We start from the raw sequence: 46,064 nt of genomic DNA, 5'->3' as shown, positions 1-46,064 counted from the left end.
GCCAAAAATAAACAATAAGCCCCTGAAAAGCTTATTAGTTTACTTAATTCAAGCTAAGAGTAAACAGAATGACAACACTTCAAGAACTTTGTATAAAGCGAAAGAATCAACTCCAAAATCGTAATGGTACAGAAGCCTTAAGAAAACGTATAGACCATTTAAAAACTTTGTCTGGTGAAGAACGTCAACGCTTTGCTGAAAAATTAAAAGGCTATATCGAAGCCTTATTTGAACACCAAATCATTACATTCCAAGACGCAAAGGATTGGGAATGGATTGTTGAAAGCAACGTAAAGGGACTTCACTAATGTCTGAAATTAAACATCGCATCATTGCCCGTCTTGAACAAATGTTCAGTTTCAAGACACGTGGCGAATGGTTCCGTGAAGGTGTCTGCCCACAATGCGGTAAAAAAGAACTTTATACCCATGCCCACAATCCTCGTTTGGTGAAATGTGGTCGTCTGGTCAAATGTGGTTATGAAGAACACGTCAAAGATATCTGTGAAGACTTATTCAAAGACTGGTCTGAATACCACCCGCAAACCGACACAAATCCAAATGCTGCAGCAGATGCATTTTTATCTGAAGGTCGTGGTTTCGATCTTAAAAACTTAATTGGTAAATACACCCAGCAGTTCTATACAGATAAAGACAGCAAAGAATCATCAGCAACTGTTCGCTTTATGCTAGATGAAAAAAACTATTGGGAACGTCTAATCGACAGACCAGAACGTTTCGGCAATAAAAAAGCACGTTTTAACTATGGTTTTAAAAATGCTGGCCAAGCATGGTCAGTGCATGAATTGGATGAACTTTGCCGTTTAGGGGAAAAAGGCCAAGCGATCTGGATCACTGAAGGAATCTTTGATGCCATTGCACTGAGTCAGTCAGGTGTGAAAGCCATGTCTTGCCTGTCATGTGTCAACTACCCTTCTCAAATGCTTAAAGCCATCGCTGATCGCTGCCATGAACTCAAAATTGATAAGCCACGTTTACGTTGGGCATTCGATAATGATTCTGCAGGTAAAGGTTACACAGTTAAATGGCATGAACGTTCACGTGCTGAAGGTTGGTCATCGACTGCTGCACAGCCACCTGCAAATGGTGGTAAAAAACTTGATTGGAATGATTTATTTCAGTGGGACAAACTCAACCCTGATCAATTCCCAAAGTACAAACACTATGGTGAATTGCTGATTGCTGAAACTGCAGAAGAAGCAGGTCTTTTAATTTACAACTTTTATGAAGGTCGTCGTCATACCTTCTATTACAACCACAAGTTCCGTTTGTACTGGTGGGAACTCGACTATGACAAATTCAATAAAGCAGTTCAGCACCTGGAAGACCGCAACAATGAAGCAGCTGAAAATGGTGGTCAGATCCTGACTGATAAAGAGATCCGTGCCAGTGCATTGAAGAACTGTTCAGCAGCAAAAGAAATCTGTAATGCTCAGATTGAACCGTTGTACTTCCAGCGCAATGAAATTACCGACGAATCTTGGTACTACTTCAAATTGCAAAGCCCATGGTCAGAAGCGAAAACCACCTTTACAGCTGATCATATGTCGTCACGTTCTAAGTTCAAACCACGTGTTATGTCGGTGATGTCCGGTGCAATGTGGACAGGCACAGATATGCAATTGGAAACATTCATCAAACGTGAAACTGAACGTTTACGTGAAGTCAAAACCATTGATTACATTGGTTATAGCCGTGAATACCAAACCTATATTTTTGAAAAATATGCCGTTCATCAAGGTCAAATCATCCCGATCAATGAGCATGACTTTTTCAAAGTAAAACGTCAGGAAATTAAAACACTGGCAAGTTCACCAGCGATCACATTGAACCCTAAAAAACAGTTTGATCCGTCATGGTGGGAGGACTTCCACAAAGTCCGTGGTGCTAAAGGTATTGTGGCTTTGGCTTGGTGGATGGGTTCATATTTTGCTGAACAAATCCGTGCCATGCACAGCTCATACCCTTTCATGGAAATTGTCGGTGAAGCAGGTGCAGGAAAATCACGTTTAATTGAAATGATGTGGAAACTTTCAGGCCGTAAAGACTATGAAGGCTTTGATGCAAACAAATCAACAAACGTGGCGGTGTACCGTAACTTTGCACAGATCGCAAACCTTCCAGTGGTCCTGATCGAAGGCGACCGTAATGACGTGAATGGTAATGCTGTTCAAAAGTCTAAATTCAGTTGGGATGAACTCAAAGATGCCTTCAACGGTCGTGCAATTCGTTCTAAAGGTTTAAAGACTGCAGGGAATGAAACCTATGAACCACCGTTCCGTGGTGCCATCCTGATTTCTCAAAACACGGCAATTCAGGCTTCAGAAGCAATCCTGACACGTACTTTGCACTTGTACTTTGACCGCAAAGGACAGTCATTGGAAACCAAACGCATTGTCGATGAACTGGATCGCATGGAACTCGAAGATGCATGCACGTTCATGACGCATTGTCTGCGTAATGAAGACAAGATCTTGGAGACATACGCATCAAAGCTACAGTCAATTGAAGATCACTATCATGAAATTGGCATTACCCATACACGTATTGCCTTATGTCATGCACAGGTGGCTGCACTAATTGAAGCAATGACCAAACACGTTTTGCCAATCGACTTGGAAGACATGCTTGAAGCACAAGAAATGCTTGAACAAATGGCGCGTGAACGTGTTGAACAGTTGAATGGTGATCATCCTGACGTAGAAAAATTCTGGGACGTTTACGAATATCTTCAAGGCAATCGTTCACCAGAATGGGGCTTAAACCACCACCCTGCCGATGCTCAAACTGTCGCAATCAACTTAAACGAAATTTACAAAGTGGCTGCACGCAATTATCAGCAGCTGCCTGAAATCAATGAAATGAAGAAATTACTTCGTACCTCACGCAAGTACAAATTCATTGAAAGTAATAAACAGGTGTACTCAGACCGTTTCCCTGCCGATGACGTGGCAGCAGTGAATAAAAGTCGTGAAGCACCAGGTAAACCAAGCCGTAACGTGAAGTGCTGGATCTTCACCAATCCAAATTTAGGGGCAAAAAAATAATGATTCAAAAAATTGAAAATCCATTGAATCTAGGACTTGAGCAAGTAGAAATTCTTATTACTGAGCTACAAGACAGCTTTGATAAATATTCTCAAGATTTACCTGAATTTTTATCACTGGAAGAATCTGGTTGTGCAATTGAGATCCAAACTAAAAGCGGTGAATACAGCTATAACCTTGAACAGTTAAAGCTGCTTAAAAAAGAATTTTTGGATCCATTAATGAATAGTGTGAAGGAGATTTCGTGATGCATGCTCAAACTCAAGATCAAAGCTATTACACCATGATCGCTGAACACCAGGATATTTCAGCACGTGTACTTCGCTTGCACAGCATTTTAAATCAGCATCATTGCGTTCAACACATGCCAACCGAAGCGTGCATCTTGATCAATGAAATGAAAAATATTGTTGATACTGGCAAAGCACAGCCAGGTGGCCTTGAAACTGCTGAACTCGACTTTGATGATGCCCTACCGTTCACGGATCCTGAAATCAATACAGTTCACGACTTCCAAGTGGGTGACACCGTTTGGATACCTGATGAATTTGCACGCTACAAATTTATTGTCAGCAGTCATCAGCGTTTTGAAGTGAAACAGATCGTCGGTACAGATCAACTCTATGTCTGTCATATCGACAATCCAAAGATCCCATTCACCAACAATCAGAAATGTTTCACAGCACATTTCAGTCATTTTGCAAAAGTTACAGGGGAAGAATCATGCGTGGTGTAAATAAAGTAATCCTTGTCGGCACGCTGGGTGCCAATCCTGAAAGCAGAACCTTTCCAAATGGTGGTTCAGTTTGTCAATTTTCAATCGCCACTTCTGAAAAATGGCAGAACAAACAAACTGGTGATTGGATTGAACAAACCGAATGGCACCGCATTGTGGCCAACAATCGTTTGGGTGAAATTGCCCAGCAATACTTAAAAAAGGGCTCAAAAGTTTATATCGAGGGTTCACTTCGTACACGTAAATGGAACGACCAAAACGGTCAGGAACGTTACAGCACAGAAATTCGTGCAGACAACTTACAGATGCTGGATTCAGCACCACAGGCAAATGCGGTTTAAGGGGAAAGCAATGCAAAAATATTATGAAATTAATGACACAGAAGCTGTAAATAAAATTGATGCAGCACTTTCAGCTTCGAATAAATTTGACGAAAAACTTTATCAAGTTGGTGAACAATATGCTGCTGATGGGTATGGCGTTCACAATACTTTAAGCAATGGAAAAATCTTCCATCACATTTGGTTTTTCGATGAATCTAAAATCGATAAAACTCTATTTAAAATTAGCAAAGGTAAGCCAATGGATGGCAAGCCTATTTTTGAAGCTAGACCACGTAAAACGAATAAGCAGTTTTATTCAGAGTTCATGAAGGACCTTCATAGCCTTAATTACTCCGATCTCACAACGACGCTTTTTGGGGAAGTCATCCGTTATGGTGCTGATTTAGCATTTAAAAAGAAAGACGATAAATACTTTGTATCAGCGAACTTTGACCTTGTTTTACCACATACCGAATTAACTGCCAGTCAGTATCAAAGTGCTATGGAGACAGTAGAAAATGACTGAGAAAGAACTGGAAAAACTCAAGGCAGAAAAACCTGAAGGTGCAACCATCGTGGCAGTCAAAGGTGATCGCGTGACCTACTTCAAGGAAGACGGCAAGGACCGTTTATTGACCTTCAACCGCACCATGTGGGTAAAGACTTGGTTCACACCACTGCACATGAACCTTATACATTTTGATTTTATTGCAGTCATTTAAAGGGAGGAAAATTAATTATGTCATGGCATCCAATGGTCAAAGTGGCCAAAGAATTGGGAATCTGTGTGAATACCTTTAAAAAGCATTACATTAAGAAATATCCTCCAGAGCGCGTATTTGGAAACCGCAAAGAATGGAAAGATACAACACTCGAAACAATGCGAAATGACACAACGATTGGCACACAATCATAGAAAAAGGGGCATAATTTATGCCCCTTTTCTGATTTCTAACCTATATTCAACCGAGTTCTAGCCAGTTTCTAGCCTCAATTTAAACGCTGTTTTACTCTACTTTTCAATAAATTATCTAAAAATTCTTAGTTTTCTAACCTTTTTCAGAAATTTTCATCCATCGATCAACTTCATTGGCATACCAGGTCATTAATTCCACCCGTTCCGACCAATATTCTGCTCTGTTATAAATGCCTCGAATCTTGTTTTTAGGCACATGGGCAATCTGATATTCAATGACATCTTCACGAAATAAGGTCGATTCATTAGCATGGGTCGAAAAAACGGTACGAAATCCATGCGTAGTCATCTGCCCTGCATAGCCATTACGTTTAATAATGGCCAATATGCTTTCTGATCGGCACGGCATATTCGGCTTTCTCGTATGTTTAAAGATAAAACCGTCATCAGTTTTGCGGTCATACATAATTTTAAACAGCTCCACTGTCTGATCCGTCAGTGGGACTACATGATCACGACGCATTTTCATCCGCGATGCCGGAATGATCCATTCTTTTTTATTCAGATTAATTTCGCCTGTATCCCACCTGGCATGAAGCAACTCAGATATACGAACAGCGGTATAACACGCAAGTTTTAGGGCTATCATCAAATCATCAGTGACATAGCTTTGCTGGACCTTTGTCCAGAACTCTGTCATTTGATGTGGCTTCAATGCAGCCAGATTTTCAATGTCCTGTTTAGGAATTACATCACCAACCAAAATACATGGATTCTTTTCAGTGTAATCAGATGCAATCGCAAAGTTAAAAACATCACTCAACAGGCGCAAGGCTCGCTTGGCGGTTTCAATGGTTCCTTTGGCCACAATCTCTTTTACTTTTTTTACGACATCTTTTCGTTCAATTTCATCAATACTGGTGTCAGACAGATCTTCTGAAATGTAATTTAATCGGTAAATCACTGTATATTTATATTTATCACTGGTCCAACATGGCCCCATGATCGCCAACCATTCCTGAATGACTTCGCCTAATGTGGGCACATTGATTTTTTTACCACTCAGCTGTGATTTAAAATCCCGGGCAAGGTTTCGCGCATCCTTACAGCCAATTTCAGGATATTCACCCAACGTTTTTTGATTCTGTTTACCATGGTGACGATACGACAGTACCCATTTCTTTTTCCCAGATGGAAATACAGAAATAATCAGCCCTTCCCCATCTGCAATCGAATAGCGTTTTTCTTGTGGCTTTAAATTTTTTACTTTTAAGTCTGACAACATTTCAAATGTTATACCCGTATAACGTTGGTATAACATCCTAGTTTGATAGACCGTGATTTTCAATGATTCAATCTGATTTATCGTGACAGATGAATAGACACAAAAAAGCCCTGGAACCGTTAAGTTTCAAGGCTTTTCTGCTGAATCCTGATCAATTCTGATGTGTAATGATTGACCCTGATTACTACATTTGGTGGAGGTGGCGGGAGTTGAACCCGCGTCCGCCAGCACTACGCTCGAGAATACTACATGCTTAGATATCGTCTATTGTTTTAACTCTTTGTGACCCGACGAACAGGGTACAAATCGCGATCCTCTTAATTTAGTACAAAACCCCGAGGCTTGGTTTTATACGGACTTGTGTGCTTGCGCTTCAGTCGGGATCTCTAACCACAAGTATTCAGAGATGCGGACAAGCTGCCCTTAGGCAGCTAGAGCGTATGATTCGTCGTTTGCGACTATTAAAATGCAAATTTGATTTACGAGAGAAAATGCGCTCTCGACATGCATCTATGAGTTTCATCACCAGCGTCGAAGCCAGAAACACCCCCAAAGTAGGCTTCATCATAGCATAACTGTGAAGAATTGCGATGCCATTTTTCAAACAATTACACATTGATGTGCCTTAATTTAATAATTGCGCTAATATTTTGTTTTTCAAGTCCTATAAAAGAAACATTCATGAGCTATTTATTGGCCCTTGATCAGGGAACGACTTCAAGTCGTGCGATCATTTTTAATGAACATGGACAGGTTCAGGCAACGGCTCAACGCGAGACCCATATCCAGACGCCATATTCAGGCTGGGTCGAACAGGATGCACAGGAAATCTGGAGCTCCCAAATTGCAGTCGTCCAGCAGGCACTGGCTACAGCGCGCATTCTGGCCAAAGATATTAAAGCCATTGGACTGACCAATCAGCGTGAAACCACAGTGGTATGGGACCGCCGTAATGGTAAACCCTTGGCACCCGCCATTATCTGGCAGGATCGCCGGGCAACCGATTGGTGTAATCAGCTGATCCAGCAAGGCCTTATGGATCAGGTACAACAAAAAACCGGATTACGTATAGATCCTTATTTTAGTGCTGGCAAACTGGTTTGGCTACTGGCAAATATTGATGGATTACATGCCTTAGCTGAGCAGGGGCATGTGGCTTTTGGCACCATTGATAGCTGGTTAATCTGGAACCTGACCCAAGGTGCCGAGCATATTATTGAAGCCAGTAATGCATCCCGTACCATGCTGATGAACTTGCGCAATCAGAGCTGGGACGAAGAGTTATTAGAACAATTTAATATTCCGGCCTCTATCCTGCCAAGAATTGTGAGTTCCGATTGCTATATTGCAGATACTGCACCCGGTTTACTCGGTGCGACTATCCCCATCACCGGAATTTTAGGTGACCAGCAATCAGCCCTGTTTGGACATTCATGTTTTGAGCCTGGTACTGCCAAAAACACCTACGGTACTGGCTGTTTTATGCTCTTCAATACCGGCCATGATATTCAGTTCAGTCAAAATAAGCTCCTTTCTACCCTCGCCTGGCAGGCACAGGACAAAACGACCTATGCACTAGAAGGCAGTGTATTTATGGCTGGCGCAGTAGTACAGTGGCTGCGTGATGGTCTTGGTATTATCCAAAAAAGCAGTGATGTCGAAAAGCTCGCCAGTACAGTCGATGATACAGATGGAGTAGTTCTAGTGCCTGCCTTTACCGGACTCGGTGCACCGCACTGGGATAGCGAAGCCCGCGCCCTGCTCTGTGGCATGTCACGTGGCACCCATAAAGCCCATATTGCCCGTGCCGCTTTAGAGTCAATTGCCTTTCAAGTTTCAGATGTATTGACCGCAATGCAATCGGATATTAGCCATCCCTTAAAAGAGTTACGCGTTGATGGCGGTGCCAGTGGTAATGACATGCTGATGCAGTTTCAGGCAGACCTGCTAAATGTACCGGTATTACGTCCGAAAATGCTGGAGTCTACCGCTTGGGGTGCCGCAGCAATGGCGGGCTTAAAATCTGGCGTATTTGCAAGCTTTGATGAAATTGCACAGTCATGGCAACTCGACCGGGCCTTTGAACCCAAAATGCAGGATGACAAACGTGCAGCACATTTAGCCAAATGGCAAAATGCCTTAAAGCGGGCAAAGTCAGATTTATAAGCCTGATAAAAACCGCTGTCTACTACCGGTTTTCTATTGAATATTTTTTTACTTACTACTTTATATTGCGCTGAGATCAACACCCAGGGAGAGTCCAAAAATGAGTTTTACTGGCTTGCTATTTTTTGCGACCATGAATGACTGTACATCTTGATAACAATCCCCGATAGAACAATATAACCTGAAAATTTAAATCTATAAGCACCTCTGCTTAGAAAGGTGCTTATATACTCAGCTCATAGCCAATCTTGAGCTGCCAGATGGATTAATATGCATAAGAGGCAATAGCTGTAGCAATCGGCTTGTCTTCGTTATTGACCATAGTCATACGCATGGTACAACCCTTACGCCCCAATCTTAAGGTTTCTGCACGGGCAATAAAATATTTCCCGCGTCCGGGTGCCAGATAGTCTACCCGCATATCCACTGTTGCCAGTCGTGATACTTTTTTAATGGTCTCGGCAATGGTTTCTGGTCCTGCCTTTTTATATAGCTCTCCCATGGCCACAATCCCGCCAATACTATCGAGTACCGTGGCTGCCAGACCACCATGCAGAATCTGGAAGGCCACATTACCAATCATAAAGTCCTGCATCTCAATATAAGCTTCAATCTGACCATCGACGATCCGCATGGTCATACCATTATGCTTAAAAAAAGGAGAGGCATTAAAAGCATGTACCAACTGATTTAAAACCACATCAATATCCACCTTTGCTCCTAAATGTATACTACCTGTCCAGTTTTTCTCTGTTTTAGTCATAAGTCTGTCCGAAGCCACCACAATAAAACCGCTAATTTATGCCCAAAAATTTCAGATAGGGCTACAATAGCAGCCTAGTTTAATACTGATTGCTGAGATTTTTATGACCTATACGTTCAATCGTCCCGCATTTCCTGCAACTCGCATGCGTCGTATTCGTAAAAATGAGCATTTACGTTCTATGGTACGTGAAACGCATCTCAGTGCTGACCACCTGATTTATCCAGTTTTTGTACTGCCAGGGCAAGACCAGACGCAAGACATTCCAAGTATGCCCAATGTGCAGCGCCTGTCTGCTGACTTGTTGCTAAAAAAAGCGGAACGCTTGCTGGAACTGGGTGTGAATAAACTGGCGCTGTTCCCGGTAACGCCGCAAGAAGATAAAAGCCTGCTTGCAGAAGCAGCCTGGCGTGAAGATGGGCTGGTACAAACCACCGTACGTCTGTTAAAAAAAGAATTGCCGGAACTGGTATTGATTACCGACGGCGCGCTGGACCCTTATACTACCCATGGTCAAGATGGCATCATTGATGAAACTGGCTATGTATTAAATGATGAAACAGTCGAGGCCCTGATTAAACAGGCTCTGAGTCATGCAGAAGCAGGCGCCGACATCGTAGCTCCGAGCGACATGATGGATGGTCGTATTGGCGCGATCCGTCAGGCTCTCGAACAACAAGGTCATATTTATACTGCTATTATGGCCTATTCAGCCAAATATGCGTCGAGCTTCTATGGCCCGTTCCGTGATGCAGTCGGTTCTGCCAGCAACCTGAAAGGCGGCAATAAATACAATTACCAGATGGATGTTGGCAACCGCGCCGAAGCCCTGCATGAAATTGCTCTGGATATTCAGGAAGGTGCCGACATGGTGATTGTCAAACCTGGCATGCCGTATCTGGATATCGTTCGTGAAGTCAAAGACACCTTTGGTCTGCCGACCTTTATCTATCAGGTCAGTGGCGAATATGCCATGCTGGCCGCTGCAATCCAGAATGGCTGGTTATCTGACAGCGTGATTCTGGAATCTTTGATGTGCTGTCGTCGTGCCGGTGCAGATGGTATCTGGACTTATTTTGCTGAAGAAGCAGCTGTTAAACTGAAAGAGATGAAATAAACAGAAGGACCCTGGCGCAATGCATATCGCCATTATCGGTGCGGGTATTACCGGATTAATGTCCGCTCTGGAACTGCTGGAACAGGGATGTTCGATCACGATTTTGGATCAGCAGGCCGCGGGACAGGCAGCGTCCTGGGCCGGAGGCGGCATTCTCTCCCCCATGTATCCCTGGCGTTACCCGAATGCCGTCAATACTCTGGCTCGCCATGCCAAACCGCTGTATCAGACCTGGAATCAAAAACTGCAACCGACAAGCGGAATTGATTTTCAGATTCATAACACGGGCATGCTGATTTTTGATGAGTCCGATTTTGAAATCGGCTTGCGTTATGCCGAGCAATATCAGGATCCGCAGCAGCAGGCGCAACTTCTCGATCAAAGGCAGCTCGGACAGATCAATCCTAGAGTAGATCAGACGAAGTTCAAACAGGCTCTCTATTTTCCTGAACTGGCCAATATCCGCAATCCCCGACTGCTAAAGTCGATCATCAGCTATTTGAGGCAGCATCCCCGTGTGATCTGGCAGGAACATTGTAAAATCAGCCAACTCGATATACAGCAAGGTCATGTTCAACAGATATCAAGCGAGAATGGACTGAGTTTTCAGGCAGATCAGTTTGTGATTGCAACCGGCGCATGGTCAGCTTACTGGTCGGAACAGCTCGGCTTTAACATTCCGGTACAGCCGGTACAGGGCCAGATGTTGCTATTTAAAACACCAGAGCACTGGCTGCCCAGCATGTGCATGCACAAGGTCATGTACCTGATCCCACGCCGTGATGGTCATGTGCTGTGCGGCTCGAGTATGCGTCAGGTCGGCTTTGATACCTCCCCTTCAACCGAAATCCGTCAGGATATTTTTACTGCCTGTCTGGAGATGGTGCCAGAGCTGGCTGATTTTCCGATGGTGAAACAATGGGCTGGTTTAAGGCCCAGCTCACCCGATGGCATTCCCTATATTGGCAAAATGCCGCATCTGGACAATCTCTGGATCAATTTCGGTCAGTTCCGTAATGGCCTATGTATGGGCGCTGCGTCGGGGAAACTTCTGGCCCAGCTCATGCTGGAACAGCCGACTTTTGTTGATCCAGAGCCTTATAATCCGGCACAGCGTTTAGAAACTCAGGCTTTAGCGGTTTAACACTTCCAGTAGCGCCTCTTTCAGAGTCGGATAACTAAAAGTAAAACCAGCCTCCTGTAAAGCTTTAGGCTGAACATACTGTCCATTTAAAATCAGTTGGGATTGTTCGCCCAGCAGCATTTTCATGCTGCAAGCTGGTAACGGCAATAAAGGTTTATGCTTCAGCACCTGCGCAGCTATTCGAGCAAATTGAGCCTGACTGACTTTTTCTGGAGCCACCAGGTTAAAAATCTGGGGCTGAGTCGATTCCTGCATCAAAAATTCGATGGCCCGCATGACATCCTGAAGATGTACCCAAGTTACCGGCTGGCGGCCATGACCAATCTGGACAAACAGATTAAATTTGATGGGTAATAACATCTGCGGAAGAATTCCTCCACCCTTAGCAAATACCACACCTAGACGAATAATCTTGGTGTTCTGCTCAGGATAAGATAAGGCCAAACGCTCCCATTCGGCACATAGCTCGGACATAAAAATGTCTTGTGCCGGGCTCTGTTCTGTACACACCGTATCCCACTGCTCTTCAGGATCAATGCCATAGTAGCCCACAGCAGAGGTTGAAATAATCCGTTTGGGCTTGATCTGATATCTTTCCAGATGCTCAAAAAGTTGCCGGGTGGTCTTTAGACGACTATTCTTCAGTTTCTTTTTACGGGCGGTGGTCCAGCGACCCTGACCAATACTTTCACCTGCCAGATTAATCACATAGTCAATCTGCTGGTTTTTTAATTCATCCAGATCATGAACCCAGTGAAAATCAGGATGCTCTTCTCGCAAGTTTTTCTGTCGGGTCAGACCGATCACCGCATAATCCCGTGCCAGTAAGAACCTTACCAGATGGCTGCCAATAAAACCGCTGGCACCTGTCATCAATACGACTGGTTTATACATACCGATCCTGCACTATTCTTCTTGTCATGATTCAGAGTATACGCCGCTCACCTATCAAAATGTCGAGTATAAAAATATTGATCAGTAAATGAAAAATCAGGCCATCCAGAATATTTCGGCTATTGCTCTTTGGCTCATTTTATTTATTAAATAAAGATTTGCGCTCAAACCATCTGAATATTTAAAATAGCCTGCGGTCTGGTTGATAGTTGCGTTAGTTTATAGATTTAATTTTACTAACCCTTTAAACATCCTGGTTTAGCAAGATAGGAGTTGCAGAAGCTTATATTTACCTTGGATAACCTCATTATTCATAAAATCCTGCAAATGGCTGTGTATAGCCAAGATCCAAATTTTGAGAGAGCCAAAGTCTTTTATCTATACACGACGTCCTGTCAGGATGAGTAATCTTTAACCTCCGTGTCCACTCACATATTTAAGGTTTTCTTGCATAAAACGGTTGAATGGCAACTATAGACCAGAAGTTTTAGCTGCCATACGCTGTGCCTGTTTGCCATAAAACCAGTAGGTCAGCAAATAAAGTGGAATGGCGATCAGAAGGAACATAATCACGACAATGCTGACAAATTGCGGCTGTTGCAAATACAGCAAAAAATCCTGCCAGGCATTTGGATTGGAACGGGTTGCAATCACAATCCCCAAAATTAAAAATGCCAGATTATAGCCCCAGTAAATCAGACTGAAGCCCAAGCTAAATTTTTTACGTTCGGTTGCAGAGGGTGCACGGCGCTGCTGTTTTAAAAATTTAAACAGAACCCAAATCATCGCCACCAGATAAGGCACAATGGTCAAGATGGCGCCCATGCCGGTTGGCATCAAGGCTGCCAGCACACCGCAAATACAGGTAAAGACAAAGCACAGGAAGAAAAACCAGAGAAAATAGCGAGTTAGCGGCACCATTAGAAGAACCCAAAGACGATTAACAAGCTAGTATAAAAAAAATTAAGTTTTTTTTCATTTTATTGTCAACCTCAGCCAAGATCATGACGTTATATAGGGTACAAGGTTCGAAAATTTGGACTGGCATCCACAAGTTTTCGTTCACTTCGCTAAAGCAATAAGTTCAGTGCAGGTGGAAATTTTGAACAGCAGCCAAAATTTTCATCTGCACAATTTTTGACCGACGATTTCACTATCACTCGAATCGTCGGTTTTTATTGTTTGGGCGCTGCATTTTGTCACTCTGACCAGATGAATCAGAGACTGTTTTATAGGAGCTAACATAAGGATCAGTCCTTATTTTTCAAGTCTGCTTTGCCTGGTTTGCATAAAAACTGGTTTAAAAGGGTAAATTTTTTCAAACCGGCCTGCATCAGCGAATGAAAATAAAAACAACCTGAAGCTGAATAAAGATGAGACCCGGCCTATACTTAAAAGCTGTCTCAACAATGGCAGGCAAACTCAGTAGGCTCTACGACCAAGTTCAATGGCTTACAAGCAAATAAGAAAGTATTTTTCAAGTAGACTTTTACTGGCGCTTTTTTCTATAGTAGCAAGGCAAAAATAAAGGTTGGTATACATGGCAGTTCATTTTCTTCATACTTCTGATTGGCATTTGGGGCAATTCTTCCATAACCATGACCGTGAATTTGAACATGCGCAATTTCTGACCTGGCTGCTTGAACAAATCAAGATCAAACAGCCGCATGCCCTGCTCATCGCTGGGGATATTTTTGATGTCATCAATCCGGCTTCAAGTGCACAACGACAGCTGTATCAGTTTCTTGCTGATGCGCATGAGCTGGCACCCCATATGCAAACCCTGATGATTGCCGGTAACCATGATTCAGGTTACCGGATTGAACAGGTACAGCCTTTACTGACCAAATTTAATGCCAGAGCAGTGGGGATTGTCGGCCGAACCTCGACCAATCAGCTTGATCTGGACCGTCTGCTGGTGCCAATTTATGACCAGAACCGAACGATTGTGGCCTGGTGTCTGACCTTGCCCTATTTACGCAGCGCTGAAATTACCGGAATTAACGAACATACTCATAACAGTCAGAATGCCATCAGTTATCTGCATCAACAGCTGATCGCAGAAGCCAAAGCACGTAAGACGCCCCATCAGGCACTGATTTTAATGTCACATGCGCATATGCAAGGTGGTGAAACCTCAGATTCTGAACGCCCGATTATAGTGGGCAATGAAGAAGCGCTTTCAACGGCGCTGTTTGATGAAGTCATCGACTATGTAGCACTTGGCCATCTGCATAAGCCGCAAAAAGTAGGCCAAGCGCATATCCGTTATAGTGGCTCGCCAATTCCCCTATCCTTTAGTGAAATTCACTATTCGCATCAGGTGGTTGAGGTCAAAATTGATCCTGAGCAAAAGGCTGAACAGCGCTTTCAGTTTGCAGCCCTGCAAGTACCGCGTACGGTAGAACTGTTTAGAATCCGGGAAAATCTGGACAATCTGATGAATAAAATCCAGGCGCTACCTGCGGGTGAAATTGAACATCTCGCTGCCCGGCATTTTCTGGAAATTGAATACACAACCGATGCTCCGCCGCCAGTCGATTTACGTCAGCAAATTGAACAGGCGCTGCCAGTCAATCGTTATCGTCTGCTCAGGATCAGCCGGGTTTATCAGCGTCAGGCAGAAGATCCGGCGGATAGTTCCAAAATTGATCTGGCGCCTCCAACGCCGGAATCACTATTTTTTAATATCTGGGAAAAAATGGGCTATCGTCAGGACCCTTCGGTACAGCAGGATTTTCAGCAGCTGCTGGTCGAAGCTCAGCATGAACTTGCCCAAAAACAACAAGCTTAGGATCAGCCATGAAAATTATCCGTCTGAGCCTGAATAATCTGGCCTCGCTGGCTGGCACTCATCATATTGATTTTGAATCCAGCCCGCTGGCTTATGCTGGCCTGATTGCCATTACCGGAAAAACCGGCTCCGGCAAGTCCACCTTGCTCGATGCCATGTGTCTGGCGCTATATAACGAAATTCCGCGTCTGAAAGGTGCAACCGGTAGCCTGAAAGATGCGGGCGGCCAGGATGTCTCCATCAAGGACACCAAGAATATTCTGCGCCGTGGCTGCGTACAGGGTTTTGCCGAGCTTGAATTTATCGCTTTGGATCAGAAACGCTATACGGCACGCTGGGAAATCCGTCGTGCCCGGCAAAAAGTCGATGGTAATTTAAAAGTAGAACGGGCCATTACCTGTCTGGATGATCAGCGGGTGTTAAACCAGAAAATTTCTGAATGTACCCCACTGATTGAAAAACTGGTGGGCTTGAGTTTTGAGCAGTTTACCCGTGCGGTTCTGCTGGCTCAGTCTGAAGTCGGTGCCTTTTTAAAAGCCAAGGATAATGAGCGTGCCGATTTACTGGAATATCTGACCAACTCACAGATTTTCAGTCTGGTCAGCCAAAAAGCATTTGAAAAACATAGTGAAGTTAAACAGAAACGGGCTGATCTAGAAAAACAGATTGGCTATCTGGAGCTATTATCCGAAACAGATATTGCCACCTTAGAGCAGCAACATACTGCCTTAAAACAGGTGATTGAGCATTTTAACCAGAGTGAAAAAGTGCTGGACAATGATCTAAAATGGCATCGTCAGCAGCATTATTTATATACTGAAATTCAGGCCAAAAAAGAAATTTATATGGTTCAGCTGGATGCCGAGCAGAAGATGGCACCCCAACAACAGCTGCTGGAACAGCTGGACCAGTTTCAGCAGATCCGGGAACAATTTGTCCAGCAACAACAGCTCCAAAATCAGCGTAGCCACTTTCTGGCCGAGCAGCACAGTGTCGTTGCCGAGTTTTCAGCGATTCAGCAGCAACGTGACACTCAGCAGCAGAAGCTGCTTCAATTGCAGCAACAGCAACAACAGCAGCAGCAAGAATTTCAAAAGATCAAACCCTATCTCGATCAGGGATTAAAACTGGATCATGAGCTACAGTCAGTGGGTGAGCAGTATAAACAGCTTGCAGCAGAGCAACAGACTTATAAAGCCCGGCAGATTCAGCCTGTACAGGAGCAGATCTGCCAGACCGAACAACAGTTACAACAGCTTCAGCTGCAATCTCAGCAGATTCAGGCACAACTCGAACAACAGGAATTTTTAGCGGCTTTTGATCATGAGCCGCAGGCCACCCTGCAACGTTTGCAGGAATATCAGGCACTGCGTGAAAAATTTATGCAGCAGTCTCCGGCAGTTTTTCAAGCGGGCCCCGCTGAACTGCAACAGCAGCAACAGCGCTTAGCTGAAAATTTGCAAGAATTCACGCAGCGCTATACCGATCTGGAGCAGCTCGAACAGCAATTACAGCAACTGCAAAGCCAGCAACAGCAAGCCGGTATCCAACAGTTAAAACTGGAAAGCCTGATCCAGGCTGCCCAGAAAATGGCTGGACTTGAGGCTGAAAGCCAGCAACTGAATAGCCAATTACAGCAGCATCAAAATACCTTAAAGCAACTCACCACGGAACTGCTTCAATTACAACAACAGCGCCAAGAAGCCGAACAGTCCTTTGAACAACTGCAACAGATGCTCGCACAGCAACGCCTGTTACAGGCGCAGAGTGTGCAGGAATTGCGCGCCCAGCTAAAACCTGATGAAGCCTGTATGGTTTGTGGCAGTCATGAACACCCTTTTGTGCAGCATCAGGAGTTACTGGAAAATGCCTTGCAGCAGCTGCATGATCAACAGCTTCAGGAAGCCCAAGAAAAGTTGCAGCAACAGACTCATGCATGGCAGCAGGCACAGATCCAGCAATCTCAATTACATACCTTGATTGAGCAACAACAGCAGCGCAATCAACAGCTCACCACCACACAGGCACAGCAAAAAGCCCAGCTTCATCAGGAGATGCAACACTTTGGCTGGCAAGTGAATGCAAACCAGAATACCGAGCAGCTACAACAGCAGCTTGGCCAACATGCGATTCATCTGCAGCGAGAACAACAGCAGCTTGCACAACAGCTCCAGACTCAGCAAGGTGACTGGAAACGCTGGCGTCAGCAACAACAACAACTGGATCAGCTGCATTTGAGCATGCAGCAGTATCTCCAGCTAGAACAGATGATTCAGCCCGTTCTGGCACATTTGCCCGAGTCCCTGCAAAATGTCTGGGTCAAGGATACTGGCTCGAGCTGTCAGCAGCTGTCTCAGCAACTGCAACAGCGCCAGCAGCAATGCCAAGAGTTTAAAACCCTAGAAACCCACATTCAAAACCTCAATCAGCAACTTGAAAAAGCACGTGATCAGTTGATTCTGCATCAGCATCATGATGGGCGGTTACAACAAAAGCTGGAGACGGCGCTTCACCAGGGTAAAGCATTACGTGAACAGCTGAATAGCCTGACTCTCAGTCATGCCGGACAAAGCTATCGCACGGCACAGGAATGGCGTGACCATCTGGAACAGCAGCAACACATACTGGATGAGCAGCTACGGGCACAACAGCTTATTGCCCAGCAACATGAACAGCGCTTGCAACAGGCTGAATTGAAAAAGCAAAGTATCAGCACCCAGATTCAGCAACTGCAGCAGCAGATTGAACAATGTCAGCAGGCGATTCAACACTGGCAAAGTCGGCATCCTGATTTTAATCATGAGCATATCCAGCAGTGCCTAAATATTGATCTGCAACAGCACCAGCAAATCCGCCAGCAATTACAGCTACAGCATCAGACTGTAGGAAATGCCAAAACGGCCTGGCAGATTCTGGAAGAACAATATCAGCATCATCTGAAATCCAAGCCCGAACTGAGCTTTGAAGAAGTTGAACTACACTTAAATAAACTGGCTCAGGAAAAGGCTGAACAACAAAATGCCTTTAATGAAGTCGATACCAAGCTAAGGATTCATGCCAATAATCAGGTGACCTTGCAAAGACACCAGCATCAGATTGAACAGGTCAAAGCTGAAGAATACCGCTGGGGTCGGATCTATGACCTGATCGGACACAAGGAAGGCAGCAAATTCCAGAAAATTGCCCAAGAGCATCATCTGGATATATTGGTGGAATACGCTAACCAGCAGTTACAGCCGCTGGCACCGCGTTATCAGCTGTACCGGATTCCGGACAGTTTAAGTCTGGCCATTATTGATCTGGACATGAACAGCGAAGTGCGTCCGGTGCTCTCTTTATCCGGGGGGGAAACTTTCCTGGTTTCGCTGGCGCTGGCTTTGGCGATTGCCAATATGGCCTCCGGCTCGATGAAACTGGAATCCCTGTTTATTGATGAAGGCTTTGGTACGCTGGATCCGGCCTCCTTGCACATGGTAATGAATGCTCTGGATCATTTGCAGAGTCAGGGCCGTAAAGTGGTACTGATTTCGCATGTTCAGGAAATGCATGAACGCATTCCGGTACAAATTCAGGTCAAACCGGTCGGTGCCGGTGCCAGTACAATCGAGATTATAGGTTAAAGATGACCCATCCGCCGAACCAGCTCTCGCCCTATTTCAGCTTACAGCTAGAGAGCTTGCGAGGCATCAGTGCGATAATAGTACTATTTAGTCACTGCTTTCAGGCCTTTATTGCCCCTTTTGATCTCAGCCTGTATTCATGGGTGCGTCTGCTGGGTCAGGCCGCAGTCATGATCTTTTTTGTACTGAGTGGCTATTTGATCGGAACTTCCATCCAGAACCATTCCCGACGCTATGGTCAGTTTAATGTACGGCATTATGCGCGGCAGCGTTGTCGCCGGATTTTACCACCTTTTCTGTTTGCTTCTGCTTTAAGCTTGGTTTTATATATGCTGGCGCCTTGGTTTTTTGCTTCACAAAGCCATCATTTTCAGAACAGTTTTGGCATGATGATCCGGACTGACTATGACATTACAGCTCCAGATTTTATCGCTTCGCTGCTGTTTCTGAATGGCTTTATTGGCCCCACCGTATCTGCCAACGCACCCCTTTGGAGTCTGAGTTTTGAAGTCTGGTTCTATGTGCTGGCCGGATTTCTGCCTTTTCTGAAAACCTCTGAACTCGCCAAAATCGTCTTTCTACTTCTGTTCACTACGCTGTCGGTGTTGAATATCCAGTTTCTGTTTTATTTTCTGCTCTGGCTGACAGCGTTCGCCAGTGCACACCGTCATCTCCAGCTCCATTTTTTAGACCGCTTACAAGCCATTAAATCCGCCCTGTTAGCTGTAGCCTTGATCATTGCCTGTCTGGATGCCTATCAATTTCAGGTGATTGAACAAACAAAATTTTACACCACGCATTATTTTGTGCCTTTTAATATTTGCATCGGACTGGCCTTTGTCTGCTGGCTGGTGCAGCTACAACAGCAGCAGAGCTGCTATCATCCGGTCTGGGTGCAGTCTGCAAATTTTTCTTATACGCTCTATGCCACCCATTTTCCATTACTGTTATTTATTTTAGGGACTGTGCCTGCAACGCTGGCTTATGGTCTCGGTGGTGCTGTATTAGCGCTACTCGGCAGCATGTGTGGCTTAATCCTCTTTGCCTGGCTCATGGCCAAATGGCTTGAACCACAAAGAAACCAAGCGTTATCCAATACCCTGCAATAACGCTTTTTTGCCCAAAGAATCTGACCGGCTTTATTCAGCCTTTTTAGGACGCGCACCAAACAGCGCTGTTCCGACACGAACCATGGTAGAGCCAGCTGCAATCGCTTCGGTCATATCGGCAGACATGCCCATACTCAAAGTATCCCAGTCCTCAGGATGGGCATGCTGAGTCTTTACCGCATCAAATAAGGCTTTGGCATCTGCAAAGGCCCGGGTATTTTCAGGAGCAGGAATCACCATCAGGCCGCGTAAGCGTATATTCGGTAATGGGCTGATCTGCTTCACCAGTTCGCTAAGTTCTTCAGGCTGACAACCATCCTTACTGTCCTGTCCGTCAATATTTACTTGTAGACAAATATTCAGTGCCGCTTGAGAATCGCGACGCTGATTGGATAAACGTTCGGCAATAATCAGACGATCCACCCCATGCACCCAGGCAAAATGTTCTGCCAGAGGCCGGGTTTTATTACGCTGTACATGTCCAATAAAATGCCACTCAATGTCCAGCGCTTTTAGAGCCGTGATTTTTTCCAGTGCTTCTTGCAGATAGTTTTCACCAAAGGCCTGCTGTCCGGCCTCATACATCTGCGCCAGGATAGCGCTTGGCTGAGTTTTGGAGACCGCCAAAAGTTGTACCGAATCCGGTTCACGTCCGGCCTGGGTACATGCGCTCTGAATCTGAGCTAAAACCTGATTTCGTGACTGTTGCAGCATATTCATTGATGAGGTTCTCATTTTGTCCTGATTTTTTTCCCTTGCTCGCCAACTAAGGGTTGGTTAAGCTGACGGAAAGCCTTATTATTCTAGCAAAATAAATAATATTTTAATGAAATTGGGGACCTGATGGATATCACAGAACTGTTAGCCTTTTCTGCTAAAAATGGTGCGTCAGATTTACACTTATCTGCCGGCTTACCGCCGATGATCCGTGTAGATGGTGAAGTACGTCGTATTAACCTGCCTGCACTGGAACATAAGGAAGTACACAAGCTGGTTTATGACATCATGAACGATAAGCAGCGCCGTGATTATGAAGAAAACCTGGAAACTGACTTTTCTTTTGAAGTTCCAGGTGTGGCCCGTTTCCGTGTCAACGCCTTTAACCAGAACCGTGGCGCTGGTGCGGTATTTCGTACCATTCCTTCAAAAGTCCTGACCCTTGAAGATTTAGGCATGGGCCAGATTTTTAAAGATATCAGTGAATATCCACGTGGCCTGGTACTGGTCACCGGACCCACCGGCTCGGGTAAATCAACCACCCTTGCCGCCATGCTCGATTATATCAATGATAACCGTTATGACCATATTCTGACGGTTGAAGACCCCATTGAATTTGTACACCAGTCGAAAAAATGTCTGGTCAACCAGCGTGAAGTCCACCGTGATACGCACGGCTTTAATGAAGCACTGCGTTCAGCACTACGTGAAGACCCGGATATTATTCTGGTCGGTGAGATGCGTGACCTTGAAACCATCCGCCTGGCCTTAACCGCGGCAGAAACCGGTCACCTGGTCTTTGGTACCCTGCACACCACCTCCGCAGCCAAAACGATTGACCGTGTGATTGACGTCTTCCCGGCCGAGGAAAAAGACATGGTACGTGCCATGCTATCAGAGTCTTTACAGGCCGTTGTTTCACAAACCCTGCTCAAAAAAAATGGTGGTGGTCGTGTGGCAGCACATGAAATCATGATCGGTATTCCAGCGATCCGTAACCTGATCCGTGAAAATAAGATCGCGCAAATGTACTCTGCGATTCAAACAGGTGCCAACTATGGAATGACCACACTGGATCAAAGCCTAAAAACCCTGGTTTCCAAAGGAATCATCAGCCCGCAAGTAGCGCGTACAGCAGCCAAACAGCCTGAATCATTCTTATAAAAAACAGTTCATTATATTGGGGGCTTGAGCATGGACTTTAATGGCTTACTGAATTATATGGTAGAGAAAAAGGCCTCGGATCTGTTTATTACAGCCGATGTCGAACCTTCTATCAAAATTAATGGCCAGATTGTGCCGATTGGTTCGGTAAAATTACCAGGGGCTGCGGTGGGGCAACTTTTAAACTCCATCATGACTGAAAAACAGCGTAAAGAGTTTGCAGAAACCCGTGAATGTAACTTTGCGATCAGCAATCCGGACAAGACTGCGCGCTTTCGTGTCAGCGCTTTTCAGCAACGCGATCAGCCGGGCATGGTCCTGCGCCGGATTGAAACCGTAATTCCCACCATGGACCAACTGAAGTTGCCACCGATTCTTAAAGAACTGGCAATGACCAAACGTGGCATCATCATTTTTGTAGGGGCCACTGGTACAGGTAAATCGACCTCACTGGCCTCGCTAATTGGCTACCGCAATGAAAATTCCAAGGGCCATATCATTACCATTGAAGATCCGATCGAATTCGTCCATCAGCATAAGGGGTGTATCATCACCCAGCGCGAAGTCGGGATTGATACAGACTCCTTTGAAATCGCCCTGAAAAACACCCTGCGTCAGGCACCAGATGTGATCCTGATTGGTGAGATTCGTTCCCGTGAAACCATGGACTATGCAATTGCCTTTGCCGAAACCGGCCATCTGGTCTTTGCGACCCTGCACGCCAACAATGCCAACCAGGCCATTGACCGGATTATCCACTTCTTTGAAGCAGACCGTCATAGCCAGCTGTTTATGGATCTATCCTTAAACATGAAGGCCATCGTGGCGCAGCAGCTGATTCCAACAGTGGATGGAAATGGTCGTCGGGCAGCCATCGAACTTCTGATTAACTCGCCTCTGGTGGCAGACCTAATCCGTAAAGGTGATGTGCATGAGATCAAGGACCTGATGAAACGCTCGCGCGAGCTGGGCATGCAAACCTTTGACCAGGCACTTTATGATTTATATAAAGCCAAACAGATCAGCTATAAAGATGCCCTAAAACATGCGGATTCACCAAACGACCTGCGTCTGCAAATTAAGCTGTCTGAAGAAGGCGGCGAGCATTTATTGCGTGCCAATTCCAATATCACCTTTGATGGTCAAAGCTGATCATTTAAGAGCCATAAGAAAAACAGGCTTCTTATGAAGCCTGTTTTTCTTATTTTAAGCTGAGCCGGGATTATTTTTTACGGTAAGCTTCCTGACATTCATAGGCATCACAGTAACCGTATAAATTAAGCGAGTGACCGGTTAGCTCGAAGCCGAACTCCCGAGCCACGTCATGCTGCTCTTTTTCAATGGTATCATTAATAAATTCAACAACTTTGCTACAATTCACACAGACCAGATGGTCGTGATGATCTTCCTGCATAATTTCAAAAACGGAATGATTGTTTTCAAAATTATGACGTTCAATAATTCCCGCGGCTTCAAATTGCGTTAACACACGATACACAGTTGCAAGACCGACATCTTCTCCCTGTTCGAGTAAAGTCTTGTAAATATCTTCCGCACTAAGATGATGCTGTTTAGAGTTTTCTAATAATTCTAATATTTTAATTCGTGGAAGGGTGACTTTCAGTCCAGCTTTTCGTAAATCTTGGTTTGAAATAGGCATGTAAAAAGGTCTCTCAACAAAATCAAAGTTGGAATATAGGCAACAAAGTTTAGATGCAGTATGATCTATCCTTGGATCAAATGCATCATAATTAATTGGGATAGTGTAGCAAAATGCAAAAACTCATGTTGACGTTATTCGTCACCTCACTGCTGGTCGGCTGTTCGGCATTAGGTGTCTACAAAGTAGATATACCGCAGGGTACTCCTCTCACTCAAGCGCAGGCTTCCAAAATCCAGGTGGGAATGAATCACCAACAGGTACGTTTCTTACTCGGCAGCCCAACGGTGACAGATCCAATGAATCCTTTACGCTGGGACTACATCTACAACTATACCCCGGGAACATATGCCAAAAAGGCCAAGATCCCAGCCGCCCAAGGCCAGCATTTAAAAATCTACTTTAATGAATCTGGCGTGGTGCAGCGGATTGAAGGTCTGGAAACAATTCCAGCATCTCAACCCGGTTTACCAGGTTCTAAAGAAGCAATTTTAAACGCACCTCCACTATAGTCGGTTTTTCATAAAAAAGCCCCTGAATTTTCAGGGGTTTTCCGATTAACTCAATTGATCTATCAAATTACCAGCAAATACACCGAATCAGTCGTCAGTTCCTAGGAAGATGTCTTGAGTTGCTTAAAACGGTTTCCCTTGGCATAACGGCCCACCGGATTTTTTTCTGCACGTTTACGGCGTATATCTTGGGGATTAATGGTCAATACACGATAAATTTCTACACGATCCCCAGCAGCCAATGGCTGCTGCTGATTCTGCAAGCGCATTCCAAAAATTCCTAATACCAGCGGCTCAGGCAAAGTGACCTGCTGTGCAATTCCACTTTGCTGAACAGCATCCAGCGCAGTCATTCCAGCCTGAAAAGGCAATGCAATATGAAACTGCTGTTCCGGGGTGGCATAGGCCACCCAGACCATGGCCTTACTCATCACACCCACTGCCCGATCACAGCCAGCAATGCAATGATGATAGAAAGCGGCAGGACGACACGCACCGCAATACGCCAGATATTATAAAAAGCTTCATTGCTGAAATTCATAGACTTACGTAAATGACTAATCTTCATGATCCAGCCCGCAAAAATGGCATAGACCAGGCAAATGAGCAGCCCCCAGATGATTAACAAGCCATTAAACACCGGAGCTGTATTTGGAATAAGCCAGATCAGAGTCGCTACACTTAGAATCAGCCATTGCATGGCGATATTTAGCTGACGTTGTTGCAACTGCTCACGTGCCATTTGCAGTATAAATGCGGCAGCAGCCACAATTGCTGCGCACAATGTCAAAGCTGAAATTTGTGCCTTAACAGCAAAGAAAGCAAAGGCCACCACGGCCAGCAATTGCGCGATCCAGATTGGCAGTACAGTTTTAGTTGCAACAGATTGCTCTTTTACACTTGCAAGGCTGGACTGCCAGTACAGTCCCATTCCCAGACCACTGGCCACCAAAGCCAGTACCGTTGCATTGCCCCACTCTGAAAATTCAATTGGGGTGATTTGCCAGGCAGGTAGTGCCGTTCCCTGTATATGGGCAAAGGCCAGCGAAGCCAATACCCCGACGGTACTCAGCAACAGTAAAATTTGACGGGGAAGCAAAGAGAGCGCCAACGCGAATACGGCAAGGCCTGCAAACAGTATTTGCGGCGCAACGTCAATCGCCGCAATGCTGAGTAAACCACTGGCGTTGTTGAGCATGGCACCGGCTAAAAATGGAATAAAAATCACGCCAAGCCAGCCAACAATACGCCATTTTTGTGATGCATCCGCTTCCCGGGTCAAACTTGACAGCGCTTGCACGGCGGTGGTTTTAGAGCGTTTGGCTAAGGCAATTTCCAAATAGCAAACGGGAAGCGCCAGAATCAGCATGGTGCCTAACCAGAGCATCCAGAAATCCAGCTGACGATCAGTCTGTATACCTGTTATCGGTGCGAGCGTCGCGATGATAATAAACGATAAACAGAAAGCCATCAGCGGTGATAACCATTTTGACATAGCTTTGTCCTGCATGATGCATTCCTATAAAAACCTAGCGCTATTTTGCCTTGTGAGGCCATGAAAATCAAAAACAAAAAAGCAAATCACCAAGACAGTGATTTGCTGCGCGAACTTATTATTAGAATTTTAATTTTTTTTATCTCAATCTGTGCGGAGTTCTTCCAGATTATGAGAAGAAACGGGCAAACCAGTTTTTACCTTTTTTCTTTTCTTTCTCTTTCAGAATTCCGATCATATTTTCTTTGACTGCCCCCACATAATCGGCATCATCATGCTGAATATGGTTAATCAGCCATTTAGATAATACTTCATGCAATTCCGCTTCAATCGAATGCCCCATTTCAAAACGGTCACGATAAGATTCGATTTTTTTAATAAACAGGTCATGTACACGTTTATGTGGTACACGATATTTATAACCTGCTTCTTCTTGCAGAGATTCTTCGAAAGTAAAATGTGATTGGGTATAATCAATAATATTTTCCAGAACCTGTTTAATCCGATCACGATCACTATCGGCATCTAGGTCATCAATCTCATTGATATAATCAAGAATGCGTCTATGCTGATCGTCAATCACATCGATACCAGTATTATAATCTGGAATCCATTTCATTTTCATTACGACCACCTATTCATATTAAGGATTTATCACATGAATACAATCATATAGGGAATACCTATAAATAAAAATCAAGTAAATTAGTCGGCTTTCGGTATTATCGCGAACTATTAACATAAATCCTTGTTTCTTATAACTAATACATTTTAAACCCGACCAGAATCATAAAGTATTTTTTAATCAATCCATTGGTTTTTAATATTATATTTTTCATTTTATTGATAAAAAAACAGGAGTAACTCCTGTTTTTTAAAATTTATTTTTGAAGATGCTTTTAAATATCTATATTTATCCGTATAAACGAATTATCTACACATCCCTAATATAAATCAGCTTTAGTCATTCGCTTTAAAGAAGGATCCAGTCTTTCACGTACTAAACGCGCAATATGGGTTACTTCAGACCGAACTCTGGCGCCATTCCGGAACAGGATCATTTCCCCCGGCTGAAATGCTGTCCACTGCTCATTTTGGGTCAAAGGTTCCGTGGTAATCACAGCGACCCGGTCTTCAGGAGTAGTCACCTGACTAAAGTCCACTTCGACATCAATATCAATCAATTGGGCAGGTTTAAAAGGATATTCCCGCACCAGCCAGTGTAATTTGGTTACCGCATAGCTAAACAGGGCTTGCCCATTTGACAGGCAGAAGTTAAAGGTTCCATGCTCGGCAATGGTCGGTGAGATTTCAATTAACAAATCAAAGATCTGATCCAGCTTTGGTTCATGGTAGCCAAAACGTTTGACCAGCTGATCCAGCAGATAGCAAAAAGCATACTCACTGTCGGTATTGCCCACGGGTGTAAAGCGGCCACTCAGCTCGGGAGAAAAATGATGTAAATCACCATTATGGGCAAAAATCCATTGCCGCCCCCACAGCTCACGGCTAAAAGGATGAGAATTTTCCAGGCTGATTTTACCTTGGGTCGCTTTACGGATATGCGCAATCACATTACGGGATTTAATCGGATAATTACGAATCAGCTCAGCAATCGGTGACTCGACAGCAGACTGGTTATCGACAAACAGACGACAGGCTTTATCTTCAAAAAAAGCGATTCCAAAACCATCCGAATGATCGGAAGTAATACCTGCACGCTGGGAGAATCCACGAAATGAGAAGGTAATATCTGTGGGAGTCGCACAGTTCATTCCAAGCAATTGGCACATAGTCTTGGTTCAGCTGTTGGTTAATTCAGAAAAGTTATTGTGCATGACTCCTCAGCGCATTTCAAATATCTCTTTTAGATCAGCGCTGTAATGCTCTTCAGCACTGCATTGACAGAAAGCGGGATATATTACTGTTTTATTGAGCCATGCACTTTCGATCTCTGAGCATTCAAAACCTGAAGGTTGGAGAATTTGCCCAGTTTGACTAAAACATAGGATCAAAAAGAGCCTCAAGGGAGGCTCTTTAAAATTTTAAAATAATGTCTTAAGCACAATGTGGCTTGGAACGGTTGGTAATCAAGGTTCCCACCCCGTGATCGGTAAAAATTTCCAGCAAGCTGGCATGTGGAACACGGCCGTCGACGATATGCGCACTGACCACTCCACCTTTGACTGCATCTAGAGCGCATCCAACTTTAGGAATCATACCACCATAAATCACCCCGGTTTCGATCAGGCGATCTACTTCCTGTGTGCTCAGACCAGTCAGCAGTTTTTTATTTTCATCCAGTACACCGGTGATATTGGTCAGCAGGATCAGTTTTTCCGCCCCCAAGGCTTCTGCGACTTTGCCTGCCACCAGATCGGCATTAATATTGTAAGTATTGCCTTCTTCATCTACGCCAAGTGGAGCAATCACTGGAATAAAGTCGCTGTTGGTAAACATTTCTAGGACATCGGTTTTTACCCCAACGACTTCGCCGACCAGTCCGAGATCAATTTCCTCAACCGAACCATCATCTGCCGTTTTTTTCATGAGCAGCTTTTTAGCGCGCAGCAGATTCCCATCTTTACCAGTCAGGCCAATTGCCCGGCCACCGTGCTGGTTAATTAAATTCACGATAGATTTATTGACACTACCGCCCAGCACCATTTCAACCACTTCCATGGTGGCCGGGTCTGTCACACGCATCCCATCAATACGGTCAGATTCACGCCCAAGCTGTTTTAACATGGAATCCACTTGTGGACCGCCCCCATGCACCACCACCGGATTCAGGCCGACAGTTTTCAACAAGACGATATCACGGGCAAACGAACTTTCCAGCTCAGGATCCGTCATTGCGTTACCGCCATACTTGACGACTAGAGTCTTTCCTGTAAAGCGTTGGATATACGGCAAAGCTTCTGTCAGAATTTGTGCTTTGTCGATGCCGGTCTGCTGATTTGGCATTCGCCTCTCCTTATTGAGCATCTAAAATGTCTTGCGCGATTTCTGGATAACGATCCCGCAACATGCTTACAAACAGATGACGGATTTCATTCAGACGCTGAGCACTGCTGGCGTCAAAGCGTACTGTAAAATATTCACCTGTATTGGATGCCCGAATGATGCCAAAACCGTCCTCAAAATCAAGACGTATCCCATCAATTGTACTCATTTGTGCATTGAATTGTTGAGATTGCTGCTCGACAAGCTCTAAAAGCTCATTGGCCTGAATATCACGGGTCGCAATATAAAGGTCTTCTGTACCATAGCGTTTGGGATAGGCCTGTAATACCTGAGCTAAACTTTGTCCCGTCTGGTCAAGATATTCTATGACGCGTAACGCAGCATATAGCCCATCATCATAGCCGCAGCCCCGTCCGTCATTAAATACATAATGACCGGCATATTCTCCCCCAAAAACAGCCTGATTCTGGGAATGAGCCAAATATTTACGTAAAAAGGAACTTCCCGTACGGATCATCACTGCTTCACCGCCTAGCTCCTGCACAGTATTACGAACCAGGGTCGAACATTTCACGTCATAAACAAACTGTTTTGCTTCTGAACCGGTCAAACAGATTTTGGCAAATAAGCACAGCAACTGATCAGCACTAATGATATTTCCCAGCTCATCCACCAGAACCACACGATCCCCATCACCATCCAGGGCAATTCCTATATCGGCTTGTTGCTGAATAACCGTCTGATACAATGTTTTCAGATGTGCTTCCTGAGAAGGGTCCGGCGCATGATCCGGAAACTCACCATTGGCCACACAACGCAAAGCCGTCACCTCACAACCCAACTTTTCCAGTACCAGCTTGGCACAGCGGCCGGCCGAACCATGCAGGCCATCCAGTACGACTTTAAAATTTTTCTTTAGCTGAATATCTTGCAAGATTGCATACTGATAAGGCAGGCAGAATTCTGGCGCAATCAAATGGGGACGTTGAGGGATGTTGGCAAGTTCGCTGTGGCAATGCTGTTTAGCCAGTTGCGCCACATTTTGAATCATCTGCGGGCAAGGCGGTTCACCGGAAATAATCCATTTAATTCCATTATCCTCTTTGGGATTATGGCTGGCCGTTACCATCACGCCATTACCGTCGAACTGACGCGCCGTAAAATACAGCATCGGGCTGGAGCAGCAACCGATAATGGTGGCTTTTATCGAATACTGACCAAAAATACCTTGAAGAATTTCGGCAAAGGCGGGGCTGCTGATCCGGGCATCATATCCAATTGCAACCCGAGTCTGTGCAGCAGCACGATATTGCTGGGCAAGGCCATGGGCAATCGCGTCAATTACACCCGTACTAAGTAAACTCACTTTTCCCCGGATGTCATAGGCACGAAAAATATGCAGAGGAAATGGATGATTCATAGATCCCATATAATCTTCTTTTTACTATCAATTTAATGCTGGCAGGATAAAATAATGATTTAATCATTATGACTTTAAACAGTATTGTTGTTTTAAGACTGCATACTTTTAGCTCATTTTAATGTAACAATCAATTATACAAATATAGTTATTCAGCTTTTATAGAGGGATTTATATACAAAAAAGTCTAGAAAAAATATTTTTAGTAAACATTAAATGTATTTAAATAAATATTTTCTCCTGTCATAAGATTTCTCTTTATACAAATCATATTCATTAAATGAGAAGAAAATAATTTTTATTGTTTTTTATATTTTAAGGCTTAGTTAAAAGATTTTGATCAGCAATATATTCAGATATATGTTTATTGATTTTTTTGACCATAAAATGATCTGGTTAAAACAATTCACCAGATCATTTTATTTAGGTCATTTAAGCCTGACCGGTGTGACCAAAGCCACCGGCACCACGTTCAGTGGCTTCAAATTCATTGACCAGCTCAAACTGCGCTTGAACCACCGGCACCAATACATACTGGGCCAGACGCTCACCTGGCTCCAGACTAAAGGCAGTTTGACTACGATTCCATACCGATACCATCAATTCGCCTTGATAATCTGAGTCAATCAGCCCCACAAGATTGCCTAGTACAATCCCGTGCTTATGGCCTAGACCTGAACGTGGCAGAATTAGACCCGCAAAAGCCGGATCTTCAATATAAATGGACAGGCCGGTTTTTACCAGAACCGTTTGTCCCGGCTCAATACGAGTGGTTTCTTCCACACAAGCACGCAAGTCCAATCCAGCCGAACCAGTTGTTGCATAGGTCGGCATTGGCCATTCTTGCCCCAGACGTGAATCAAGGACTTTTACCTGAACTTTCATGAATTACTTTTCCTGTGACGATCTATTAAAAACTAAGTATTAAAAAATTAGCGCTTGATTAAGGCACGTAAATTTTCCAGATATTGCTGCGCCTGCAATTTTGGATCGATATTACCGGCCAGTTTTTTCTTGCGGCCCAGCCATTCCAGCTCATCTTCTGGCAGCTCATCTAAAAAGCGGCTTGGCGTCATCTGTTTCATTTGCCCGCCCGCTTTACGCTGCTCGGCCAATGTAATAGTCAGACCCTGACGTGCCCGGGTGATCCCCACATACATCAGACGACGCTCTTCCTCGACCGTTTCTGCAGCAATCGAGTTTTTATGCGGCAGAATTTCTTCTTCCAGTCCGATCAGATAAACATAGGGGAATTCCAGACCTTTGGAGGCGTGCAGGGTCAACAAGTTCACCTTGTCGGTGTCTTCTTCTTCCTGCTGCTGCTCAAGCATATCCAGCAATACCATTTTGCGGATGACGCTTTCGATATTCTTTTCATCGACATCTTCAGCACGGTTAATCAGGCTTTGAATACTGCTATACAGCACTTCAATATTATCCAGCTTGGTTTTTTCCTGGGCCGGTGTCGCGGCCGACTCTTTGACATAGTCGATATACCCCGCTTCGACCATCATCTGACGGATAATCGGTACAGGCTCATCATCGTCTAGCAACTCACGCGTGAAATTACTGATAAAGTCAGAAAATTCAGCCAGCTGTGTGGTGGCTTTTTTAGGGATGGCCATCGTCAGGCGCTGATCACCGGCTGCTGCCAACAAGGACAGGTTATTTTCCTGTGCAAACAGGCCCAGCTTTTCCAGCGTCACCGGACCAATTGCCCGCTTTGGCGTATTAATAATACGCAGAAATGCACTGTCATCTTCCGGGTTAATAATCACGCGTAAATAACTCATGACGTCCTTGATTTCTGCACGTGCGAAGAAAGACTGGCCACCAGACAGCTTGTAGGGAATCTGCATCTGGCGTAACTGGGTTTCCAGAATACGTGCCTGAAAGTTTCCACGATACAAAATCGCATAATCTTTCCAGTTTTTGCCATTCATCAGCTTATGAGTGATCAGGTCTTTGACCACGCGTTCGGCTTCATCATCGTCATTACGGCAAGTAATGATTCGAATAACCTCGCCATGGCCTTTGTCTGACCAGAGCTTTTTATCAAAAATATGCGGGTTATTACCAATCACCGTATTGGCGGCTTTTAAAATACGGCTGGTTGAACGGTAATTCTGTTCCAGTTTGATCACTTTCAGGTTGGGGAAATCCTGTTGTAATAAGGCCATATTTTCGGGCTTGGCGCCGCGCCAGGCATAGATCGACTGGTCATCATCGCCTACAGCAGTGAACTGCCCCATCACGCCGACCAGCAGCTTCACCAGAATATACTGCGCCGTATTGGTATCCTGATATTCATCGACCAGCAAATAGCGCACCCGGTTCTGCCATTTGTCACGGACTTCTGCATTTTCCTGGAGAAGACGCGTCGGCATCACGATCAGGTCATCAAAATCAACCGCGTTATAGGCACGCAAATTGCGCTCATAGAGCTGATACAAATGCGCAAACTGAACATCTTCCGCTGTTTCACAGGTGGTATGCGCCTGTTCGGGTGGAATCAGATCATTTTTCCAGTCCGAAATCATCTTCATAGCTTTGGCGATCAGCTCTTTGCTTTCAGCACCAGATAAATTGTCACGATGCATCAGATCCATCAGAATCCGTTTACAGTCATCAGCATCCAGGATCGAGAAGTTGGCCTTGAGCGGTGTGTGTTTAAGCTCCAGACGCAGCAGATTTAGACCAAAGGTATGGAACGTCGAAACCGAAAGACCTTTGGCCTCTTCACGAGTTAACAGCTTGGTCACACGCTCTTTCATTTCGCGCGCCGCCTTGTTGGTAAATGTCATGGCTGTAATCCGGTGAGCCGGAATTCCGCAATGCTTAACCAGATAGGCAATTTTTCGGGTAATCACGGAGGTCTTGCCTGAACCCGCTCCGGCAAGTACTAACAAGGGTCCTTGAGTATATTTCATGGCTTCAAGTTGCTTGTCATTTAACTGACTGGCGAGTGACATAGGACTTCCTCTTCTAAATTCGGCTCCGATTATAGTCATCTCCGCAGCCGTTTGCCTAATCCAAATTGTGTTTTAGCAGTCAATGCGCTGTCATAAAAAAAACCACCCGAAGGTGGTTTTTCAATTCATCAAGGTTTGATAAAGAATTATTGAATCGCGTAAATGCTGATTTCTACACGACGGTTTTGTTCACGACCTTCTGCAGTCGCGTTTGATGCGATCGGATTCGCTGAACCGTGACCTTGCGCATTAATACGTGCAGTTGAAATACCACGTGAAGCCATGTAGCTTGCTACAGATTGAGCACGCGCTTGAGACAGTGGAATGTTGATAGAATCATTACCCGTGCTGTCTGTATAACCTGTTACCAGAATACCGCTTTTGTTATCTTCCGCCAGCGTCTGGGCAACTTTGTCTAAAGTTGCATAGAAGTTAGGTTTGATATTTGCTTTATTTGTATCGAAAGTAATATTACCCGGCATGATCAAGCCAACAGAACCATCCGGATTACGGCCAACTTCTACACCCGTTCCAGCCATTTGCTGACGCAATTTTTTCTCTTTGCTGTCAAGATAAACACCCGCTGCACCACCAACAACTGCACCAATTGCAGCTGCACGGTTGTTTTGACGGCTGGTGTTTGCGTTGCCTTTAGACACACCATAGCCCGCTGCAGCACCGATAAGCGTACCTAGAGCAGCTTTATCATACTCAACGCCACCAATATTATTACCTGTAGATTGACAGCCTGTCAGCGCTACCGCCCCTGCCACAACTGCTGAAATTACTAGTGCACGCATCGCATGCCTCCTTGTTTGTCTTTGTCGTATAAATCAGATAATGATTTAAAAATAATGGGATAACCATTTATTTTTTGTTAATAATAAACTTTTTAGCAACTTTTTGTAATGTTCATATGTAACTGTAACAACAAGTTTCACCACAGTTTCTTCATAGTTTAAGATCTGGCCTTTTCTATTTCCTCAACTCCTACTATATTGTTCAAAATATAATGAAATTTAAATGATTCATCTCTGGAACTGTTTGTATATGTCATCGAATAGCAAGCAAAAAATGACTTTAAAAAAATTGGCACGCGGCCTGACTGTCACTTCAGTTATGACTGGAAGCACTTTCTTTCATGGTCCTCCGGTACTGGCATTAGGTCTGACCAAATTATTCAAAAAATCATCCAAAGTGGATGAAACCAATATCAAGATCACCAACAGCTGGCTGGCGGTCAATAACTGGCTGATTGACCATGTCCTGAAAAATACCGACTGGCAGATCACGATTGATGAGGCTCTGGATCTGAATATGCAGGGGCGCTACCTGATGACCTGCAACCACCAAAGCTGGGTCGATACCACCGTCAACCAGTATTTTGGCCTGACCCGAATGCCACTTACCCGTTTCTTTACAAAATGGGAACTTATTTTTATCCCATTTGTTGGCCAAGCGTTTAAAATCCTTGGGTTCCCGATGATGAAAAGGCACAGTAAAGAACAGATTACCAAAAATCCAGCCCTGAAATATCGCGATATTGAAGAAGCGCGTCAGGCCTGCGAGCAATTGGTCAGTCAGCCCTTTACGTTGCTGAATTATCTGGAAGGCACGCGTTTCACCCATGAAAAGCATGAGCAGCAAAAATCGCCTTATCGGCATTTGCTCAAACCCAAGGCCGGTGGACTGGCGTTGGCCCTGAATATTTTAGGTGACAAGATTGATGCCCTGGTGGATATGACGATTGTCTATCCGGACGGTGTGCCGGGTTATGGCGAATTCTGGCTGGGTGAAGTACCGCGCATTGCCGTGGATTTGAGAAAAATTGACATTCCGGATTGGGTGCTGGGCGGTAATTATGAGGATGATGCCGAATATCGTGCCCGCTTCCAACAATGGGTCGACCAGATTTGGTCCGAAAAGGATCAACGAATTGAACAAATGCAGCAAGCACTTGTAGCAGTTTCTGCCTGAGAGATTATGAAGAACGACAAAGCGGACACTGTGTCCAGCTCATTTAAGTTTATCCGCAAGGGCTCTTGGGGCTGGAAAATTGCACTGCTCTACGACATCTTCATGATGGCGCTGATCATCATCAATCTGTTCTGCCTCAGTGCCAATGCAATTTTAGTAAGTGATTTTGGTCAATGGCTGTTTGATTTTGCTCAGGTACCTGAAATCTTACAGTTTTATAAAAGTGAATTACGGCCTTGGGTCATTATTACTGAAGGCTGGTTTACCACTTTTTTGATCATTGAGCTTCTGGTACGCTGGCTCATTGCAAGCCTATTAAATCATCATCGCCGCTGGTGGTTTTTCCCTTTTGTGCACTGGTACGAAGTTCTGGCAATTATTCCGCAATTACGCTTCCTGCGTCTGTTACGGGCTGTGACCATCGGCTATAACCTGCACAAGCATGGCTATAAAGTGATTCCTGATTCCTGGTACAAGCGTGGTCATTTCTACTACAGCCTGCTGATGGAAGAGCTTTCCAGCCGGGTGGTGTTAACCGTACTGGATGGTATCCAGCGGGAAGTCACTACTAGTACCTCGCATAAACAATTAATCGATGAGCTAATTGAACAGCACCGTAAATTACTGGCTGTTGCACTGGCTGATATTTTGCAGGAGTCTCTGGGAAGAGAATTACAGGCCCAACGTTTAGGCATTGCCAAAAATGTGGGCCAGATCGTGAATCAGGCCATTGAAGATACGCCTGAACTCACCCAGCTCCTTAGGCTGATCCCCATTGTTGGCGGTCGGATTGAACAGCAAATTCAAAGCATTGGACAACGTCTTGGGGAAAATATTACTCAGGGGCTGATTGATCCCTTTACATATCGTGATGGTTCACAGGACAATCCGACTTTTGCCCTGATTTCCGATAAAATCAGCCAGATTCAGATTGAACACAGTCCTCATATTGATAAATTGGTCGAATCGGCTGTTTTTGAAACAATTGAAACGATCCGCAAACAGGTCAAGATTAAGCAATGGCAACAGCTCCTGGAAGAATATGAGCAAAATCAGCAGTCAATCAGTTCATGAATTTTTATTTATAGAATTCATGAAAATTGGTGTCTACTGTTCGCCTAAAAAAATAACGTGGATCGCTAGAGAATTACTCAAATTTGTTCTAGGATTTGTACTATTTACAACATTGCTTCGATATAAACCAGCAGGTCAGAAGTATTAAGGAAGAACTATGGCTGACATACGGATAAAAGGCAGAATGGTCAATGCGCTGCGCATTAGCCTGGACACAAATGATCATCATGCCATCCGCCAGCAACTTACACCCAAATTACAAGCTGCATTTCCACCGGGTACTTTGGCAGTTATTGAAAGTTCAGTCGACCAGGAACTCATTGCCCTGATCCAATTGCTGATTGATCTGGAAGTCCAGCCAATGGCTGTGACTGAAGGTATTTTAGGTGATCAGGCCCGCGCCATTCAGTTCCCGGTGCTACCCCCTGATCGCCAAATGCAAGAGATTAAAGCCAGCAAGGAGCAGGTGGTTGAGGTGAAACCTGAAGCGGCCGATGACCAGCAGGCAGATTCAGCACCCGTCATTGCCCATGTGACGTCTTATCATGATGAAATCTTGCGCACCGGCCAATGTATTGTGCAGCATCAAGGTGACATTATTATCACTGCCGGAATCAACAGCGGTTCAGAAGTGATTGCATCAGGCAATATTCATATCTATGGTAGTGCGCGTGGCCGGGTAATTGCAGGTGCAGGTGGCAATCATGCAGCACGTATTTTCTGTCATGCACTTGAAGCAGAGCTGGTTTCGATTGCAGGAACCTATTGTGTGGCCGATGACATTCCAGCACATGTATTGAAAAAATCTGTGCATATTTATTTGAATGATCAACAAGAGCTTGTATTTGAGGCTCTACAATTTTAATGTATAAATAAACACCAAATAACCCCCATTTTTTATAGGGGATTTGAACCATAACAGGAGTGGATTCGGTGGCGAAAATTGTTGTCGTAACATCAGGCAAAGGTGGTGTAGGTAAAACTACAACAAGTGCATCTTTTGCAACAGGTTTAGCCCTACGTGGCCACAAAACTGTGGTAATCGATTTTGATGTAGGCTTGCGTAACCTAGATTTGATTATGGGCTGTGAACGCCGTGTGGTATATGATTTTGTAAATGTTTTGAATAACGAAGCACGACTACAACAAGCACTGATTCGCGATAAAGATATTGAAAATTTATATATTTTACCGGCTTCACAAACACGTGATAAAGACGCCCTGACTGACGAAGGTGTTCAGCGTGTTATGGATGAGTTGTCACAGGAATTTGATTATATTATCTGTGACTCCCCGGCGGGTATTGAGCGTGGTGCGATTCTGGCCATGTATCATGCAGATGAAGCCATCATTGTGACGAATCCTGAGATTTCATCAGTACGTGACTCTGACCGTATCATTGGCATGCTCGACAGTAAAACTAAAAAAGTAGAACAAAACGAAGGTCGTATCCGTAAGCATCTATGTATTACCCGTTTCAACCCGGAACGTGCTGATAAACAGGAAATGCTGACGATTGATGACATCTCAAAAGATATTTTACGTGTACCAACCTTAGGCGTGATTCCTGAGTGCCCAAGCGTATTACAAGCGTCTAACGAAGGTAAACCTGTGATTCACTTCACTGAGTCTGCTGCAGGTCAGGCTTATGATGATCTGGTTGCTCGCTTCCTCGGTGAAGAGCGTCCTTACCGTCATATTGAGGTAAAACCGAAGGGCTGGTTAGCACGATTATTTGGAGCGTAAACATGGCAGGATTCTGGAGTAAACTTTTTAGTAGCGAGGAAAAAGCCCCAAGCGCACAGACTGCCAAGGATCGTTTAAAGGTGATCGTGGCATCTGAACAGGGTTTAGGACGCCGTTTAAGTCAGGACAAAATTGACCAGATGAAAACGGAAATCATGCAGGTAGTCAATCGCTACGTCCGTGGCGTGGATGAGAATCATATTCAAATGCAGGTTCGCTCTGAGGCCAATATTGAAATGCTTGAAATGAATATCAATTTACCTGAAGAGCGATAATCTGATTTTTGATTGGTCAAGCAAATTGATTCAAGGCAGAATATGTGGCAGGCAGAAAAATATGGCTTTTCCCTGCCTTCAATATTTTGCCTTTTTCATGCCGAAGAATTAAATCGAGGAGATTGCGATGGCATTATCTCAACCTGCGACCTTTAACGAAGAATGGTCAGATGAACGTGTATTTGCCTACCTGAATCAGCTTCCTCCTGCGGGTGTTCATGCAGATTTTCATGTGCTTTATCATGCCTTCAAACATATGCGCCCTTTGGACTATGAGCGCTTGTTGACCAAGTTTGTCGCTGATGGTCGTGATATTAATGCCACGAATCCTGAAGGTCAGCGTATTCATGATGTGATTGCAACTTTTCCGCGTCAAAGCGCCGAGTTTCTGGCAGTCTTAGAAAAATTTGCCTGATGTGAATAATAAATAAAAAAGCCTGCTTGAAAGCAGGCTTTTTTATTTACTTGAGCATTTCAGATTTACACCAGAATCTCACGCTTACCATTGGCACCCATAGAGCTGACAATGCCATTTTCCTCCATCTGGTCAATGATGCGGGCAGCACGGTTATAACCCAAACTAAACTTGCGCTGCAAGGAAGAGGTGGAAGCTTTACGGGTTTCCAGTACAAAGGCTACACACTGGTCATATAGGGCATCCCGATCAGAACCACCTTCGCCTCCATCTTCAAAGCCACGGCTGGATGGTTCTTCATCATAAGGCGTCAGAATTTCATCCACATAGTTCGGTGCACCCCGTTCACGCCAGGCATCACAGATCCGGTTCACCTCATCATCAGCAATAAAGGCACCATGCACACGCTCCGGCTCGATTTTACCGGGACCAAGAAACAGCATATCACCATGACCAAGTAAATCTTCTGCACCACCTGCATCCAGAATGGTACGTGAGTCAATCTTGGAGTTCACCCGTAACGCAACCCGGGTTGGAATGTTGGCCTTAATCAGACCAGTAATAACATCCACCGATGGACGCTGGGTAGCCAACAACAGGTGAATACCGGCAGCACGGGATTTCTGCGCCAGACGTGTGATCATTTCTTCGGCTTTTTTACCGACTTGCATGATCATATCTGCGAATTCATCCGCGACAATCACAATTGAAGGCAATGGCATTAAGCGCGGTGCGCGCTCTCCTGCGACCGATTCACTGGCTTTCCAGGTTGGGTCAAATAGCTCTTCACCATTGGCAATTGCTTCTTCGACCTTACGGTTATAGTCACTCAGCTTACGGATTTTCAGGAAAGACATCAGTTTGTAACGGCGTTCCATCTCATTAACACACCAGTTCAATGCACTCACCGCATCTTTCATATCCGTCACCACTGGCGTTAATAGATGAGGAATATCATTATAGTTGGCCAGTTCCAGCTGTTTCGGATCAATCAGAATCAGGCGTAACTGGTCAGGCGTATATTTGAGCAGCATCGACAGAATCATCGAGTTCACTGCTACCGATTTACCTGAACCGGTCGTACCCGCGACCAGCATATGCGGTGCTTTCCCTAGATCGGCAATCACCGGATTGCCAGAAATATCCTTGCCCATTGCCATCGAAAGAATGCTGTTCGGATCTGTAAAGGCAGGAATGGTCAAAAGCTCAATCAAACGTACCATTTCACGGGTACTGTTCGGTACTTCAATGCCGATATACGGCTTGCCCGGAATTACCTCAACTACACGTACGGAGGCCATGGACATCGAACGTGCCAGATCACGGGAAATATTCGTGACTTTAGAGGCTTTCACGCCCGGGGCAAGATCCAGCTCAAAACGGGTGACGACTGGGCCTGGCTGAGCCTCTACCACTTTGGCCTTGACATTAAATTCCTGTAGCTTGATTTCCAGTAACTCGGATAAACGCGACAACTGTTCTTCGGTAAAATTTACTTTCTTGTTGGGGTCGACCTCATCCAGCAAATCCAGACCCGGCAAAGGTGATAAATCTTTACGGCGTTCAGCCACCTGCATGGCGCGTGACATCGGACGGCCGGCAGCATCGGTTAGAGGTGCATCAAAGTCAAATTCGTCTTCATCTTGCGGCTTTCCAGCAGTTTCCTGCCAAGCGTCGATAAACTCTTCCTTAGACAATGCCTCATGCACTGCCGCATTTGTTGCCGCAGAGCTGACTACGGACTCTGCACGCTGAATCGGTGCCTGCACAAAGGCAGAAGATTGTGCATAGCTGGATGCACGTACTGGTTTAGGTTCATCTTCTGCAACCAGCAAATCATCCAGATCATCAAAATCCACTTCCAGCGCAGTATTTTCAACGCGATGGGCAACGCCGATTGATGCAGCTACAGGTACAGCAGTGGCCGGTGTATTCTCAACCACTCTTAACGTTTTATTGCTACTTGCTGCCGTAAACGGGCTATGTACATCGCTTGCTGTTTTCCCTTGAGGCACAGCAGCCAGCAATTCATCAAAAATCGCGTTATCATCCCAGTCCAGCCCTGTTTTATGAGGATGCGCCGGGCTTGGCTGTCCAGAGGCAGAAGCATGCGGGGCTTCAAACGCGGGCTGATGTTGCTCTTCTTCTGCCGCTTTAAGCAAGGCATCAATATCCTGCGCATGGCGCTGGTCTTCATTTGAATTCAAGGCACGCCACACCTCCCCTGTTGCGACCACACGGTCGGAATGCTGGGGAACTGGTATTGCAACATCAGGTTCCGGCTGCAGTACCGGCGCTTCAGCTTGAACTTCTTCTATCTGTATCTGCTGCGCTTCTTTATGTGCAAAATCATCAAATAAACGTTCCGCCACCTGATCACGCACCACAGGATCAACGTCAACCAGTTTATGTTCCGGTGCAGCAGTCACAGGCACGCTGACTTTCTGGGCAGCAGTTTTGGCGGCTTCTTTTTTGATGACCGGCGCTGTACGGTCAAAGTCTGACATGCCTTCTGGCACATTGCGATAAAAGAGATCCTGCAAATAGGCAGGCGTTGCTTTCAGACTGCTCCAGGTCTTGTTCCACTTCACGCCAAAAGCCAGCGTAAATAGCACCACCCAAAGCACCAGCAGGAAGAATGTAGCGCCATAAACAGTGAGCAACTGCTCAAGGCTCTGACCCAGTTCGTAGCCGATAATTCCCCCTGAAGAGTTATCCAGCGTATCCGCAGGAACTTGCCAGAATAGAAACAGCAGCGCAGAACTGGTCAATAACAGGAAGAACTGGGCAGCATAGCGGAATGGACGATTCAGGAAGCTGTGCGGCCACCAGACCTGTATTGCCTCCACAAACAGATAGACAGGGAGCAGCAAACTGGCCCAGCCGAGAAAGCCGAATAACAGATCTGAAATCCAGGCTCCAGCAACGCCACTTGCATTGGAAACGGTCTGCGTATCGCTAGAGATATGCATCCATCCCGGATCAAATGGCGTATAGGTCACTGTTGCAAGAAACAGATAAATCCCAAATGAGACTAAAAATAATGTCATTACTAAGCGCTGTGCATAGGCACTCGACACCGCTGTCATATACTGTCCTGTAACCAATTCTTCATGAATATTCTTTTGCTTCTATGCTTGAAAAAAAGCGTCGCAATAAAATGTATATTATGCACCTGTTCTGTGAAAAAAGATGCATTATTGTGTAGGTCTTCTTTATAGCGCGATATAGCCCCAATCGATTTCACTGATCAACAATATCGACTTTAATCTCACACAACTTTTATACAGTTTCACGTATAATTCAATAAATTTCTAAATAAAAAAAGGATACGGCTGATGAGCGCACGTCACTCACGACTGATTATTTTAGGTTCTGGCCCTGCAGGTTATAGCGCAGCTGTCTACGCAGCGCGTGCTAATTTAAAGCCGACCTTAATCGCAGGACTGCAACTTGGCGGCCAACTGACCACTACGACTGAAGTCGATAACTGGCCTGGGGATCCTGAAGGCCTGACAGGTCCAGCATTAATGGAACGTATGCAAGCCCATGCAGAACGTTTTGGGACCGAAATTGTCTATGATCATATTAATGAAGTCGATCTGAGTCAGCGTCCATTTGTTCTCAAAGGTGATATGGAAGAGTTCACCTGTGATGCACTGATCATCTGTACAGGTGCAACAGCACAATATTTAGGTCTGGAATCAGAAGCAGCCTTTATGGGTCAGGGTGTAAGCGCCTGCGCGACCTGTGATGGTTTCTTCTATAAAAACCAGAAAGTGATGGTGGTCGGTGGAGGAAATACTGCGGTTGAAGAAGCCCTGTATCTTTCCAATATTGCTTCCCATGTCACGCTGGTACACCGCCGTGACAGCCTGCGTGCAGAAAAAATCCTCCAATCGCAACTTTTTGAAAAAGAGAAAGAAGGCAAGATCAGCATTATCTGGAATCATCAGGTTGATGAAGTTCTAGGTGATGCGCAATCTGGTGTGACCTCAGTTCGTCTTAAATCAACCCAAGATGACTCTACTCAAAACGTTGATGTGACGGGTATGTTTGTGGCAATTGGTCATAAGCCCAATAGCACCATGTTTGAAGGCCAGTTAGAGCTTCGTGATGGTTATATTCAGGTACAAAGCGGTACTGCTGGAAATGCGACCCAGACTTCGGTTCCAGGTGTATTTGCAGCAGGTGATATTGCAGACAGCGTTTATCGTCAGGCAATCACATCTGCAGGTTCAGGCTGTATGGCGGCCCTCGATGCAGAAAAATATCTCGATGCGATGGGCAAACTAGCCTAACCCATGAGAAAATCAAAAGCCGTCCATCTTGGGCGGCTTTTTTAGGTATGATAAAAATAGACTATTTTAAAATCAGGTGTTTGCATGCATTACCTTATACCTTCACAGTTTGTTTTTCCCGATCCGGTAGAAGTTGATCCTGAAGGCGAAGGCCTGATCTGTATTGGTGCTGATCTCTCCCCTGCTACCTTATATGAAGCCTATAGTCATGGCTTATTTCCTTGGTTTTCTGAAGGCGATCCAATTTGCTGGTGGAGCCCGGAACCGCGCTGCATTATTCGTCCGCAGGATTATCACCCGAGTAAATCCCTGATTCGCAGTATGAAAAAAAAGGATTATCGGATTAGCATCAATCAGGCCTTTGAAAAAGTCATTCGGGCCTGCGCTTTACCACGCAGCTATGCCAATGAGACCTGGATCAGTGAAGACATTATTCAAGGCTATTGTCAGATGTTTACCGCCGGCTATGCTTATAGTATTGAAGTCTGGGATGAGACACAGTTGGTTGGCGGCTTATATGGCGTGACCATCGGTCAAGGCTGTTTTGGGGAATCTATGTTTAGTACCCAAACCGATGTATCGAAAATGGCTTTTTACACCCTGATGCTGATCGGACAGGAAAACCAGCTGCCCTGGATCGACTGCCAACTGGTCAACGATCATCTGCTAAGCTTGGGTGCCTGTACGATTTCTCGCCAGACATACCTTAAATCGTTACAAGATGTAATCAAACAGCCAGCAGTCAATTGGAAAAGCTATCAGGAAGGTGTATTTTCAAGTAAAACAATAGCGCAGAACGCGCGCTTAATCGAATGAAAATAAACAGAGGGTACTTGCCATGAACTCTTATCACCCTAAGTCCCTACTGAATGATTTACAGTACTATATTACGCCGCCACACGATTGCAGCTATTTACCAAACAAATCAGCACGCATGGTTTTTCTCGATCCTTCGCACCGCATTGACGTCCTGACCTTGTCTGAACTCTCGCGTACCGGCTTCCGTCGCAGTGGTGATTTTGTTTATCGGCCCGAATGCCATCTATGCCGTCAATGTTTGTCTTGTCGCGTTCCTGTGCATGAATTCGAGATGAATAGTTCTCAAAAAAAGGCCTGGAAACGTAATCAAGATCTGAGCATGCGAATTACCAGCCCAGATCAGGCCAGCGATCTCCATTATGCTTTATACGAACGCTACATTCATGAGCGTCATGCTGATGGCGACATGTATCCACCAAGTCGAGACCAGTTTGAAAAGTTTCTGCTGCAAAGCTGCGCAGAGAGCTTCTTTCTGGAACTATGGCAAGGTGAACACCTGATTGCGGTATCCGCATGTGATCTGCTGGATGATGGGATTTCAGCAGTATATACCTTCTTTGATCCCGATGAAAACCGCCGCTCTCTCGGTGTATTTGCTATTCTGAAACAAATTGAACATGCAAAAAAAATCGGATTGCGATTTATTTATCTGGGCTATTGGGTGCCACATTCTTATAAAATGAATTATAAGTCCCGTTATCTGCCTTTAGAGTTGCTGATTGATGGGCAATGGCGTCGCCTGAATCGCCCATTAAGTGCTACAGAAATCGAACACTTGGGAAACTCCTTGATGACGACTTTGCCCAGCGGATGGAATCATCAGATCATTAAATAGTATCTTTTTTGCTGTTATGATTTAAATAGACTGGCAAAGTCATCCGTACAGGCTTTGACCATGATAATTGCATGCTCACGTGTGCCATCTGGATTTGGATAATAATTTTTTCTTAAATCAATCTGATGAAAACCAGACTTTTCATACAGCTTAATGGCAGCGACATTACGCTCACGAACTTCTAAAAAAATCTGTACCGGATTATTTTTCAGCAAAGCAATCGACTGGTCTAATAACTCAAAACCCAGGCCTTTGCCCTGCTGTGCAGGATCAATTGCCATCAATAGCAGATTGGCTTCATCCACAACCGGCTGCAAAATACAAAAGCCTACCACTTGTCCTGCCTGCTCAATCACAGTACTTTGATAGGCCCTGACTGCTTCTTTGAATTGATTGAAAGTCCAAGGGTGCGACTGAACCAGACTTTCGATCTGGCTAACACGCTCCAGATCAGCAACTTGCATTAAACGAATCATCTTCGTTCATCTTATATAAAATCAACCTCCGCATTATAGAAACTTTATTTAAAAAATCGAGTAAAAAAAAGAGCGATCTCAATCGCTCTTCAGCTTTTCACTCTATAAACCGAGTTTCTGCTTCCAGCTGCTCAGTAAACTCCGGCTATCCAGGTCATTAGGATGAAATCCTGGTTTAAAATACATCAGCATTTCTTTGGTCATACCTGCAATAATTCCTTTGGATGGGCTATAACCAAAAATATAAATATCTTTCAATGCCGATATATTCAGATGCTGATCTTCTTTTAATAAGCGCAGGATAAAATAGCTATGTACAAAGAATAAAGTCACCATCGCAGCCACTAAAGAACTGGTACGCAATAGATAGGATTTAGAACCTTTACCAAAAACACCCTCGAATACATCATAGGCCACGGCCTTATGCTCATTTTCCTCAATCGCATGCCACAGCCACATGGTTTTCATGGTCTCATCTTTCATCAGCTCCTGAATATGCTCATTACTCAGCAACTGGGAGGCAATGGTTGCAGTAAAATGCTCAAGAGCCGTAGTTGCGGTCAGATCAACCATCTCCTGACTAATCCCAAATGGCTTACCAAGTACAGCAAAAAACTTACGTACCGTTTGAATCACTCGGTCTGTCTGACGGTCAAGCGCATCGACATCATGACCATAACGCTGGGCCGACGCATTAAAACCGACATGCTCTTGAGTATGCATGGCTTCTTGACCAATAAAAGCAGAAATTTCTTTTTGGAGGGCTTCATTGTCTTTGATGGCGGGATGCTGGCGTACAGCACGAACCGAATCAATAAAAAATTTTTCACCTGCTGGAAATAATGCCGAGAGTGCTGTCATAAAGTGGGTCAGACCTGCCGAACCACTCATCCAATATTCTGGGACCTGTTCAAACTCGAAATTCATCCGGCGTACTGGAAAGCTTGCACCAGCCCGATTGGTAATTTTTACTTTAGCGTTCATGCCCTTCTCCATTCAAGTGCTTTTAGACCTGAAAATATAATCTTGGAATTCTTAGATTTATCTTACTGCGTGGAATTTTTCTCATAATTGCAGTTAAGGTCAGTAAAATATCACTTAAGGACAGCTTTTTAATAAACTGTCAGACAATTTAAGCTGGAGATTAAGGCTGAATTTTATAAAGACAAATATAAAAAAAGCGCTCCACAGGAGCGCTTTTTTGACACAATCAGTGATTATGCAGTTACTTTAGCAACTACACCAGCACCTACTGTACGACCACCTTCACGGATCGCAAAACGCAGACCTGGGTCCATTGCGATT

The 46,064-nt window shown here is 44.8% G+C and carries 43 protein-coding genes, 1 other RNA gene and 2 pseudogenes; 26 read left to right on the top strand and 20 right to left on the bottom strand.

Going from position 1 to position 46,064, the window contains the following annotated elements:
• The first annotated feature begins 68 nt into the window (after positions 1–68).
• From NI461_RS09375 to NI461_RS09340, 8 genes and pseudogenes are all read left to right on the top strand, one after another.
• The gene (locus NI461_RS09375) at positions 69–308 is read left to right on the top strand and encodes a hypothetical protein (RefSeq protein ID WP_253157127.1); all 240 of its coding nucleotides are present in this window, start codon (positions 69–71) and stop codon (positions 306–308) included.
• Positions 308–3,067, top strand: a complete 2,760-nt coding sequence (locus tag NI461_RS09370) for a toprim domain-containing protein (RefSeq protein ID WP_253157125.1) — start codon at positions 308–310, stop codon at positions 3,065–3,067. The genes NI461_RS09375 and NI461_RS09370 overlap by 1 nt, the downstream gene beginning before the upstream one ends.
• Positions 3,067–3,315 (top strand): hypothetical protein, encoded by a 249-nt coding sequence (locus NI461_RS09365; RefSeq protein WP_004672733.1) that lies wholly within the window; start codon positions 3,067–3,069, stop codon positions 3,313–3,315. Before NI461_RS09370 ends, NI461_RS09365 begins: the two co-directional genes overlap by 1 nt.
• Positions 3,315–3,803 carry a hypothetical protein gene (locus tag NI461_RS09360; protein WP_253157123.1) on the top strand — a complete coding sequence of 163 codons (489 nt, stop codon included), beginning with the start codon at positions 3,315–3,317 and terminating at the stop codon, positions 3,801–3,803. The genes NI461_RS09365 and NI461_RS09360 overlap by 1 nt, the downstream gene beginning before the upstream one ends.
• Positions 3,791–4,120 (top strand): annotated as a pseudogene (ssb, locus tag NI461_RS09355) (single-stranded DNA-binding protein); the annotation flags it as partial. The gene NI461_RS09360 and the pseudogene ssb, both read left to right, overlap by 13 nt.
• A 34-nt stretch (positions 4,121–4,154) precedes the next feature.
• Positions 4,155–4,652 (top strand): hypothetical protein, encoded by a 498-nt coding sequence (locus NI461_RS09350; protein WP_253157121.1) that lies wholly within the window; start codon positions 4,155–4,157, stop codon positions 4,650–4,652.
• Positions 4,645–4,848, top strand: coding sequence for a hypothetical protein (locus tag NI461_RS09345; protein ID WP_253157119.1), 204 nt, complete (start codon positions 4,645–4,647; stop codon positions 4,846–4,848). The genes NI461_RS09350 and NI461_RS09345 overlap by 8 nt, the downstream gene beginning before the upstream one ends.
• A gap of 17 nt (positions 4,849–4,865) precedes the next feature.
• Positions 4,866–5,042 carry a hypothetical protein gene (locus NI461_RS09340; protein WP_253157117.1) on the top strand — a complete coding sequence of 59 codons (177 nt, stop codon included), beginning with the start codon at positions 4,866–4,868 and terminating at the stop codon, positions 5,040–5,042.
• Between the two features lie 133 nt (positions 5,043–5,175).
• Here NI461_RS09340 and NI461_RS09335 read toward each other — a convergent pair whose 3' ends face one another.
• Both NI461_RS09335 and ssrA read right to left on the bottom strand, forming a co-directional pair.
• Positions 5,176–6,327: a tyrosine-type recombinase/integrase gene (locus NI461_RS09335; RefSeq protein ID WP_253157129.1), complete on the bottom strand. Its 1,152-nt coding sequence runs from the start codon at positions 6,325–6,327 to the stop codon at positions 5,176–5,178.
• Positions 6,328–6,518: 191 nt separating this feature from the next.
• Positions 6,519–6,878, bottom strand: a transfer-messenger RNA (tmRNA) gene (ssrA, locus tag NI461_RS09330).
• A 130-nt stretch (positions 6,879–7,008) separates the two neighbouring features.
• On the opposite strand from ssrA, the gene glpK reads away from it, so the two are divergent.
• Positions 7,009–8,493 carry a glycerol kinase GlpK gene (glpK, locus tag NI461_RS09325; RefSeq protein WP_253152533.1) on the top strand — a complete coding sequence of 495 codons (1,485 nt, stop codon included), beginning with the start codon at positions 7,009–7,011 and terminating at the stop codon, positions 8,491–8,493.
• A 265-nt stretch (positions 8,494–8,758) separates the two neighbouring features.
• Here glpK and NI461_RS09320 read toward each other — a convergent pair whose 3' ends face one another.
• Complete coding sequence (locus NI461_RS09320) at positions 8,759–9,256, bottom strand: thioesterase family protein (protein ID WP_151204233.1); 498 nt, start codon at positions 9,254–9,256, stop codon at positions 8,759–8,761.
• Between the two features lie 103 nt (positions 9,257–9,359).
• Between NI461_RS09320 and hemB the strand changes: the two genes are divergently transcribed.
• On the top strand, positions 9,360–10,373 hold the full coding sequence (hemB, locus tag NI461_RS09315; RefSeq protein WP_174659431.1) for a porphobilinogen synthase: 1,014 nt from the start codon (positions 9,360–9,362) through the stop codon (positions 10,371–10,373).
• A 19-nt stretch (positions 10,374–10,392) separates the two neighbouring features.
• Positions 10,393–11,517: an FAD-binding oxidoreductase gene (locus tag NI461_RS09310; protein WP_253152534.1), complete on the top strand. Its 1,125-nt coding sequence runs from the start codon at positions 10,393–10,395 to the stop codon at positions 11,515–11,517.
• Here NI461_RS09310 and NI461_RS09305 read toward each other — a convergent pair.
• Together NI461_RS09305 and NI461_RS09300 are read right to left on the bottom strand one after the other, a co-directional pair.
• Positions 11,506–12,411, bottom strand: coding sequence for a TIGR01777 family oxidoreductase (locus NI461_RS09305; RefSeq protein ID WP_253157115.1), 906 nt, complete (start codon positions 12,409–12,411; stop codon positions 11,506–11,508). The genes NI461_RS09310 and NI461_RS09305 overlap by 12 nt on opposite strands.
• A gap of 471 nt (positions 12,412–12,882) precedes the next feature.
• A complete protein-coding gene (locus NI461_RS09300) occupies positions 12,883–13,332 on the bottom strand; it encodes an ABZJ_00895 family protein (RefSeq protein ID WP_253152538.1) in 450 nt (149 codons plus the stop codon).
• A 619-nt stretch (positions 13,333–13,951) separates the two neighbouring features.
• On the opposite strand from NI461_RS09300, the gene NI461_RS09295 reads away from it, so the two are divergent.
• From NI461_RS09295 to NI461_RS09285, 3 genes are read left to right on the top strand one after another with little or no spacing between them, the layout of a single operon-like run.
• Positions 13,952–15,205, top strand: a complete 1,254-nt coding sequence (locus NI461_RS09295; protein ID WP_253157113.1) for an exonuclease SbcCD subunit D C-terminal domain-containing protein — start codon at positions 13,952–13,954, stop codon at positions 15,203–15,205.
• An 8-nt stretch (positions 15,206–15,213) separates the two neighbouring features.
• Positions 15,214–18,825 carry an AAA family ATPase gene (locus NI461_RS09290; protein ID WP_253152541.1) on the top strand — a complete coding sequence of 1,204 codons (3,612 nt, stop codon included), beginning with the start codon at positions 15,214–15,216 and terminating at the stop codon, positions 18,823–18,825.
• 2 nt (positions 18,826–18,827) lie between these two features.
• Complete coding sequence (locus NI461_RS09285; RefSeq protein ID WP_151203747.1) at positions 18,828–19,934, top strand: acyltransferase; 1,107 nt, start codon at positions 18,828–18,830, stop codon at positions 19,932–19,934.
• A gap of 30 nt (positions 19,935–19,964) precedes the next feature.
• Here the strand turns inward: NI461_RS09285 and NI461_RS09280 are convergent, their stop codons facing one another.
• The gene (locus NI461_RS09280) at positions 19,965–20,654 is read right to left on the bottom strand and encodes a YggS family pyridoxal phosphate-dependent enzyme (protein ID WP_253152569.1); all 690 of its coding nucleotides are present in this window, start codon (positions 20,652–20,654) and stop codon (positions 19,965–19,967) included.
• A gap of 123 nt (positions 20,655–20,777) precedes the next feature.
• Here NI461_RS09280 and NI461_RS09275 point away from each other — a divergent pair, with 123 nt between their 5' ends.
• Positions 20,778–21,815 (top strand): type IV pilus twitching motility protein PilT, encoded by a 1,038-nt coding sequence (locus NI461_RS09275; RefSeq protein ID WP_151203744.1) that lies wholly within the window; start codon positions 20,778–20,780, stop codon positions 21,813–21,815.
• Positions 21,816–21,845: 30 nt separating this feature from the next.
• Entirely contained in the window at positions 21,846–22,967 is a 1,122-nt protein-coding gene (locus NI461_RS09270) for a PilT/PilU family type 4a pilus ATPase (RefSeq protein ID WP_151203742.1), read from the top strand.
• A 70-nt stretch (positions 22,968–23,037) separates the two neighbouring features.
• Here NI461_RS09270 and fur read toward each other — a convergent pair whose 3' ends face one another.
• Positions 23,038–23,475, bottom strand: a complete 438-nt coding sequence (fur, locus tag NI461_RS09265) for a ferric iron uptake transcriptional regulator (protein ID WP_253152582.1) — start codon at positions 23,473–23,475, stop codon at positions 23,038–23,040.
• Positions 23,476–23,588: 113 nt separating this feature from the next.
• Between fur and NI461_RS09260 the strand changes: the two genes are divergently transcribed.
• On the top strand, positions 23,589–23,987 hold the full coding sequence (locus tag NI461_RS09260; protein WP_151203738.1) for an outer membrane protein assembly factor BamE: 399 nt from the start codon (positions 23,589–23,591) through the stop codon (positions 23,985–23,987).
• 101 nt (positions 23,988–24,088) lie between these two features.
• Here NI461_RS09260 and NI461_RS09255 read toward each other — a convergent pair whose 3' ends face one another.
• The 9 genes from NI461_RS09255 to NI461_RS09215 form a co-directional block, all read right to left on the bottom strand.
• Positions 24,089–24,418 (bottom strand): RnfH family protein, encoded by a 330-nt coding sequence (locus tag NI461_RS09255; protein ID WP_253152584.1) that lies wholly within the window; start codon positions 24,416–24,418, stop codon positions 24,089–24,091.
• A complete protein-coding gene (locus NI461_RS09250) occupies positions 24,418–25,497 on the bottom strand; it encodes a hypothetical protein (protein WP_253152586.1) in 1,080 nt (359 codons plus the stop codon). Before NI461_RS09250 ends, NI461_RS09255 begins: the two co-directional genes overlap by 1 nt.
• A 154-nt stretch (positions 25,498–25,651) precedes the next feature.
• A complete protein-coding gene (locus NI461_RS09245) occupies positions 25,652–26,107 on the bottom strand; it encodes a bacteriohemerythrin (RefSeq protein WP_151203732.1) in 456 nt (151 codons plus the stop codon).
• A 319-nt stretch (positions 26,108–26,426) separates the two neighbouring features.
• Complete coding sequence (locus NI461_RS09240; protein ID WP_151206578.1) at positions 26,427–27,275, bottom strand: class II glutamine amidotransferase; 849 nt, start codon at positions 27,273–27,275, stop codon at positions 26,427–26,429.
• Between the two features lie 265 nt (positions 27,276–27,540).
• A complete protein-coding gene (gene argB / locus NI461_RS09235) occupies positions 27,541–28,449 on the bottom strand; it encodes an acetylglutamate kinase (RefSeq protein ID WP_151203728.1) in 909 nt (302 codons plus the stop codon).
• Positions 28,450–28,459: 10 nt separating this feature from the next.
• Positions 28,460–29,878, bottom strand: a complete 1,419-nt coding sequence (locus NI461_RS09230) for a phosphomannomutase/phosphoglucomutase (RefSeq protein WP_253152588.1) — start codon at positions 29,876–29,878, stop codon at positions 28,460–28,462.
• Positions 29,879–30,301: 423 nt separating this feature from the next.
• Positions 30,302–30,754 carry a dUTP diphosphatase gene (dut, locus tag NI461_RS09225; RefSeq protein WP_253152597.1) on the bottom strand — a complete coding sequence of 151 codons (453 nt, stop codon included), beginning with the start codon at positions 30,752–30,754 and terminating at the stop codon, positions 30,302–30,304.
• A gap of 47 nt (positions 30,755–30,801) precedes the next feature.
• Entirely contained in the window at positions 30,802–32,841 is a 2,040-nt protein-coding gene (locus NI461_RS09220; protein ID WP_151203722.1) for a UvrD-helicase domain-containing protein, read from the bottom strand.
• A gap of 146 nt (positions 32,842–32,987) precedes the next feature.
• Positions 32,988–33,641: an OmpA family protein gene (locus NI461_RS09215; RefSeq protein WP_151203720.1), complete on the bottom strand. Its 654-nt coding sequence runs from the start codon at positions 33,639–33,641 to the stop codon at positions 32,988–32,990.
• Between the two features lie 250 nt (positions 33,642–33,891).
• Here NI461_RS09215 and NI461_RS09210 point away from each other — a divergent pair, with 250 nt between their 5' ends.
• The 6 genes from NI461_RS09210 to NI461_RS09185 all read left to right on the top strand — a co-directional run bounded on the left by NI461_RS09210 (position 33,892) and on the right by NI461_RS09185 (position 38,328).
• Complete coding sequence (locus NI461_RS09210) at positions 33,892–34,818, top strand: acyltransferase (protein ID WP_253152613.1); 927 nt, start codon at positions 33,892–33,894, stop codon at positions 34,816–34,818.
• 6 nt (positions 34,819–34,824) lie between these two features.
• A complete protein-coding gene (locus NI461_RS09205) occupies positions 34,825–35,892 on the top strand; it encodes a preprotein translocase subunit SecA (protein WP_253152599.1) in 1,068 nt (355 codons plus the stop codon).
• A 157-nt stretch (positions 35,893–36,049) separates the two neighbouring features.
• Entirely contained in the window at positions 36,050–36,757 is a 708-nt protein-coding gene (gene minC, locus NI461_RS09200) for a septum site-determining protein MinC (RefSeq protein WP_253152601.1), read from the top strand.
• Positions 36,758–36,825: 68 nt separating this feature from the next.
• The gene (gene minD / locus NI461_RS09195) at positions 36,826–37,638 is read left to right on the top strand and encodes a septum site-determining protein MinD (protein WP_151203712.1); all 813 of its coding nucleotides are present in this window, start codon (positions 36,826–36,828) and stop codon (positions 37,636–37,638) included.
• Between the two features lie 2 nt (positions 37,639–37,640).
• Complete coding sequence (minE, locus tag NI461_RS09190) at positions 37,641–37,913, top strand: cell division topological specificity factor MinE (RefSeq protein WP_151203710.1); 273 nt, start codon at positions 37,641–37,643, stop codon at positions 37,911–37,913.
• A gap of 127 nt (positions 37,914–38,040) precedes the next feature.
• A complete protein-coding gene (locus NI461_RS09185; protein WP_151203708.1) occupies positions 38,041–38,328 on the top strand; it encodes a PA4642 family protein in 288 nt (95 codons plus the stop codon).
• A gap of 65 nt (positions 38,329–38,393) precedes the next feature.
• Here the strand turns inward: NI461_RS09185 and NI461_RS09180 are convergent, their stop codons facing one another.
• On the bottom strand, positions 38,394–41,417 hold the full coding sequence (locus NI461_RS09180; protein ID WP_253152611.1) for a DNA translocase FtsK: 3,024 nt from the start codon (positions 41,415–41,417) through the stop codon (positions 38,394–38,396).
• 249 nt (positions 41,418–41,666) lie between these two features.
• Here NI461_RS09180 and trxB point away from each other — a divergent pair, with 249 nt between their 5' ends.
• The 3 genes from trxB (at position 41,667) to NI461_RS09165 (ending at position 44,283) form a co-directional block, all read left to right on the top strand.
• On the top strand, positions 41,667–42,629 hold the full coding sequence (gene trxB / locus NI461_RS09175; RefSeq protein WP_151203704.1) for a thioredoxin-disulfide reductase: 963 nt from the start codon (positions 41,667–41,669) through the stop codon (positions 42,627–42,629).
• Positions 42,630–42,713: 84 nt separating this feature from the next.
• Positions 42,714–43,445 carry a leucyl/phenylalanyl-tRNA--protein transferase gene (aat, locus tag NI461_RS09170; protein ID WP_151203702.1) on the top strand — a complete coding sequence of 244 codons (732 nt, stop codon included), beginning with the start codon at positions 42,714–42,716 and terminating at the stop codon, positions 43,443–43,445.
• 22 nt (positions 43,446–43,467) lie between these two features.
• Positions 43,468–44,283, top strand: a complete 816-nt coding sequence (locus NI461_RS09165; RefSeq protein WP_151203700.1) for an arginyltransferase — start codon at positions 43,468–43,470, stop codon at positions 44,281–44,283.
• 14 nt (positions 44,284–44,297) lie between these two features.
• On the opposite strand, the gene rimI is transcribed toward NI461_RS09165, so the two are convergent.
• The 3 genes and pseudogenes from rimI to NI461_RS09150 form a co-directional block, all read right to left on the bottom strand.
• Positions 44,298–44,759, bottom strand: coding sequence for a ribosomal protein S18-alanine N-acetyltransferase (gene rimI, locus NI461_RS09160; RefSeq protein ID WP_151203698.1), 462 nt, complete (start codon positions 44,757–44,759; stop codon positions 44,298–44,300).
• 102 nt (positions 44,760–44,861) lie between these two features.
• On the bottom strand, positions 44,862–45,743 hold the full coding sequence (locus NI461_RS09155; RefSeq protein ID WP_151206598.1) for a metal-dependent hydrolase: 882 nt from the start codon (positions 45,741–45,743) through the stop codon (positions 44,862–44,864).
• 233 nt (positions 45,744–45,976) lie between these two features.
• A pseudogene (locus tag NI461_RS09150) lies at positions 45,977–46,064 on the bottom strand (elongation factor Tu); the annotation flags it as partial.

The organism is Acinetobacter sp. S4400-12 (assembly GCF_024129495.1).
Lineage (GTDB): Bacteria > Pseudomonadota > Gammaproteobacteria > Pseudomonadales > Moraxellaceae > Acinetobacter > Acinetobacter lwoffii_C.
Note: the sequence above shows the minus strand (reverse complement) of the source record. Positions and strands in the feature narration are given on the sequence as shown.

Bases quoted from the DNA above. Each gene is read 5' to 3' on its own strand.
- NI461_RS09215 (WP_151203720.1), bottom strand. From the start codon at position 33,641: ATGCGTGCACTAGTAATTTCAGCAGTTGTGGCAGGGGCGGTAGCGCTG.
- NI461_RS09295 (WP_253157113.1), top strand. From the start codon at position 13,952: ATGGCAGTTCATTTTCTTCATACTTCTGATTGGCATTTGGGGCAATTC.
- NI461_RS09220 (WP_151203722.1), bottom strand. From the start codon at position 32,841: ATGTCACTCGCCAGTCAGTTAAATGACAAGCAACTTGAAGCCATGAAA.
- aat (WP_151203702.1), top strand. From the start codon at position 42,714: ATGCATTACCTTATACCTTCACAGTTTGTTTTTCCCGATCCGGTAGAA.
- NI461_RS09165 (WP_151203700.1), top strand. From the start codon at position 43,468: ATGAACTCTTATCACCCTAAGTCCCTACTGAATGATTTACAGTACTAT.
- NI461_RS09370 (WP_253157125.1), top strand. From the start codon at position 308: ATGTCTGAAATTAAACATCGCATCATTGCCCGTCTTGAACAAATGTTC.
- NI461_RS09185 (WP_151203708.1), top strand. From the start codon at position 38,041: ATGGCATTATCTCAACCTGCGACCTTTAACGAAGAATGGTCAGATGAA.
- NI461_RS09275 (WP_151203744.1), top strand. From the start codon at position 20,778: ATGGATATCACAGAACTGTTAGCCTTTTCTGCTAAAAATGGTGCGTCA.
- NI461_RS09230 (WP_253152588.1), bottom strand. From the start codon at position 29,878: ATGGGATCTATGAATCATCCATTTCCTCTGCATATTTTTCGTGCCTAT.
- NI461_RS09180 (WP_253152611.1), bottom strand. From the start codon at position 41,417: ATGACAGCGGTGTCGAGTGCCTATGCACAGCGCTTAGTAATGACATTA.
- hemB (WP_174659431.1), top strand. From the start codon at position 9,360: ATGACCTATACGTTCAATCGTCCCGCATTTCCTGCAACTCGCATGCGT.
- dut (WP_253152597.1), bottom strand. From the start codon at position 30,754: ATGAAAGTTCAGGTAAAAGTCCTTGATTCACGTCTGGGGCAAGAATGG.
- NI461_RS09255 (WP_253152584.1), bottom strand. From the start codon at position 24,418: ATGAGTAAGGCCATGGTCTGGGTGGCCTATGCCACCCCGGAACAGCAG.
- NI461_RS09290 (WP_253152541.1), top strand. From the start codon at position 15,214: ATGAAAATTATCCGTCTGAGCCTGAATAATCTGGCCTCGCTGGCTGGC.
- NI461_RS09285 (WP_151203747.1), top strand. From the start codon at position 18,828: ATGACCCATCCGCCGAACCAGCTCTCGCCCTATTTCAGCTTACAGCTA.
- NI461_RS09310 (WP_253152534.1), top strand. From the start codon at position 10,393: ATGCATATCGCCATTATCGGTGCGGGTATTACCGGATTAATGTCCGCT.
- NI461_RS09375 (WP_253157127.1), top strand. From the start codon at position 69: ATGACAACACTTCAAGAACTTTGTATAAAGCGAAAGAATCAACTCCAA.
- NI461_RS09245 (WP_151203732.1), bottom strand. From the start codon at position 26,107: ATGAAAATGAAATGGATTCCAGATTATAATACTGGTATCGATGTGATT.
- minE (WP_151203710.1), top strand. From the start codon at position 37,641: ATGGCAGGATTCTGGAGTAAACTTTTTAGTAGCGAGGAAAAAGCCCCA.
- NI461_RS09250 (WP_253152586.1), bottom strand. From the start codon at position 25,497: ATGCAGGACAAAGCTATGTCAAAATGGTTATCACCGCTGATGGCTTTC.
- rimI (WP_151203698.1), bottom strand. From the start codon at position 44,759: ATGATTCGTTTAATGCAAGTTGCTGATCTGGAGCGTGTTAGCCAGATC.
- NI461_RS09350 (WP_253157121.1), top strand. From the start codon at position 4,155: ATGCAAAAATATTATGAAATTAATGACACAGAAGCTGTAAATAAAATT.
- NI461_RS09270 (WP_151203742.1), top strand. From the start codon at position 21,846: ATGGACTTTAATGGCTTACTGAATTATATGGTAGAGAAAAAGGCCTCG.
- NI461_RS09210 (WP_253152613.1), top strand. From the start codon at position 33,892: ATGTCATCGAATAGCAAGCAAAAAATGACTTTAAAAAAATTGGCACGC.
- fur (WP_253152582.1), bottom strand. From the start codon at position 23,475: ATGCCTATTTCAAACCAAGATTTACGAAAAGCTGGACTGAAAGTCACC.
- NI461_RS09345 (WP_253157119.1), top strand. From the start codon at position 4,645: ATGACTGAGAAAGAACTGGAAAAACTCAAGGCAGAAAAACCTGAAGGT.
- NI461_RS09260 (WP_151203738.1), top strand. From the start codon at position 23,589: ATGCAAAAACTCATGTTGACGTTATTCGTCACCTCACTGCTGGTCGGC.
- trxB (WP_151203704.1), top strand. From the start codon at position 41,667: ATGAGCGCACGTCACTCACGACTGATTATTTTAGGTTCTGGCCCTGCA.
- NI461_RS09240 (WP_151206578.1), bottom strand. From the start codon at position 27,275: ATGTGCCAATTGCTTGGAATGAACTGTGCGACTCCCACAGATATTACC.
- NI461_RS09155 (WP_151206598.1), bottom strand. From the start codon at position 45,743: ATGAACGCTAAAGTAAAAATTACCAATCGGGCTGGTGCAAGCTTTCCA.
- NI461_RS09360 (WP_253157123.1), top strand. From the start codon at position 3,315: ATGCATGCTCAAACTCAAGATCAAAGCTATTACACCATGATCGCTGAA.
- minC (WP_253152601.1), top strand. From the start codon at position 36,050: ATGGCTGACATACGGATAAAAGGCAGAATGGTCAATGCGCTGCGCATT.
- NI461_RS09280 (WP_253152569.1), bottom strand. From the start codon at position 20,654: ATGAATATGCTGCAACAGTCACGAAATCAGGTTTTAGCTCAGATTCAG.
- NI461_RS09205 (WP_253152599.1), top strand. From the start codon at position 34,825: ATGAAGAACGACAAAGCGGACACTGTGTCCAGCTCATTTAAGTTTATC.
- NI461_RS09300 (WP_253152538.1), bottom strand. From the start codon at position 13,332: ATGGTGCCGCTAACTCGCTATTTTCTCTGGTTTTTCTTCCTGTGCTTT.
- NI461_RS09365 (WP_004672733.1), top strand. From the start codon at position 3,067: ATGATTCAAAAAATTGAAAATCCATTGAATCTAGGACTTGAGCAAGTA.
- glpK (WP_253152533.1), top strand. From the start codon at position 7,009: ATGAGCTATTTATTGGCCCTTGATCAGGGAACGACTTCAAGTCGTGCG.
- NI461_RS09320 (WP_151204233.1), bottom strand. From the start codon at position 9,256: ATGACTAAAACAGAGAAAAACTGGACAGGTAGTATACATTTAGGAGCA.
- NI461_RS09340 (WP_253157117.1), top strand. From the start codon at position 4,866: ATGTCATGGCATCCAATGGTCAAAGTGGCCAAAGAATTGGGAATCTGT.
- argB (WP_151203728.1), bottom strand. From the start codon at position 28,449: ATGCCAAATCAGCAGACCGGCATCGACAAAGCACAAATTCTGACAGAA.
- NI461_RS09335 (WP_253157129.1), bottom strand. From the start codon at position 6,327: ATGTTGTCAGACTTAAAAGTAAAAAATTTAAAGCCACAAGAAAAACGC.
- NI461_RS09305 (WP_253157115.1), bottom strand. From the start codon at position 12,411: ATGTATAAACCAGTCGTATTGATGACAGGTGCCAGCGGTTTTATTGGC.